This window comes from Pelosinus sp. UFO1 (assembly GCF_000725345.1).
Taxonomy (GTDB): domain Bacteria; phylum Bacillota; class Negativicutes; order DSM-13327; family DSM-13327; genus Pelosinus.
Genome location: NZ_CP008852.1, coordinates 2720001 through 2777671 on the forward strand (window position 1 = coordinate 2720001; position 57671 = coordinate 2777671).

Annotated in this window: 49 protein-coding genes, 4 rRNA genes and 2 pseudogenes (2 of these 55 cut by a window edge); 21 read left to right on the forward strand and 34 right to left on the reverse strand. The window is 38.5% G+C overall.

Annotation, left to right across the window (positions count from 1 at the left end; genetic code table 11):
• A 16S ribosomal RNA gene (locus UFO1_RS12965) occupies positions 1-1038 on the reverse strand (it extends 621 nt beyond the left edge of the window).
• A gap of 633 nt (positions 1039-1671) precedes the next feature.
• Here UFO1_RS12965 and UFO1_RS12970 point away from each other — a divergent pair.
• The 4 genes from UFO1_RS12970 (at position 1672) to UFO1_RS12985 (ending at position 5843) form a co-directional block, all read left to right on the forward strand.
• Complete coding sequence (locus UFO1_RS12970) at positions 1672-1884, forward strand: hypothetical protein (RefSeq protein ID WP_038671400.1); 213 nt, start codon at positions 1672-1674, stop codon at positions 1882-1884.
• Positions 1881-2381, forward strand: a complete 501-nt coding sequence (locus UFO1_RS12975; RefSeq protein ID WP_038671402.1) for a hypothetical protein — start codon at positions 1881-1883, stop codon at positions 2379-2381. The genes UFO1_RS12970 and UFO1_RS12975 overlap by 4 nt, the downstream gene beginning before the upstream one ends.
• A 443-nt stretch (positions 2382-2824) precedes the next feature.
• Entirely contained in the window at positions 2825-3457 is a 633-nt protein-coding gene (locus UFO1_RS12980; RefSeq protein WP_038671403.1) for a hypothetical protein, read from the forward strand.
• Between the two features lie 148 nt (positions 3458-3605).
• Positions 3606-5843: a cation-translocating P-type ATPase gene (locus UFO1_RS12985; protein WP_038671405.1), complete on the forward strand. Its 2238-nt coding sequence runs from the start codon at positions 3606-3608 to the stop codon at positions 5841-5843.
• A gap of 85 nt (positions 5844-5928) precedes the next feature.
• On the opposite strand, the gene UFO1_RS26125 is transcribed toward UFO1_RS12985, so the two are convergent.
• The 14 genes from UFO1_RS26125 to UFO1_RS13050 all read right to left on the reverse strand — a co-directional run bounded on the left by UFO1_RS26125 (position 5929) and on the right by UFO1_RS13050 (position 26882).
• On the reverse strand, positions 5929-11073 hold the full coding sequence (locus UFO1_RS26125; RefSeq protein WP_051788929.1) for a heavy metal translocating P-type ATPase: 5145 nt from the start codon (positions 11071-11073) through the stop codon (positions 5929-5931).
• Between the two features lie 124 nt (positions 11074-11197).
• Positions 11198-11464: a hypothetical protein gene (locus UFO1_RS12995; RefSeq protein ID WP_236639188.1), complete on the reverse strand. Its 267-nt coding sequence runs from the start codon at positions 11462-11464 to the stop codon at positions 11198-11200.
• A 27-nt stretch (positions 11465-11491) separates the two neighbouring features.
• Positions 11492-12142: a hypothetical protein gene (locus tag UFO1_RS13000; protein WP_051788931.1), complete on the reverse strand. Its 651-nt coding sequence runs from the start codon at positions 12140-12142 to the stop codon at positions 11492-11494.
• Between the two features lie 105 nt (positions 12143-12247).
• Positions 12248-13168 carry a hypothetical protein gene (locus tag UFO1_RS13005; RefSeq protein WP_038671407.1) on the reverse strand — a complete coding sequence of 307 codons (921 nt, stop codon included), beginning with the start codon at positions 13166-13168 and terminating at the stop codon, positions 12248-12250.
• Positions 13169-13419: 251 nt separating this feature from the next.
• Entirely contained in the window at positions 13420-13560 is a 141-nt protein-coding gene (locus UFO1_RS25360) for a hypothetical protein (protein ID WP_162472644.1), read from the reverse strand.
• 149 nt (positions 13561-13709) lie between these two features.
• A complete protein-coding gene (locus tag UFO1_RS13010) occupies positions 13710-15008 on the reverse strand; it encodes a DUF445 domain-containing protein (protein ID WP_038671409.1) in 1299 nt (432 codons plus the stop codon).
• A 16-nt stretch (positions 15009-15024) separates the two neighbouring features.
• A complete protein-coding gene (locus UFO1_RS13015; protein WP_236639189.1) occupies positions 15025-16221 on the reverse strand; it encodes a DUF445 domain-containing protein in 1197 nt (398 codons plus the stop codon).
• 568 nt (positions 16222-16789) lie between these two features.
• On the reverse strand, positions 16790-17416 hold the full coding sequence (locus UFO1_RS13020; protein WP_038671414.1) for a manganese efflux pump: 627 nt from the start codon (positions 17414-17416) through the stop codon (positions 16790-16792).
• Between the two features lie 928 nt (positions 17417-18344).
• Positions 18345-18461 (reverse strand): 5S ribosomal RNA (gene rrf / locus UFO1_RS13030).
• Positions 18462-18553: 92 nt separating this feature from the next.
• Positions 18554-21485 (reverse strand): 23S ribosomal RNA (locus tag UFO1_RS13035).
• 452 nt (positions 21486-21937) lie between these two features.
• A 16S ribosomal RNA gene (locus tag UFO1_RS13040) occupies positions 21938-23596 on the reverse strand.
• Together the 16S, 23S and 5S rRNA genes form the textbook arrangement of a ribosomal RNA operon.
• Before the next feature lie 331 nt (positions 23597-23927).
• A complete protein-coding gene (locus UFO1_RS25365; protein ID WP_162472645.1) occupies positions 23928-24068 on the reverse strand; it encodes a hypothetical protein in 141 nt (46 codons plus the stop codon).
• A 110-nt stretch (positions 24069-24178) separates the two neighbouring features.
• Complete coding sequence (locus tag UFO1_RS13045) at positions 24179-25120, reverse strand: TIGR01212 family radical SAM protein (protein ID WP_038671416.1); 942 nt, start codon at positions 25118-25120, stop codon at positions 24179-24181.
• A gap of 1 nt (position 25121) precedes the next feature.
• Entirely contained in the window at positions 25122-26882 is a 1761-nt protein-coding gene (locus UFO1_RS13050) for a B12-binding domain-containing radical SAM protein (RefSeq protein ID WP_038671418.1), read from the reverse strand.
• A gap of 144 nt (positions 26883-27026) precedes the next feature.
• On the opposite strand from UFO1_RS13050, the gene UFO1_RS13055 reads away from it, so the two are divergent.
• From UFO1_RS13055 to ligD (UFO1_RS13075), 5 genes are all read left to right on the forward strand, one after another.
• Positions 27027-27806: an N-acetylmuramoyl-L-alanine amidase gene (locus UFO1_RS13055; protein ID WP_038671420.1), complete on the forward strand. Its 780-nt coding sequence runs from the start codon at positions 27027-27029 to the stop codon at positions 27804-27806.
• Between the two features lie 90 nt (positions 27807-27896).
• Entirely contained in the window at positions 27897-29780 is a 1884-nt protein-coding gene (gene pepF / locus UFO1_RS13060; protein WP_038671422.1) for an oligoendopeptidase F, read from the forward strand.
• Positions 29781-29861: 81 nt separating this feature from the next.
• Positions 29862-30842, forward strand: a complete 981-nt coding sequence (gene ligD, locus UFO1_RS13065; protein WP_038671424.1) for a non-homologous end-joining DNA ligase — start codon at positions 29862-29864, stop codon at positions 30840-30842.
• 61 nt (positions 30843-30903) lie between these two features.
• Positions 30904-31722: a Ku protein gene (locus tag UFO1_RS13070; protein WP_038671427.1), complete on the forward strand. Its 819-nt coding sequence runs from the start codon at positions 30904-30906 to the stop codon at positions 31720-31722.
• On the forward strand, positions 31715-32635 hold the full coding sequence (gene ligD, locus UFO1_RS13075; RefSeq protein ID WP_038671429.1) for a non-homologous end-joining DNA ligase: 921 nt from the start codon (positions 31715-31717) through the stop codon (positions 32633-32635). Before UFO1_RS13070 ends, ligD (UFO1_RS13075) begins: the two co-directional genes overlap by 8 nt.
• Before the next feature lie 47 nt (positions 32636-32682).
• Here the strand turns inward: ligD (UFO1_RS13075) and pckA are convergent, their stop codons facing one another.
• The 5 genes from pckA to UFO1_RS13100 form a co-directional block, all read right to left on the reverse strand.
• Positions 32683-34245 carry a phosphoenolpyruvate carboxykinase (ATP) gene (gene pckA / locus UFO1_RS13080; RefSeq protein WP_038671431.1) on the reverse strand — a complete coding sequence of 521 codons (1563 nt, stop codon included), beginning with the start codon at positions 34243-34245 and terminating at the stop codon, positions 32683-32685.
• A 237-nt stretch (positions 34246-34482) separates the two neighbouring features.
• Complete coding sequence (gene thrC / locus UFO1_RS13085) at positions 34483-35988, reverse strand: threonine synthase (protein ID WP_038671433.1); 1506 nt, start codon at positions 35986-35988, stop codon at positions 34483-34485.
• 56 nt (positions 35989-36044) lie between these two features.
• Complete coding sequence (locus tag UFO1_RS13090) at positions 36045-36698, reverse strand: B3/4 domain-containing protein (RefSeq protein WP_038671435.1); 654 nt, start codon at positions 36696-36698, stop codon at positions 36045-36047.
• Positions 36699-36732: 34 nt separating this feature from the next.
• Positions 36733-37212, reverse strand: coding sequence for a Cys-tRNA(Pro) deacylase (gene ybaK, locus UFO1_RS13095; protein WP_038671437.1), 480 nt, complete (start codon positions 37210-37212; stop codon positions 36733-36735).
• Between the two features lie 212 nt (positions 37213-37424).
• The gene (locus UFO1_RS13100; protein ID WP_038671439.1) at positions 37425-37685 is read right to left on the reverse strand and encodes a hypothetical protein; all 261 of its coding nucleotides are present in this window, start codon (positions 37683-37685) and stop codon (positions 37425-37427) included.
• Between the two features lie 276 nt (positions 37686-37961).
• Here UFO1_RS13100 and nadE point away from each other — a divergent pair, with 276 nt between their 5' ends.
• Positions 37962-39869 (forward strand): NAD(+) synthase, encoded by a 1908-nt coding sequence (gene nadE, locus UFO1_RS13105; RefSeq protein ID WP_038671441.1) that lies wholly within the window; start codon positions 37962-37964, stop codon positions 39867-39869.
• A gap of 82 nt (positions 39870-39951) precedes the next feature.
• Here nadE and UFO1_RS13110 read toward each other — a convergent pair whose 3' ends face one another.
• Entirely contained in the window at positions 39952-40308 is a 357-nt protein-coding gene (locus tag UFO1_RS13110) for a hypothetical protein (RefSeq protein WP_038671443.1), read from the reverse strand.
• Between the two features lie 67 nt (positions 40309-40375).
• On the reverse strand, positions 40376-41908 hold the full coding sequence (locus tag UFO1_RS13115) for a hypothetical protein (RefSeq protein WP_038671445.1): 1533 nt from the start codon (positions 41906-41908) through the stop codon (positions 40376-40378).
• 212 nt (positions 41909-42120) lie between these two features.
• Between UFO1_RS13115 and UFO1_RS13120 the strand changes: the two genes are divergently transcribed.
• Positions 42121-42636: a hypothetical protein gene (locus tag UFO1_RS13120; protein ID WP_038671447.1), complete on the forward strand. Its 516-nt coding sequence runs from the start codon at positions 42121-42123 to the stop codon at positions 42634-42636.
• Between the two features lie 54 nt (positions 42637-42690).
• On the opposite strand, the gene UFO1_RS13125 is transcribed toward UFO1_RS13120, so the two are convergent.
• A complete protein-coding gene (locus UFO1_RS13125; protein ID WP_038671449.1) occupies positions 42691-43041 on the reverse strand; it encodes an ASCH domain-containing protein in 351 nt (116 codons plus the stop codon).
• A gap of 204 nt (positions 43042-43245) precedes the next feature.
• Here UFO1_RS13125 and UFO1_RS25455 point away from each other — a divergent pair, with 204 nt between their 5' ends.
• Together UFO1_RS25455 and UFO1_RS13130 are read left to right on the forward strand one after the other, a co-directional pair.
• Positions 43246-43395 (forward strand): hypothetical protein, encoded by a 150-nt coding sequence (locus UFO1_RS25455; RefSeq protein WP_173406222.1) that lies wholly within the window; start codon positions 43246-43248, stop codon positions 43393-43395.
• 98 nt (positions 43396-43493) lie between these two features.
• Positions 43494-44288, forward strand: coding sequence for a DUF2971 domain-containing protein (locus UFO1_RS13130; RefSeq protein WP_038671451.1), 795 nt, complete (start codon positions 43494-43496; stop codon positions 44286-44288).
• 81 nt (positions 44289-44369) lie between these two features.
• Here the strand turns inward: UFO1_RS13130 and UFO1_RS13135 are convergent, their stop codons facing one another.
• From UFO1_RS13135 to UFO1_RS13145, 3 genes are all read right to left on the reverse strand, one after another.
• Positions 44370-44717, reverse strand: coding sequence for a hypothetical protein (locus tag UFO1_RS13135; protein WP_038671453.1), 348 nt, complete (start codon positions 44715-44717; stop codon positions 44370-44372).
• Positions 44718-45083: 366 nt separating this feature from the next.
• On the reverse strand, positions 45084-45281 hold the full coding sequence (locus tag UFO1_RS13140; protein WP_038671455.1) for an aspartyl-phosphate phosphatase Spo0E family protein: 198 nt from the start codon (positions 45279-45281) through the stop codon (positions 45084-45086).
• Between the two features lie 87 nt (positions 45282-45368).
• Positions 45369-45626: a sigma-70 family RNA polymerase sigma factor gene (locus tag UFO1_RS13145; RefSeq protein WP_084159829.1), complete on the reverse strand. Its 258-nt coding sequence runs from the start codon at positions 45624-45626 to the stop codon at positions 45369-45371.
• Positions 45627-45912: 286 nt separating this feature from the next.
• On the opposite strand from UFO1_RS13145, the gene UFO1_RS13150 reads away from it, so the two are divergent.
• Positions 45913-46326 (forward strand): bacteriohemerythrin, encoded by a 414-nt coding sequence (locus tag UFO1_RS13150; RefSeq protein WP_038671457.1) that lies wholly within the window; start codon positions 45913-45915, stop codon positions 46324-46326.
• A gap of 127 nt (positions 46327-46453) precedes the next feature.
• Here the strand turns inward: UFO1_RS13150 and UFO1_RS13155 are convergent, their stop codons facing one another.
• Together UFO1_RS13155 and UFO1_RS25265 are read right to left on the reverse strand one after the other, a co-directional pair.
• A complete protein-coding gene (locus tag UFO1_RS13155) occupies positions 46454-46849 on the reverse strand; it encodes a hypothetical protein (RefSeq protein WP_038671458.1) in 396 nt (131 codons plus the stop codon).
• 166 nt (positions 46850-47015) lie between these two features.
• Entirely contained in the window at positions 47016-47180 is a 165-nt protein-coding gene (locus UFO1_RS25265; RefSeq protein ID WP_158442828.1) for a hypothetical protein, read from the reverse strand.
• 990 nt (positions 47181-48170) lie between these two features.
• Between UFO1_RS25265 and UFO1_RS13160 the strand changes: the two genes are divergently transcribed.
• The 5 genes from UFO1_RS13160 to UFO1_RS25465 all read left to right on the forward strand — a co-directional run bounded on the left by UFO1_RS13160 (position 48171) and on the right by UFO1_RS25465 (position 50950).
• Positions 48171-48704, forward strand: a complete 534-nt coding sequence (locus tag UFO1_RS13160; RefSeq protein WP_051788932.1) for a hypothetical protein — start codon at positions 48171-48173, stop codon at positions 48702-48704.
• Between the two features lie 42 nt (positions 48705-48746).
• Positions 48747-49205, forward strand: coding sequence for a CBO0543 family protein (locus tag UFO1_RS13165; RefSeq protein ID WP_038671460.1), 459 nt, complete (start codon positions 48747-48749; stop codon positions 49203-49205).
• 275 nt (positions 49206-49480) lie between these two features.
• Positions 49481-49786 carry a hypothetical protein gene (locus UFO1_RS13170; protein WP_038671462.1) on the forward strand — a complete coding sequence of 102 codons (306 nt, stop codon included), beginning with the start codon at positions 49481-49483 and terminating at the stop codon, positions 49784-49786.
• A 255-nt stretch (positions 49787-50041) separates the two neighbouring features.
• Entirely contained in the window at positions 50042-50509 is a 468-nt protein-coding gene (locus UFO1_RS25570; RefSeq protein WP_158442829.1) for a hypothetical protein, read from the forward strand.
• 270 nt (positions 50510-50779) lie between these two features.
• Positions 50780-50950 carry a hypothetical protein gene (locus UFO1_RS25465; RefSeq protein WP_173406223.1) on the forward strand — a complete coding sequence of 57 codons (171 nt, stop codon included), beginning with the start codon at positions 50780-50782 and terminating at the stop codon, positions 50948-50950.
• Between the two features lie 124 nt (positions 50951-51074).
• On the opposite strand, the pseudogene UFO1_RS26210 reads toward UFO1_RS25465, so the two are convergent.
• Positions 51075-51470: pseudogene (locus tag UFO1_RS26210) on the reverse strand (single-stranded DNA-binding protein).
• Between the two features lie 141 nt (positions 51471-51611).
• Between UFO1_RS26210 and UFO1_RS13180 the strand changes: the two are divergent.
• Complete coding sequence (locus UFO1_RS13180; RefSeq protein ID WP_038671466.1) at positions 51612-52256, forward strand: CBO0543 family protein; 645 nt, start codon at positions 51612-51614, stop codon at positions 52254-52256.
• Between the two features lie 268 nt (positions 52257-52524).
• Here UFO1_RS13180 and UFO1_RS13185 read toward each other — a convergent pair whose 3' ends face one another.
• The 5 genes and pseudogenes from UFO1_RS13185 to UFO1_RS13205 all read right to left on the reverse strand — a co-directional run bounded on the left by UFO1_RS13185 (position 52525) and on the right by UFO1_RS13205 (position 57383).
• Complete coding sequence (locus UFO1_RS13185) at positions 52525-52707, reverse strand: hypothetical protein (protein WP_038671468.1); 183 nt, start codon at positions 52705-52707, stop codon at positions 52525-52527.
• Between the two features lie 496 nt (positions 52708-53203).
• Positions 53204-54372 (reverse strand): annotated as a pseudogene (locus UFO1_RS13190) (PLP-dependent aspartate aminotransferase family protein).
• A gap of 153 nt (positions 54373-54525) precedes the next feature.
• Positions 54526-54894 carry a RidA family protein gene (locus UFO1_RS13195; protein ID WP_038671470.1) on the reverse strand — a complete coding sequence of 123 codons (369 nt, stop codon included), beginning with the start codon at positions 54892-54894 and terminating at the stop codon, positions 54526-54528.
• A gap of 17 nt (positions 54895-54911) precedes the next feature.
• Positions 54912-56165 carry a dicarboxylate/amino acid:cation symporter gene (locus UFO1_RS13200; RefSeq protein ID WP_038671472.1) on the reverse strand — a complete coding sequence of 418 codons (1254 nt, stop codon included), beginning with the start codon at positions 56163-56165 and terminating at the stop codon, positions 54912-54914.
• 33 nt (positions 56166-56198) lie between these two features.
• Positions 56199-57383 (reverse strand): MalY/PatB family protein, encoded by a 1185-nt coding sequence (locus UFO1_RS13205; protein ID WP_038671474.1) that lies wholly within the window; start codon positions 57381-57383, stop codon positions 56199-56201.
• 231 nt (positions 57384-57614) lie between these two features.
• On the opposite strand from UFO1_RS13205, the gene UFO1_RS13210 reads away from it, so the two are divergent.
• Positions 57615-57671 carry the 5' end (the start) of a MarR family winged helix-turn-helix transcriptional regulator gene (locus UFO1_RS13210; RefSeq protein WP_051788933.1) on the forward strand. The gene runs 438 nt beyond the window's last position, so 57 of the gene's 495 nt are visible here — the first part of the coding sequence; it begins with the start codon at positions 57615-57617; its stop codon lies off the right edge, out of view.

Genomic DNA, 57671 nt, shown 5'->3' on the forward strand with positions numbered 1-57671 from the left:
CCCGTCAATTCCTTTGAGTTTCAACCTTGCGGCCGTACTCCCCAGGCGGGGTACTTATTGCGTTAACTCCGGCACTGGAGGGGTCGATACCCCCAACACCTAGTACCCATCGTTTACGGCCAGGATTACCGGGGTATCTAATCCCGTTCACTACCCTGGCTTTCGCGCCTCAGTGTCAGACACAGTCCAGAAAGTCGCCTTCGCCACTGGTGTTCCTCCTAATATCTACGCATTTCACCGCTACACTAGGAATTCCACTTTCCTCTCCTGCACTCAAGAATAACAGTATCCAAATGCTTCACGGGGTTGAGCCCCGAACTTTAACATCAGACTTATTATCCCACCTGCGCGCGCTTTACGCCCAATAATTCCGGACAACGCTTGCCACCTACGTATTACCGCGGCTGCTGGCACGTAGTTAGCCGTGGCTTTCTTGTCAGGTACCGTCATTACAACACATTATTCACATATCGCACATTCGTCCCTGAAAACAGAGTTTTACGATCCGAAAACCTTCTTCACTCACGCGGCGTTGCTCCGTCAGACTTTCGTCCATTGCGGAAGATTCCCCACTGCTGCCTCCCGTAGGAGTCTGGGCCGTGTCTCAGTCCCAGTGTGGCCGTTCATCCTCTCAGACCGGCTACTGATCGTCGCCTTGGTGAGCCATTACCTCACCAACTAGCTAATCAGACGCAGACCCATCTTCTAGTGGTAGCTTATAAATAGAGGCCACCTTTAGTATGTGAAACAGGCGTTTCACATACAACATTCGGTATTAGCACCACTTTCGCAGTGTTGTCCCCATCTAGAAGGTAGGTTGTCTACGCGTTACTCACCCGTTCGCCACTATCTGATATTCAACACTCAATCTTTCGCTTTTGTGTTGGCACTTTGTAAATGCGTGAAGCGCTCTCTTCTTTCGCGCTTGACGCTTGCTACACTGCTAAAAATTCAGTGTTGAATACCAGACCGTTCGACTTGCATGTGTTAGGCACGCCGCCAGCGTTCGTCCTGAGCCAGGATCAAACTCTCCATAAAGGTTATTTATGAAGAACCTTGATGGCTCTTTAAAAAACTAGCTTTTTGTTAATCTCACCTAAGTGGACTAACTTTGTTTTGTACTCAAACGAGTACCGCACATCTGGCTTATTTTAACCTTACTTACATTGTTTAGTTTTCAAGGAACACACGATCATTGATAAACTTCACCTAGCTTTGTTACCTCATCTCTATCATCCTCAACGTACTATTGTACGTTTCCGGTGCTAGCTCTTCGGTCTCTCGCTATATTCGTTTCTGAATGATCTTCATTGCCGCTATTTAAGGCGGATCTTTATGTTAACACGTTTGTTACAGCATGTCAACAATTTTCTTTTAGTACTTATTGTCAGTCTCGCTGACAGCTCATTTAGAATAACACTGATGCGCATATTATGTCAAGAACTATTTAAGAAAAAATAATATACCTTCGCTTCACGTACCTATGATTTGTTTTTCTCACCACAATGATCGATTCTACCTTTAGCCATAACTGAAATTGTTAATTACATAATTAACGTTTTCAACAAAGACAGTTAAGGATAACATTATAATTTGTCAATTAATAAAAGACCTCCATATACATAATAATCTGAGCTAACGGAAAAAATAATCAATAAAGGAGGTTGTTATATGAATTTTTTACGTTATGGCACAAGAATGCTACAAAATACTTCTCCTGTAGGACTCTTAATGGGTGGAACAGCATTATTACTCGGCTTTCCTTTAATTCGCAAAGGATTCCGTTGTGCAGCAGTGCTAACTGCAAGAACTATATATTCTGTAACTGATGAAGCTAGAAATATCAAAGATCAAGCTTTACATTCTCAGGAGGTCCATTCATGAACATCTTACGTTTTGGGTCACACTTATTAAGAAGAAGTTCTCCTGTCGGCATCATCTTAGGAGGAACAGCATTAGCACTGACTATACCGCCAATCCGTCAAGGATTACGTTCATTAGCAGTTGCAGCGACCCGTGGAGTATTATCAATAACTGATGAAGCAAAAAAAGTTACTTCAGCCTCTCGTGAAAGCATGGAAGATATAATAAGTGAAGCTAAAAATCCTGATACCTGTTGCCCATCTTGTTCAGATTTTACAGAAAGTGTGGCAGATTTAAAGACTGGACCACGTCGCTTAGCTGTAGCAGCAACTATGGGGGTATTAAGTGTCTCCGATAAAGCCAAGTCCCTCTACAAAGATGCCTCACAACAAGTCAAAGATATTGTAGACGAAGCTAAAAATAGCAAGGTATCTTCTGATCCTTCAGAAACAGAAATTCAAGAAACTGCAAGTCATCATAGTATCGAATCTGATGATTTAGAATCCCCAAAACACTAACCACAGAAATTTAATATTATCATAAGAAAAGACTTGGCTTGAGCCAAGTTCCTCAAGCGCAGGCAGAAATCTTAGATTACACGAGCCACTGAAAAAGGGAGTAAATTTCTTAAGAAATTTACTCCCTTTTTCAGTGGTCTCATATTGACTGAAGCCTTTCTCTTCGTAAACAACAATGGTAGACCTCGATCTTGCACGAGCTGTCCTTGACTTTATCTCATATTTCAAAAATCACTATATAGCCGTTTTTTTATATTGGATATTATAAACCTACTTTTCAAATTTTATGTACTATTGCAAGATAAGAATAGTATCTTATCTTCTCTATGTTATACATATTTTCCCAAGATTTTATCAGATAGATTATATTGACCCAGTATATTTTTCTGTAGTATAATCAATAGTAGTGGTAATGATAATCGATATCAACGGGAGGCGAATTCATGCCTACTTCAGTATCTGTAAAACCAATTGAAGTATTACTATTAGATTGTACAAGAGATATACGCTGGGAGTTCGATTACATACGTTCTCGAATTTCTTCAGATGAAATCCATAGATTAGCTGATAATCTACTTTGCAAAAATTCTCTAGAGTGGCCTTTAGCGTTATTCGAACTGCAAAAAGGAAAGAATCTAAATCGTCTGCTTGACCAGCTGAATTTTAAAATAAAGGTCCATGGATTTTCACATGAAAATCCTTTAATCTTTAAGGGTCCTTTTCCTACTCTTTCCTTGCGATCGTTGCAGGCTACCGTTGAAGAATACCGCTCTACATTACGAGCTGCTCATTGTGTTGAGTTTCTAGGAAATAAAGCTTGGAATTATTCTTTAAAATCGATTACTAAACGTAAATTACCTTTTCAAATCGATGTAGCAACTTTAACTTTAGAAGCTTTAGGTTGCTCAAAAAAGCATCAGATGAAAATTGCCTTGCTGGATCTTTCTGAGCGTATTAAGGGATGCATCCTTAATTTTCTCTATGATTGGGAAAGGTTGTTAACTCAGCAGACTTGTGAGCAACTTTTAATTCTCAAACAGAATGCGTATCTATCAATAACAGAGGCAGCCGTATAATAATAAGTCATATGCATATAATATTTTCTAGTGGGCATTTATCTCGCTAGACACGTTAAAATCCCAGTATATGGGATTTATTTTTTTGCGTTTAGGAACCATAAAGCACCTTAATTATTGATAGATACCTAGAAGGAGGAAAAGCTGTTTGGCCACAACATCTCCACAAATTGTTCACCAAATACCTGGGCGTATTCGTGTTTATCATCCTAGAATAAAATATAATCCCAACCTTGCTGCTCAAATAGAAATGCTTCTTAGAGAGCAAAAAGGGATTGAAGAATGTAAAGCTAATCCTAAGTCCGGTAAAATCTTGATCAAATATAATAGGGACATGATATCCGAAGAAGTTCTATGGCCCTTATTGCAAAATCAATCCTATAACACTTCAAAACCTAAGGTTTGCAAGAGGGAAAAGACAAAGCCTTTTGAATTAGAAGATGTGTCCATTCCTACGCAGATAGCTTTGGTTGCTATTGGTGGTCTAGCACTACTCTATCATCTATTTCGCTACCTGTTTCGTCCAGCACCTCTCTCCCTAAATCTAGCGCGCCAGACCAGTTTGATTACATTGATCACAGCTTTTCCAATATTGCGCAGTGGTGTAGAAAACCTCTTTTTACGTCGAGTCTTAAATAATGAAATTTTAATTGGAACGGCAATTATTCTATCTGTATTACTAAGAGAAGGAACTACAGGTTTAGTTGTTGTATGGTTAGTTAACCTAAGCACCTTAATTGAAACACTGACTTTAGATAAATCACGTCGTACTATTCGAAGCATGTTAGAAGGCAATCAAAAAGATGCATGGCTTGTTATAAATGGACAGGAAATATTAGTTCCTATATCTCAGCTAAAGGAAAATGACACCGTATCCGTAAAACTTGGCAGCAAAATCCCGGTGGATGGGATCATAGTAAATGGAGAGGCAGTGGTCAATCAAGCAGCATTAACCGGGGAACCAGTGCCTGTGCATAAACAAATTGGCGATATGGTATTGGCTGGCTCGACAATTGAACAGGGTACTTTATATATCAAAGCGGAGCGCGTGGGTGATAAAACATCTGTTGCCCGTGTGATACATCTTGTTGAACAAGCAACCCATTCTAAAGCTCCTATACAAAAAATGGCTGATACATATTCGGCTCGCCTCATCCCAGCTTCCTTTATCTTAGCATTTGTAGTATTTTTACTAACAGGCGATATAAGGCGAACAATGACAATTCTAATTGTAGCTTGCCCTTGTGCGGCCGGACTCGCAACCCCCACCGCTCTGAGTGCGGCAATTGGCAATGCGGCAAGTCGGGGAATTCTCGTTAAAGGCGGTCGTTATCTTGAAGAGGCCGGTAAAATAGATTTTTTACTCTTTGATAAGACGGGTACGCTCACAGAAGGAAAATCGGCTGTTACCAAAGTGATTTCCCTTCATAACGGGTATGACTCAAATTCCATCTTAACTTTAGCCGCTGCAGCAGAGGCAAATGCCAATCATCCACTAGCTAATGCCATTAAAGAAGCCGCAGAAAACCAGGGAATCGTTTTGCCCTGCGTTCCTGATAGTGAGATGACCATCGGTCGTGGTGTGAAGGCTACTATTGAGGGAGTCGTTGTTTACGTTGGTAATTCCTTATACTTAAATCAGATGGGCATTAAAACTCCTTTGCATTTTCCCTTTGAAACTAAAGACATTGCAGAAAGTGCAACCTTAGTATACATAGCAAGAGGAACTACTCTTATAGGAGTCATTGTCATAACAGATTGTCTTCGTCCAAATGCAGAAAGCGCCATCCGTAGCATTCGAGAAGAAGGAATACCAGATATTGGGATTGTCTCTGGTGATACGGATACAGGAGTAACAGAAATTGCTAGTCGCTTAAAACTGGAGAAAATCTGGCCTAATATGCTCCCTCAGGACAAGTTTAATCTAATAAAATCTTTGCAAGAGCAGGGACATGTAGTGGGTATGGTTGGTGATGGAATCAATGACTCCCCATCATTAGCCCTTGCCAACGTAGGCATTGCTATGGGGGTAGGTGGAGCAGATGCAGCGATTGAAACAGCTGGTATTGTTCTACGAGAAGATAATCCGGAAAAAATTGTAGAAATTATTCGCCTTGGTAAAAAATCATTAGTAATCATCAGGCAAAATTTTGTTTTTGCCATCGGGGCCAATATCATCGGACTAGGGCTTGGTTCTGCTAAATTAATTTCACCGTTTTTAGCCGCAGTTTTGCACAATGCAAGTACTCTGGCAGTTGTACTGAATTCTACACGGCTTCTCACCTATGCTCCCCATCATCTTACCATAGAGAATGAACTCTCTCAAACCAGTAATAAGAGATATGAACTTTCCTATCAAGAAGAATCTTTAACACAAAAATTTTAGCAAACCTATCACGTCTATCACGAAAAACTCCTGCAAGGTTAAACCTTGCAGGAGTTTTCAGTTACCTCGCTTTTACAAGTCTTTCTTATACTACAGGCATGGGAGCAGGACGACAAGGTGCAAGTACTTTTTCGTCTTTCGCTAACCTGTCCCCTATTCTTTCTACACCTGCATCAATTACAGAGGTCAGCCCTGAAACTCCAAAAGCTAATAACCAATCAGCAATGGATAAGGACATAGTACCAAACGTTGGCTGCAAGCCAGGGATATGAATAACCCCTACCAGCAATACCATCGATAGTCCTACAGCTCCTACCAATGGCCAATTACTAAATAAATTTACTTTCCCTACCTGTTTTTCAATTCGGCAGTCAAAAATATGGAAAAACTGACTGATAGCCACTTGAGCCATTACTAATGTACTAGCAGCTACAAAATTACCAGTGGTCATCAGTTTCCATGCGTACAACGCTAAACTAATTGATCCCATAATTAACCCTCTGGTCAATACCTTTGGACCTAAGCGGCCCGAAAAAACACTATCCTTAGCACTCCTGGGTTTATGCTGCATAGTATCTTTAGCTGGAGGATCATTTACTAAAGCAATCGCTGGTAGACCATCGCCAATTAAATTAATCCATAACAATTGGACAGGTAATAATGGCAAAGGCAACCCTACCATGATTGCTAAAACCATTAAGACCACTTCACCAATATTGGTCGCTAGCAAATAACGAATCGCTTTCCTAATATTGGCATATATAGATCTGCCCTCTTCAATAGCTAGGACTATCGTAGCAAAATTATCATCAGATAAAATCATACTTGAAGCTTCCTTGGTTACATCAGTTCCCATAATACCCATAGCAATACCAATATCAGCGGCCTTAACTGCTGGTGCATCATTTACACCATCACCTGTCATCGCTACGACATAACCTTTTTCTTTTAACGCCTTAATGATACGTAATTTATGTTGGGGTGCTGTTCTAGCATAAACGCTTACTTTGCTCACAATTTCCGCTAGTTGTTTGTCTGACATTTGATCAAGTTCCTGCCCAAGCACTACCATGCCGCCATGATCCAACAAACCTAAATCTTTTGCAATGGCCTTAGCTGTGCTCGGATGATCTCCTGTGATCATTACGACTTTCACACCTGCCTTTTTACATTTTGCAATAGCCGCAGGCACCTCTGGCCTAGGAGGATCAATCATACCAATGAGTCCACAGAAAATCATATTCTGTTCCAAGTCTGCTTCATCACTATCATTGTCAGTATCTTCATGGCTAGATAAGTCCCGATAGGCTGTGGCTAAAACTCGTAACGCCTCATTAGCCATTTGCTCGTTAGCATGAGAAATTTTTTGTTTCACATCTGAACTTAGAGGTAAAATTTGCCCCTCATGTAAATAATGGGTGCACACTTCTAAGATACTATCAGGTGCTCCCTTACAATACAACTGTTTGCTCGACCCATCCTGATTGGTACAAAGAACTGACATCATTCGTCTTTCTGACTCAAAGGGATTCTCTTTAATGCGTTTATATGAAGCTGCTAATTTATCCCACCATAAGCCAGCCTTACCAGCGGCCACCAACAGAGCACCCTCGGTAGGGTCCCCTTGAATTCCCCTGCTGCTCCGATGTTGATCAAGAGATATGACTTGATCATGCTGTGATCTTTTACCATAACTTAGCTTTGCATTATTACATAGAGTACCAACCAGTAAGGTTTGCATCAATGCTGTTTCAGCATTTGGTTCACAAGCAATATTCTGATAATAAAACTTACCTTGCGGCACATATCCGTCGCCACTGACGCGGTATAATTTACCGCCTGCGTACATTTTACGTACAGTCATTTCATTTTTAGTCAGTGTCCCTGTCTTGTCTGAGCAGATAACATTGGCACACCCCAATGTTTCAATCGAACCCATCTTGCGAACAATAATATTACGTTTTGTCATCCGCTGCACTCCCATTGCCAAAGCAATCACCACAATTGCGGTTAAACCTTCTGGAATGGCTGCTACAGCTAAGCTGGCTGCTACTTGCAGCATATATAGCAAGTTTTGACCACGCAGAACTCCTATCAAAAATACTAAACCAGATATCGTTAAGCAACCATATGCCAGCATTGTTGCCAATTCTTCAAGTTTGCATTGCAATGGCGTTGGATCTGCCTTTTGCTGCTGAATGAGCATGGCGATCTTCCCCATCTCTGTAGCCATACCCGTTCCAACTACGATGGCTGTCCCTCGTCCTCTTGTTACACTCGTACCCATAAATACCATATTTTTGCGATCACCTAGTACTGTATGATCGGTTCCAATCGACAAGTGATTCTTCTTGCTTGGAATGGTTTCACCGGTAAGTGACGCTTCTTCTACCTCAAAATGTACAGATGTTACAATTCGAGCATCAGCTGGAACTCTATCACCAGCTTCCAAAACAATTAAATCCCCTGGTACTAATTGGTCAGCTTTAATTTTTACTGCCCGCCCACCACGAATCACGTTAGCCATCGGTGCCCCTAATTTTTGTAACGTCCCTAAAGACTCTTCTGCCTTTATTTCCTGGGTAGCACCTAACAGAGCATTACCGATAATGATACCAACCGTGAGCATCGAGTTTTTAACTTTGCCTAAGACAAATGATAATCCTGCTGCACCCATTAGCACTTTTACCATAAAATCTTTAAATTGGTTGCGAAATAGCTGCCAGAAAGAAGATTTTTTGCCTTCAGTCAATACATTCAGACCATATGTATGTTGACGAATTTTCGCTTCCTGCTCACTGAGTCCAAAATGCAGAGACGTGTCTAACTGGCAACAAACATTATCTAAAGATACACTATTCCATGATCCTCCCTGACAATCCAATTGTGTGGCTGCTACTATTTCACCCAGTTGAGGCTCTGTTCTACTTCTTAAAAAAGCAATATTATCTGGCGTTTGTTGTGAAAACCGTTGTAAGTCAAGATCATTTACCGATTCTTTCGGTTGCCTGATCTGCTGCTTTGCTGTAGAGCTTCCTTTACTCTTCAATAATCGTGATGAATTTAATAACACTCCTACCGTACTGATGTTTTGCATTAAGACCGCCGTTACTGGAGAGATTAGTCTCATGGCGGCCAAACCTATCCCAATGGCATTCATTCCTACCGAAAATGCTAAATTCTGCCTCATAACTTGCATAGTCTTTTTACTGATTGTTACAATACTTGCTATCTTACGAGGATCATCACCAGTGACTATCATATCCGCTGACTCAATAGCTTCTTTGGTGGCGCATGTCATAGCAACCCCGATATTAGCAGCCGCCATAGCTGGCGAATCATTAGTACCATCGCCTACCATAATAACATTACGTCCTTGCCTTCTCAGATTAGCAACTACTTTAACCTTATCCTCAGGTAACATAGCACTCCAATTATGCGCTACTCCCAGTTCTGCCGACACCGTTTCTAGGTTATACGCATTATCACCAGTAATGATCCCAATTTCTTTAATACCAGCGACCCGCAAATCCTCTATTGCCCTTTTGCTCTCAGGCCTCAGAACATCTCGAATACTAATTAATCCAGCTAATTTCTGATTAACAGCCACATAGATTGGGCTATGACCCAAATGTTGCATGCGTAGTACCTTTATCTTACCTGAACTAATATCAATTTTTTCTTGTGACATCAATCGTTCATTACCTACACATACATCATGATCACTAACTATAGCCCTCACTCCATGACCAACTATCATCTCACTCACAGCAGTAGGTAATGAAAGATGTCTAGAATTTGCCTCAGCTACCAGCATGCGCGCCAACGGATGACTAGTAGACTTCTCGGCTGCCGCCGCCAATATCAAAATTTGTTCTTGACTAAAACTTCTATCAAAAACAATTATTTCTCCTACCTGAGGCCGCGCACCGGTAAGTGTTCCTGTCTTATCAAATAATACAACATCAGCTTGTTCCGCTATTTCCAAAGCCCGTGCATCTTTGACAAGTATTCCCTGATTTGCCGCTTGAGCTACAGACATTCCTAGTGAGGTATTAGATGATAAAGCAATAGCCATTGGGCATCCAGCCAGTAACACAGCTAAGCTTCGCTGGAAATCTCGCGTCAGTAGCAAGATCATTCCCGCAATACCTATAGCCCACGGTACTAACTTGATGGAATATATTTCTCCCGATTGGACTCCGCCACGCTCAACAGCTGCTTTTTCCACCATAGCTACAGTATGAGCCATGCTCGTATCTTTGCCGACCTTTATTGCCTTAACCTTAAGTGCCCCTGCTTCAATCATTGTTCCTGCAAAAATGCTATCACCAACACCTTTGCTACTTGGAAGATAGTCAGCACAAATAGCTGTTTGATTGACTGTAGCCCTGCCGCCTACTACTTCACCATCCACCGGTACCCTTTCACCACGATGCACGACAACAATATCGCCCACAGCCACTTTTGTTACTGCTACTAATTCCTGTTGTCCATGATATATTCTTCTAGCTGTTAGCTCTTTACCAACTAGCATTCGTTCAATAGACTTGCGGGCCCGTACCTGCATAATATAATTAAATAGCCCACTCAGCTGTATCAGCCACAATATGGACAAGCCAGTAATACTTTCACGCATAGCAAGTAAAATCAAAGTAGCTATAGAAATCAGCAAGTCATGATTGATTTTTTTAGTCTCAACCAAATGTGCTATACCCCGCCGTAAAATGGGATACCCTGAAACAATCGTTGTTATTGCCGCCAAATTGAATATCTGTTGCGACGAAGATAGTGTAGAACGTCCTCGGATAAGCCTTTTTATAGCTATCCCAGCCAAAATACCTCCTGTCACAACAGTATTAAATACTTGTACCCTAGGCGAAATAGCTTCTATATAATTCGACTTTTGAGTTACTTCTTGCAAAGTAACAGTTTTTTTTTCTTGAAAAAAATCGAGGTTTTTCCCTGGTAATTGTACTTGCTGAAATGACTGATATGCTTGGTCAATTTCCTGCTTAATTTGAGGAAAGGTTAATTGACTTTGATTAAAATAAATAAGTGCTCGCCCAGTCAGGGGGCTCGTTGCAGCTGATTTTACTCCAATTACAGTCTGCAATCTGTCCACTAGATACTCAGCAAAAGCTGGATTTTTACGCAAATGTTCAACTGCAATCCGTAAACGCCCTGGTATTAATCTAACTGTCTTCGTTGCTATAACTTCTGGAAACAATGCTGGTGCCTCCCTCGATTAGAGTATTGATATTACGATCAGCATGTTGCTTGATCATGGTACTACCTTAACAAAAAAAGCAAGGATATTGTTCCTTACTATTTTTATTATTTTTATTATTTTTTTAAAATAACTTTAAACGTGTTAACGAAACGCCTGATAAGAGATTATCTTTAGTTTCCTTACTGCGCTGTTTGATATAGCCAAATAATTGACTTAAAAACTTTTCCCATAACAATATTGTCTCATGTTTGCTCTGTGGCGATTCCCGCCTTATTACAATACTAAGATCGACAGCTGCTTTTAATTCTGTGGCAATGTGACTGAATTTTTCACTAAGAAGTATAATTTTATCTACATCCGCTCTTTCAACTTCCAATACTTTTGACACTGGTTTCCCTCCCATTATCTTGACTAACTATTTGACAGGATCCGTAGGATCAATCAACTCTTCCCCTGTCATCGCACTATCAATTGAACTCTTTAATTTTTCAAACTCAGCTTCTGCAACCAAATCTTCTATATCTTCCCGTACGCCGCTGAGCAAACCTTGGGCTTGATCAGATAAATCTTTTACGCCCTGCATTGCTTTCATAGCAACAGGATGTAATGACTCCTTAAGCGTGGGAAATAATAAAGCACCCAATAAAGCTACACCGACACCATAGACAAAGTTCTTATTGCTCTGGCTTTTTAGCCTATGGGACATTTGCCGCCGTGCTCTGGTAAATGACCCACTCTCTGGACTTTGCTCGACCATCTCAATCAATTCAGCAAGATTCATCAATTGACTACGTTCTTCTTGAATCATTTTCTGCAAGGCTTTGCGAGCATAAGGATCAGAAATATTAGCCATTCGCTGCTCAGAAGCCCGCACAGCTGCTAGCTTGGCTGTAAAAACCTCATCAAGGGCTATTATTGACTCTTCATTCATAGTTTCCATAGCTTGTTTTCGCCGATTCCGTCCACGCACCCCCTGTCCTCTAGTTTCTAAAAGAGCTTCTCTCTCCTCCCTAGGAGTACTTGTTTGTCCTTCTATAACCAATATTTTATCCTTCCCTTCAAACATTTATTCTTTCATCATACTGGAATATTATCTCTAAAATTATCCAATCCTATACTAATCCATCAGGAAAGAATTCAAAAAGAACAACTAAAAAAGCAAGCTTTCATATCATAATGATACGTTAGCTTGCTTTAACAAATGTAAAGGTGTTTTTTCTCTTATGACTACCCCTTTCTTATTGTCTTTAGCTACCAGTAAAGCCAATCGTTTTTCAAAACAACGAGCAATCGTCTGGTCATATAATTCATAAAAAACCTTGGCCGTAGTGTTTCTCATATCCTGATTCATTTGATTCTCTACATTGATCATTACACCAGTCAAATGTTTCTCTATTTCTCGCCGGCAAGATAGTAATTGATCTTTTGGCCGACAGTTTACAGTCCTCATAAAAATACTACCTAATTCAAACTTCTTTGCTACTTTTGTAGCCATGGGTGGTAATTTGAATGTGTCTAAGCATTGATCCCATAATTTATTGGCAACTGTGGTCATGTGTTCTGCAACAAATACTGCCTTACGATATTCAGAAAGTAATATATCAATATCTTTCTTATGTTGATGAGGAACTAGCTCATCTAGATTCGACTTAATACCAGCTATCTCTAAGGATTTAACACCAAATAAAGTATGGATTTCCTGCTGAATTTCATGCTTTATATCCATTTGCAGCTGTTCTAGTTCTGTTCTAGGAAGGACTTGTTGAAAAATTTCTTTATGATCCACTTTCTTGTTTCTATTAACAACTTCTGCTGCATAGGAAGCAATATTAATCTTATTTTTCTCAAACAAATTTTTTAGGCTTTTTGTAATTAAATTTAAATAGTTTTCTACTATAGTAACTACTTCTGCTTCCTTTTTAGCTCGCTTACGTTCTAGTGATACCATCAGCATTTCTTTATTGTTTCTATACATTTTACGTATATCTACTATATCCACAGCCATGGAATCAATGCTTTTTACAGTTATCATCTTGGTTTTTGATGAAAACGAAAGATCCTCTTGTCTGATAAGTGCGCTCATATTTTCCATGGTTGCTCATCCTTTCTTTAGCAGATTACACTTGAATTCATTTTACATTATTATTATAGATCATTATGAAATAGTTAGTGTTATGCTATTATTAAACTCTTGTTAAAATTCATATTTGAAATGAATGTGAAGAACCTTCTTAATGGATTATCCGTATTGGACTTGCGCCGACTAGCTAGCGCCCATGTTGGCGCGCACAAATAAATGAAAGGGGAGCGAAATGCTCCCCTTTCATTACTATCTCTTATTTATTACTCCTGCTCATAATTAGACTGTTGCTGTTTTTTCATGCTGCAGCCTTTTTTTCCAAGACCATAGACAAACGGAATAGCCACACTATGCAACAATAACCATGCTCCCCAGCCAATCGCCGGTCTAATCAACCAATGCAAATCCATCACCTCCTGCATTTATTCTGTGCAAAGAGGTTCTTTTTATTTGTTCCAAAATTTATTATAGATTAGTCTTGTGACTACATCCACGATTTCTAATATAGCTACCATTATAATAATTACCGTCACTAACAGCCGTTTCCCCATCTCTATCTCCCATAAAGCCACGACTGCACTATTGGAACTACATTCTGATCATAAAAATAATGCAAAAATATAAACATGATGAATCCAACAATTGCGCCTACAACGCAGCCATTAATACGAATCCATTGAAGATCGTCACCAGCTTTGTCTTCAATAAATCGATTAAAATCCTCATCGCTAAAAGTACTTAAAACTTCTTTAACAACAGTACCAATGAGATAGTGTTCCTTTTCCACCAGTTCAAATATTGCTTTCTTAATACGAATTTCTAACCAATGCTGCATTTCAGGATCACTTTTGAAGCGCTCCCAATGCTGTTCCGCTTGACTGTATAGTAACTCCAATAAATGAGCATGAGTGGATGTGCTTATTTTTTCAATAAAATTCTCAGTTAGAAACATTGCCACCTCAGTTAACTCGATACGCTCAGCTACTGCTTCTTTCCAATGCTCCATTTCATCTGTCCAAGGAATTTCATTGTCTGGCCGATTGACTATTTCTATTAACTTTGCATGTATCCACTCATGTAGTATATGCTCTGGATTTTTCATTTCCTGAAGAATATTCAATAATTCCTGATACAACACATCAGTTGCATCAGAAACATTCACGCTATTCGTCTGCTCTCCAATCCAAATTACCGTTTTTTCTAGCAATGACTTGGATTTTGCCTGTTTTATATCTTCCATATATTGATAAATAGTCCTTTTAGTATCAGGACGTTGAATTCGATTGGTTAATTCATCAAGTATGAATATAATCAAATATTTGTCTTTCTCTTGCTCTAATCCCCACTTCGTTACTATTTTAAACTGAGGGGTGATCTTCATTTCTCTGATTCTTGTTTTAATAAAAGTCTCTAAATATCCTGCCAAAACGTGAGGATCAATATTCATAATCAGACCCTTACTGTGCTTATCTAATAAACTTCTCAGTAACTGCCTACCACCATTATGATCTATCCAAGCAATCATAAGCTTCACAAAACAGACCTTATCGACTTGCTGTTTAATAGACTTAATACTAAGCAAATCTTGTTCTATCATATCCCCAATAGACAGTATCACTCTGTCACGATGACGAGGGATTAACTCTGTATGCCATGGAAATCCCAAAGGTTTTTTAAAAATTGCTGTTATAGCAAACCAATCAGCAACGCCCCCTACGAAAGCCGCTTCCATTACGGTATAAAACATTTCTATAAACAGTACATCTCTATATACATACCTCAGCCATATTGACAGGAGAAACAAACAAAATACAAATGCCAATATTTTGTTCGCCATATTTTTATAATTCATTTTTACCCACCCTCATTCAAAACCAGAACGTCAATAAATAGATGACCATTCCCACTAACCCACCAACTACTGAGCCATTAATACGGATCATCTGCAAATCATTACCTACTTTATTTTCAATAAAATTCACTAATCGATCATTAGTAAACTCATTTAGGCTATCTTTTACAATCATGCCAATTTTACCATGATGAGTATCTATCCATCCACTCAGTATCGTCTTGATATACAGATCAAGCTCAGCCCGTCTCTCCGTATCTGTCTCAAAATCCGCAATTAATTTATCGATCTGATCAGTTATTAATGCTAACCATCGAATCATCTGCTTATGATCAACAGCTTCTTTACCATATAAAGTAACCATACCCTGAGCTACATAATTCCCCAAATTAAGCTTACGTAAAATTTTCTCCTGTACCCAATCCTCGATGCTTTGTTGAAACCTCTCATTGGTCTTTAGTTTTATAATAAAATCATTCAGCCAGGCGTTAATTTGTTTCCGTATAGAATGATCAGTATCTTTCATTTCGGACAAGATAACTTCTAGTGCCTGTTGCGCCTCGCTAGCCACTTGTTTAGGTGACAAGTTCATCAACCGATTAAAGATTTTCCTTCTGTTCATACCCCGTTCGTAATTTTCTCTAATATCAATAAAAACTTCACTTAATAAATGTTTCAACTGTTTGTTTTTTGCAACTATTATCAATTCATTTATCATCATATCTATTATTTTTTCATGGTACCCATTTTTAATAAGCCATTCTAAAATATCAATCATATAGGGAGAAATTTTTACTTTTTCCTTATTATTATAAGGCACTACATTGTCAATAATAGCTGCTATTTCTTCTGGCTTGATCTGAGCAAGCATATCTTGCAAAAATCGATACAGTATTTTTTTTAGATAACTTTTACCTCTATGCTCAACCATGAAATGAATCAATATACCCGATACATTATAATTCTCCAGTTGTGTTTTAATATTTTCTTTCATTAATATTTCATTTTCAACCATCTCGACGAGTGCTTTGAATATTCGCTCCCGGTTACGGGGAATGATAGCGGTGCGAAAGGGTATCCCTAAAGGTCTACGAAATAGTGCTGATACAGCAAACCAGTCTGCCAGCCCACCGATCATTGCCGCCCCAAATCCACCAGTGAAAAGCCCGCCGATAAAAGTATGTTGTAATGGATAGCTAATAAGAAACCCCAAGGATACGACTCCCAAAATACATGTAGCTTTATAGTTATTAGCAACCATAACTAACTTTAACCTCTCCTAGATCCTCTTTACTCACATGGCCTAAAATTGCTACTCCTTGGTATTTGTTATCAGAGACTTTATCATAAACCATCAATCACATCTCCTGAAATAGTCTTTTTTCTACTTTTCGCTATATTTTTATCTTTCCCTCTATTCTCAGATAAAACGCTTTCCAGGCTTTTTAAAATTTCTCTGCGTCCTCTACTGTAAAATGCTTAACAATTTACCGCAGGGACCAGAAGAAATAAAGGAAAAAAGACAGCATTTTTACTCTAAAAAACTTATAAATTCTGATATTACAAAAATGGGGTAGTGGATAACTTATCGTGAAGTTTTCCCACTGCCCCATTTTTTAGTAGCTTTGAAAAACGCTAACATGTCCTTTTGTATAACTCTCTAAGCATCATTTACTCTTCCATCCCTATAGTGTTCCCTGGATAAATAGCAGCTCCTTGCGCGAGATAGACTCATAAGAGGGAGGAATCTTTTAATTGTTCTAATTATATATCTATTACTCTTAAATTAATCTTGTCAGCCCAATAATTATTAGTACTACTCCTGACATATAGGGTAATCCATTTTTCAGATGATCTGGAATGCAAAAAGTTGCCACTTGAATCCCAAGAACGATAAGTATCATTTGAGCACCTGCCATAATCAAAGGAGTATATGCAGGCAAATCTCCTAACATACAAGCTGCAAAAGTCGCTATCATATTATCCATTCCTAACGCTATTCCAAGGGATATTGCCTCTATGTAACTAATAGAACAGGATTTGTCACTATCCGCCATTTCTGGTTGAGCCATTACCTCAATAATCATCTCTCCAAGAGAAGGAGTTATTTTCTCAGATTGGCTATTATGCTTATTAGTAATACGTGATAAATATTCTATTATAATATTCCAAAATCCGAGTGCAAGTAGCAGAAGTGCTCCGATCCCAGTAATCACAGATGGGTTTATAAGTTCCTCCAAAAATTGAGCACTTATCATTGCTCCGAATGTAAATAGTCCAGTAATCGTTCCTATAACGGTTAAAGATAGTAATGGTACTCGAATGTTTTTTAAACCATAAGCTGTACCTGCTGCCAAAGCATCTATACTAACACCAGTTGCCAATAATAGTACATAAAATAAACCCATGTTTAATACTCCTCTGTGATTTTTTCATGTCAAACCCCATTACGTATTATCTACAAAGAAAATTGTGAATATCACATGTAATTTATTCCGTCAACAAATGTTACACCTGTTCATCTCATAGTTTTCTTTAATATAATAGAATTCCAGACATTCTCAACAATCTGGAGTGACGGTGAAAAAATAAAAACTACATATACTTTTTTTCAGACTAAGCAGAAAGAAAATCCATCTTATTATATGCAAAGTTAAATGCTAATGACAAAGTGTTAATAATATAAACCTAGTGCAATCTATACCCGCAAAAAATCACTTGAACCTATTAACTGAATAAAACAAAAAGCACTCATATAATGAGTGCTTTTTACTAACCAGCAGCTATCTATCCTCTCAGGCCGTTTCCAACCAAGTACTTTCGGCGTATGGGCTTAACTACTGTGTTCGGTACTTCGACTGGCGAGAATACCTCATCTGCGCGCGCTCACTTCACGTACTGATGTACTGCTCAGTTCGTGCGCTCGTCGCGCCTAGCATCTAAAGCATTCTCACCAATCTCAGGCACGACGAAATAAGAAAAAGCTATACCAGTATAATATTTATTTGACAACAAAAAAACACTCACAAAAAAGTGAGCGTTTTTTCTTTAACCAGCAACTACCTATCCTCCCAGGCCGTTTCCAACCAAGTACTTTCGGCGTATGGGCTTAACTACTGTGTTCGGTACTGAGATTGGCGATAATACCTCATCTGCGTCGTTGCTCCTGCGCGCGCTCACTTCACGTACTGATGTACTGCTCAGTTCGTGTGCTCGTCGCGCCTAGCATCTGAAGCATTCTCACCAATCTCAGATACGACGAAATAAGAAAAATTATCCCCGCACAATATTTATTTGTAATAAAAAACACCCACAAAAGTGAGTGCTTTTCCATATAACCAGCAGCTATCTATCCTCCCAGGCCGTTTCCAACCAAGTACTTTCGACGTATAAGGGCTTAACTACTGTGTTCGGTATGGGAACAGGTGGCTCCCCTTAGCTATCGCCACTGGATTTTAGAAGTACATATTTTTCATATGTTCCTTCAAAACTTCACAGAAGAAAGACTGCATGTTAGTCGTTAGTAGCTACGCTACTAACTAAATTAAGTCAAGCCCTCGTCCTATTAGTACCAGTCAGCTGAATCCATTGCTGGACTTACACACCTGGCCTATCAACCTTGTCATCTACAAGGGGACTTACTAGCTTACGCTATGAGAGACCTCATCTTAAGGCTGGTTTCACGCTTAGATGCTTTCAGCGTTTATCCTTTCCGAACGTAGCTACCCAGCTGTACCCCTGGCGGGATAACTGGTACACCATTGGTTCGTCCACTCCGGTCCTCTCGTACTAGGAGCAGTTCCCTTCAAGTCTCTTGCGCCCGCGATGGATAGGGACCGAACTGTCTCACGACGTTCTGAACCCAGCTCACGTACCACTTTAATGGGCGAACAGCCCAACCCTTGGGACCTACTACAGCCCCAGGATGTGATGAGCCGACATCGAGGTGCCAAACCTCCCCGTCGATATGGACTCTTGGGAGAGATTAGCCTGTTATCCCCAGGGTAGCTTTTATCCGTTGAGCGATGGCCCTTCCACGCGGTACCACCGGATCACTAAGTCCGACTTTCGTCCCTGCTCGACCTGTACGTCTCGCAGTCAAGCTCCCTTCTGCCTTTGCACTCTTCGCGCGATTTCTGGCCGCGCTGAGGGAACCTTTGAGCGCCTCCGTTACATTTTCGGAGGCGACCGCCCCAGTCAAACTGCCCACCTGACACTGTCCTTAATGTCGTTACTATTAAAGTTAGAATTCCAGTAAATAAAGGGTGGTATCCCAACAATGACTCCATACATACTAGCGTACATATCTCGCAGTCTCCCACCTATCCTGTACATCATTTACCAAAATTCAATGTCAGGCTACAGTAAAGCTCCATGGGGTCTTTCTGTCCAGTCGCGGGTAACCTGCATCTTCACAGGTATTTCAATTTCACCGGGTCCCTCGTTGAGACAGTGCCCAAGTCGTTACACCTTTCGTGCGGGTCGGAACTTACCCGACAAGGAATTTCGCTACCTTAGGACCGTTATAGTTACGGCCGCCGTTTACTGGGGCTTCAGTTCACACCTTCGAATTGCTTCTAAGCACTCCCCTTAACCTTCCAGCACCGGGCAGGTGTCAGCACCTATACGTCAGCTTTCGCTTTAGCAGGCACCTGTGTTTGTGGTAAACAGTCGCTTGGGCCTCTTTTCTGCGACCCTCTTTAGCTCATACCGCAAGGGTAATCACCTAAAAGGGCTCCCCTTCTCCCGAAGTTACGGGGACATTTTGCCGAGTTCCTTAACGAGGGTTTTCCCGCGCACCTTAGGATTCTCTCCCCGCCTACCTGTGTCGGTTTGCGGTACGGGCACCCACAGCCTCGCTAGAAGCTTTTCTTGACAGTGTGGGATCAGTAAGTTCATCGCTATCGCTAGCAACTCCCCGTCACTCCTCAGGCTATACGTTTAGCGGATTTGCCTACTAAACACCCTACAAGCTTAGACGCATTTCTTCCATTCATGCGATTACTTACCCTTCTGTGTCACTCCATCACTCAAACGGATGTGGGTGGTACTGGAATGTTTGCCAGTTGTCCATCGCCTACGCATTTACGCCTCGGCTTAGGCCCCGACTTACCCTGAGACGACGAGCGTTGCTCAGGAAACCTTAGGCTTTCGGTGGACAAGATTCTCACTTGTCTTTTCGCTACTCATACCGGCATTCTCACTTCTATATACTCCACAGCTCCTTACGGTACTGCTTCAAAGCGTATAGAACGCTCCCCTACCACTTGTACCAAAGGTACAAATCCATAGCTTCGGTTCCGTACTTTAGCCCCGGACATCTTCGGCGCAAAACCTCTCGACCAGTGAGCTATTACGCACTCTTTAAATGGTGGCTGCTTCTAAGCCAACATCCTGGTTGTTTCTGAAGTTCCACATCCTTTGCCACTTAGTACGGCATTTGGGACCTTAGCTGATGGTCTGGGCTGTTTCCCTCTTGACTACGGGTCTTATCACTCGCAGTCTGACTCCCAAGGTCCGAGTACAGCCATTCGCAGTTTGACAGAGTTCGGTAACCTATAAGGCCCCTAGCCCAATCAGAGCTCTACCGTCTGTACTTATTTCTTGAGGCTAGCCCTAAAGCTATTTCGGGGAGAACCAGCTATCTCCGCGTTCGATTGGCATTTCACCCCTATCCACAACTCATCTCAAAACTTTTCAACGTTCACGAGTTCGGTCCTCCACGCAATTTTACCTGCGCTTCAACCTGGCCATGGATAGATCACTGCGGTTTCGGGTCTACAACAACTAACTATTCGCCCTATTAAGACTCGCTTTCGCTGCGGCTCCACATCTTCTGCTTAACCTCGCTAGTTACTGTAACTCGCCGGTTCATTCTTCAATAGGCACGCTGTTGACCACATAAGGGTCTTCAACTGCTTGTAGACATACGGTTTCAGGTTCTTTTTCACTCCCCTCCCGGGGTGCTTTTCACCTTTCCCTCACGGTACTATACGCTATCGGTCGCCAAGGAGTATTTTGCCTTGGAGGGTGGTCCCCCCTGCTTCCCACAAGGTTTCACGTGTCTCGTGGTACTCTGGAACTCGGCCATCTTGCTCTGCTTTTCGTCTACGGGACTGTTACCCCCTATGGTCTACCTTTCCAGGTAGTTCGACTAAGCCTGACTCGAATTATGCCGGTCCTCAACCCCGAATCAGTAAACTGACTCGGTTTGGGCTCTTCCCCGTTCGCTCGCCGCTACTTAGGGAATCTCACTTGATTACTTTTCCTCTGGGTACTTAGATGTTTCAGTTCCCCAGGTGCCCTCCTCATACTCTCAGGTATGGGTAACAGTGCATTACCACTGTTGGGTTTCCCCATTCGGAAATCTAGGGATCAAAACCTGCTTGCGATTCCCCCTAGCTTATCGGAGCTTACCCCGTCCTTCATCGGCTCTTGGCGCCAAGGCATCCACCGTATGCCCTTATTAGCTTGACTTAGTCACACTAATAGTCGGCTGTCAATAAACAGTCATCTGCTTCGTTGTCGCTGTGGGCATTCGTTCGACGTACAGAAGTACGACTCACTCTTGTCCTCGCTCCGCCTCGCATCTGACAGCTTCTTGCCAACCTTTAGTTGGTGGTATATTCGGTTTTAACGCCGAAATACACATTAAAAAAATCCTAACATGCTCGGTAATCACCCTAATATTGCTATTAGAATTATTACTTTGCTTTCTTCTGTGCAGTTTTCAAAGAACATCTGCAGCTTTCATCAGCGGTTGCTGATTACGTGATGCAGGAGGATCTACTATATTATCATACCCCTTGAATGAATTCAACAGGTATGTTTTGGTATTCCCTCAAAACTAAGCAATGTAAGTAGATGAACAACCAGATGTGTCGACCTTGGATTAGAACCATGTATTTCAATGATTCAAATCTCCATAGAAAGGAGGTGATCCAGCCGCACCTTCCGATACGGCTACCTTGTTACGACTTCACCCCAATCACTGATCTCACCTTCGACGGCTGGTTCCATTGCTGGTTACCTCACCGGCTTCGGGTGCTCTCAACTTTCGTGGTGTGACGGGCGGTGTGTACAAGGCCCGGGAACGTATTCACCGCAGCATGCTGATCTGCGATTACTAGCGATTCCGACTTCATGCAGGCGAGTTGCAGCCTGCAATCCGAACTGAGAGCTTGTTTTTGGGTTTGGCTTCACCTCGCGGCTTCGCTACCCTCTATTAAAGCCCATTGTAGTACGTGTGTAGCCCAAGACATAAGGGGCATGATGACTTGACGTCATCCCCACCTTCCTCCGTGTTATCCACGGCAGTCTCCCATGAGTTCCCACCTTTACGTGCTGGCAACATAGGATAAGGGTTGCGCTCGTTGCGGGACTTAACCCAACATCTCACGACACGAGCTGACGACAGCCATGCACCACCTGTCTATCTGTCTCCCGAAGGAGAACTTCCTATCTCTAGGAGCATCAGACGATGTCAAGCCTTGGTAAGGTTCTTCGCGTTGCGTCGAATTAAACCACATACTCCACCGCTTGTGCGGGCCCCCGTCAATTCCTTTGAGTTTCAACCTTGCGGCCGTACTCCCCAGGCGGGGTACTTATTGCGTTAACTCCGGCACTGGAGGGGTCGATACCCCCAACACCTAGTACCCATCGTTTACGGCCAGGATTACCGGGGTATCTAATCCCGTTCACTACCCTGGCTTTCGCGCCTCAGTGTCAGACACAGTCCAGAAAGTCGCCTTCGCCACTGGTGTTCCTCCTAATATCTACGCATTTCACCGCTACACTAGGAATTCCACTTTCCTCTCCTGCACTCAAGAATAACAGTATCCAAATGCTTCACGGGGTTGAGCCCCGAACTTTAACATCAGACTTATTATCCCACCTGCGCGCGCTTTACGCCCAATAATTCCGGACAACGCTTGCCACCTACGTATTACCGCGGCTGCTGGCACGTAGTTAGCCGTGGCTTTCTTGTCAGGTACCGTCATTACAACACATTATTCACATATCGCACATTCGTCCCTGAAAACAGAGTTTTACGATCCGAAAACCTTCTTCACTCACGCGGCGTTGCTCCGTCAGACTTTCGTCCATTGCGGAAGATTCCCCACTGCTGCCTCCCGTAGGAGTCTGGGCCGTGTCTCAGTCCCAGTGTGGCCGTTCATCCTCTCAGACCGGCTACTGATCGTCGCCTTGGTGAGCCATTACCTCACCAACTAGCTAATCAGACGCAGACCCATCTTCTAGTGGTAGCTTATAAATAGAGGCCACCTTTAGTATGTGAAACAGGCGTTTCACATACAACATTCGGTATTAGCACCACTTTCGCAGTGTTGTCCCCATCTAGAAGGTAGGTTGTCTACGCGTTACTCACCCGTTCGCCACTATCTGATATTCAACACTCAATCTTTCGCTTTTGTGTTAGCACTTTGTAAATGCGTGAAGCGCTCTCTTCTTTCGCGCTTGACGCTTGCTACACTGCTAAAAATTCAGTGTTGAATACCAGACCGTTCGACTTGCATGTGTTAGGCACGCCGCCAGCGTTCGTCCTGAGCCAGGATCAAACTCTCCATAAAAGTTATTTATGAAGAACCTTGATGGCTCTTTAAAAAACTAGTTTTTTTGTTAATCTCACCTAAGTGGACTAACTTTGTTTTGTACTCAAACGAGTACCGCACATCTGGCTTATTTAACCTTACTTACATTGTTTAGTTTTCAAGGAACACATTGTCGCTCACAGGCAACTTACATATAATATCATAATCGATTCTACATTGTCAAATGTTTTTATTATTTTATTGCTTGGAGAAAAAAAAAAACTGGCGATGGTTATTATCTGTTAGAGTTAAATACTAAACCTCAATAATAACGTTTCGCCAATTATATACTTCATTCAACCTATTAGACTTAACAATATTTAATAATGTAGTTTTCACTCAATTGATCTAAGACACGGCGCATTTCTACTATGCTTTCATGAGCCAAATTATATTTAGCAAGATCCTCACTGTGGAGCACTGAAGCTAACTTCTCAATGCGAGACAACAATTCTAATTTCTCCATGTTTCTAATCTACACCTCTATTTTAAAAGTCACAAAACTTATTCTATCAATGAAATGGACTCTTGTAAAGAAATAAATCAGAGCTGGAAGCAATATTATAGAAACTTTTGTACGGCACTACCATTCAGGTAATTACAGCGTTTCCCTTGGCAAGTATCACGATCTAGCAATGTCTTCTCAATTTCATCACGAATTTTCCACCAACCAGTCTGCCAATTCGTAAATAAAGTATTTTTCTCTGGCGCACGACCGATTAGTCGTTGGACGACAATCTCGGGATGCAGGTATTCAAGAAAAGTAACTACTCTTTCTATATATTCTTCTTTTGTAATTAATGATATCTCACCTTTTTGATACCAATCAGCCATAACTGTGTCTTTAACAATATACAGTGCATGTAACTTTACCTGATCTACCCCCATGGCTGACAAAACTTTAGCACTTTCAATTACATCAAGTTCATCATCCCAAGGCAAATTCAATATGATATGAGAACAAACTTCAAGATTGTACCGTTTTATCCGTAGCACCGCATCAAGAAATTCTGCCAAGCTATGGCCTCGATTTACTTTTTTCAAAGAATGATAGTTTACCGTCTGCAGCCCTAATTCAATACTGATATCAACTTTTTTAGATTGGCTAATTTCAGCCAACATTTCTAGATACTTATCATTTACACAGTCAGGACGAGTTGCTAAGGCAATGCTAACCACATCTTCCTGGCAAGCTTCATTAATATATTGTTCAAGCTGCTCAACTGGTAAATAAGTATTACTAAAGTTCTGAAAATAAGGGATAAACTTTTTCGCCTTATATTTGGCTGCAATATGAATTCGATTTGCAGCGATTTGCATTTCTACTGTCATAGAAGCAGGTAAATTTTCATATCCAGCACCAATTTCACCACAAAAGACGCAGCCCCCGCCCCCACAGCTTCCATCACGGTTAGGACAAGTAACAGGTAAACTAACAGGTAATTTATAAACTTTCTCACCATATCGCTGGCGAAGATACTCTGAATAAACATTATAACGCATACTAATTCCGCCCTTCCACTTTTCCAAAATCGCGATCTATAATAAGTTGGTACATAGTTGCTTCTTGACTATAGGAAAAGAGTATAGGGGTATCCTTCTCAACAATCTTACCTGGTTGTTTTAAATATTCAAGTATATCTATGGAGAAAACTTCAATCCTATATTTCTTTTTAATATCCCGCCATGTAGTAAAACTATAGTTAGGTATATAGTGACGTGCGATATTGGGGTTACGCCAGAATTCGTTTTTTTCCTCCATCCATACATCTTGATTCCATGTTAAACATTCGGGTTGAATGGATCCCTTTTCACTCATTAACGCATCGAACTTCAAAAATTCCTGGCATATTGTAAGCTTATCCAAATAATAGATTCGGCAAAAATCCAATAAATATTGATAGAGAGACTTAGCACTATGTGCAATTATATGTAATTGCTTTTCTTCCCAATAAGTAGACAATTTCTGATAAAAATGAAAAGCATTGCCCCCTTGTAACCTAATTAGCAAGTCTAGCGTATAGCGAAATCGTCCTGTATTATATACTTGATTAAAAACGTCTTCTAATATTTTGAGCTTCCTAACTTCACCGTATGTTAACCACTCATTGGCTAATACTTCATAGGGCGCATCATCTACAAAGACATAACCGCACTGATCAGCAATATTTCGCAGTCCAGCACCTTTTAGCATCTTTAAGAAACCAATTTGTAACATATGTGGCTGAAGCTGATATACATCATTAAAAGATTGCCCAAACAAAGTAACATTTTCATAGGGCAAACCGATAATCAAATCTAGATGTACATGGATATTATTATAAGAAACAATACGGGTTACGTGATCAACAATTTTAGGCCAGTTATTATGTCGCGAAATTTTATCAAGGGTTTGTTGGTTCGTAGATTGAATACCAATTTCAAATTGAAATCTTCCTACTGGCACTTCCCTTAGGAAGGTTAATACCTCCTCATCTAAAAGATCAACCGCAATCTCAAAGTGAAAATTAGTACGACATTCTTGCTTTGCTAAAAAACGTAAGATTGGCAAATAATGTTCCTTACGAGCATTAAAGGTTCTATCAACAAATTTAACTTGCCTAACATTATGTTTAATAAAAAATTCTAATTCTCGGTAGACTCGCTCTAAATTAAAGAAACGTACACCTGAGGTTGCACTCGATAAACAGTACTGACAAGAAAATGGGCATCCCCGGGCACTTTCATAATAAATAATTTTATCTTTTAGTCCTTCTATATCTTTCTCACAATAGGGAAAAGGTATAGTATTTACATCTCCTACAATCTGAGGTTTACCTACCACTACTTCTCCCTTATGACGGAACGACAAGCCTTCAATCGTATTAACAGGTGCATGGGATAATAACGCTGCCAATAATGTGCGAAATGTATTTTCCCCCTCACCTTGGACTATATAATCGATAAAAAGATTCTTCTGCATAACTTCTAAAGGATCATAGGAAACTTCTGGTCCACCTAAGATCACTACGACGCGTGGTAACACCTTCTTCAGTAGTCCAGCTAATTTTAAGGTCATATCGATATTCCAAATATAACAAGACAAACCAATAATATCGGGTTGCTCGCTATAAATATCGCTCAAAATTTCAAGCACTTCATTATTAATTGTATATTCTTTCATCACAATATCAGAATGTACAGAACTACACGCCACCTTCAAATATTTCAAAGCTAAAGAAGAATGAATATACTTCGCATTCAACGTCGCTAAAACAACTTTCACTTACAATCACCCCATATATATTAAAATCTATTATTTTCACTATTATGCTACTATCCTACTTTTCCATTCTATGCCCTATGATTCACCACCTGAAGGTTCTGTGAATACAATAAATAAAAGTAACCTTTAAAGGAAGGTGCCATAATGCGGATAGTCATAGATGGACAAAAAGTACCCGTTAATGTAAGAGTTAGTCGAGATTTACTAATGACACTAAAAGCCATGTCACAAACACTTCATTGGCGCATCACTTATGATACAGCTAATGAATTAGTGTATATTTATTCTCCAAGTTATGTTGTACCAAGTTCTTTAGATCGTCCTGCACCACTTATAGAAGAGCCAGAAAGTCAACGCTTATTAGGAAAAATAGTCTGTCTTGATGCTGGTCATGGTGGAAGTGATCCAGGTGCCATAGGCCCATCGAAAACAATGGAAAAGGATAACACCTTAGCAATTGTTTTACTTCTACGAGATATGTTAGAAAGCAATGGCGCAACTGTGGTACTCACTCGCGACACCGATCGAAATGTAGCCTTTCCTGATTCTTCTGCCAGCGAAGAACTTGCTGCAAGGGTCGAAATTGCCAAGGATGCAAATGCAGACATCTTCATCAGTATACACAATGATTCCTTTACCAGCAATACGGCCATGGGTACAACTACATTTCATTACGGAGATGCCAAATCAAAAAAACTAGCTTCTCTTGTCCAGAAAAATTTAGTGGCAGAGCTTGGTACGAAGGATAACTCTTCTCGCTTTGCAAGTTTCTATGTTATACGTTATAGCAAAATAACAGCTATACTCATTGAAGTCGCCTTTATTTCTAATCCTGAAGAAGAGGTATTACTCTCTAGTATTGATGGTCGATCGAAAATTGCCGAAAGCATCTTTCAAGGTATTGTTAATTACTTTAAAGTATAAGAAAAATATTTTTCCATATGCTATACAGGAATCCTAACTATTTTTGCCAATATATAGAACTATATCTCTATTTTGTAAAGGAGTGTATCCATGTTTATAGTACCGCACATTTTCCATTTGTCACGTAACGCTATACAGTGCAGCGATACCGCCGGAGATTCTAGTACAAAAGAGTCTTCTAAAGTGCCCGCCCGCAGTGAAATACCTGAACAGTACAAGTGGCATCTAAATGACATTTATGAAAACGATGATCTATGGCAAGAAGATTTTAGCAAATTAAAAAATAGCTTGTCTCATATTTCCAACTATGCAGGTACGCTAAAAAGCTCTGCACAAGATCTATTGGCTTGCTTGAAAGCAACTGATGAAATCGGTAAAATTGGTGGCAAACTATACGCCTATGCCCGTATGCATCGAGATGAGAACACCGCTGATGCCAACTACCAGGCCATGACAGGCAAACTAGAATCCTTACTAGCAGAAGCTGGGGCAGCTACTGCTTTTATTGAGCCTGAAATTCTTGCTCTGCCTGATGAAACGTTAGCTGCATTTCGTAAACAAGAAACGGGGTTAAAAGAATATAGTTTTTACTTTACTAACCTTGCTAGACAAAAAGAGCATGTACTGTCACCTGCCGAAGAAGCTATTTTATCAAGCTTATCCGACGTTACACAAGCATCCGAAAATACCTTCAACATGCTTGCCCATGCTGATATAGAGTTTCCACAAACCATTAATGAACAAGGTCAAATGGTTGATCTAAGCGAAGGACGCTATAGCTTATTCATCCGCTCAAGTGACCGCAATGTTCGTCAGCAAGCTTTTATTAATTTGTTTAATACCTACAATCATTTTCGAAATACTTTTGCCTCGACTCTAAGTGGAAATGTGAAAAAAAATGTTTTTTATGCAAAAACTCGTAAATATAACTCTACATTGGAATCCTCTTTACAAGGCGACAATGTACCCACAGAAGTATATGACAATTTAATTACTACTGTCCACAACAATCTTACTCCTCTTCACCGTTATGTAGCCCTGAAGAAAAAATATCTCAATCTAGAAGAAATTCACATGTATGATTTATATACGCCCCTCGTTAGCGATGTAAAGCTTCCCCTTCCTTATGAAGAAGGAGTTAAACTGGTTTCTACTGGTCTAAAGCCTTTAGGTTCAGAATATGCTAACATCTTCGATAAAGGTATAACGTCAGGCTGGATTGATGTTTACGAAAACAAAGGAAAACAAACTGGGGCTTATTCCTGGGGTAATTACGGAACACATCCTTTCGTACTACTGAATTACAACGACCGCTATGATGATGTTTCTACCTTAGCCCATGAGATGGGGCATGCAATCCATAGTTACTACAGCCAAGAAAATCAACCTTACTCTACTTCTTCTTATACTATTTTCTGTGCTGAAGTAGCGTCTACTACAAATGAGATACTACTTTTAGACCATATGCTCACTACTACAACGGATAAAAAAATAAAAATGTATCTCATTAATCAATACTTAGAACAAGTAAGAGCTACAGTCTACCGCCAGACTATGTTTGCTGAATTTGAAAAGTTACTTTATGAGATTTCGGAAAAAGGCGAAAGTATTACAGCTGACATGCTTGATGCTTTATGGCATGAACTTAACGTAACCTATTATGGGCCTGATTTGGTTGTTGATAAAGAGGTCGATGTTGAATGGGCACGCATTCCACACTTTTATTGGGATTTTTACGTGTACCAATATGTTACTGGGTACTCTGCAGCCACTACTTTAGCTGAAAAAATAAAATCAGAAGGGCCAACTGCTCAAGAAAAATATATTAATTTCTTGAAAAGCGGTGGGTCAGATTACTCTCTAAATATTTTAAAGGCGGCAGGTGTTGATATGTCTTCACCAAGGCCTGTTGAAATAACTCTAGAAAAATTCTCCACTATGCTTGATGAAATGGAAGGACTTTTAGCACAGTAACTAACCAAAAGACCGGGTAACCGGTCTTTTTTTGTATAGAGAGTCAATTATATAAAAATACTAAGAAAATGGAGGGGTACTATGCAGTTTATAAAACCCATGTTAGCAAAACAAGGTAAACTACCCACGGATGACAATCAATATGGTTTCGAAATTAAATGGGATGGCATGCGCTGCATTCTCTACCATATAAATAACGAAATTGTATTAAGAAGCCGCAATCAAAAAGATATTACATCTCAATATCCGGAACTCCAAGAATTAGGAACAATACTGAACGGACAGCAAGTGATACTCGATGGGGAGATTATTGTCTTAGATACAAATGGACGGCCATCCTTTTCTTTATTACAACATCGAATGGGCCTTAGCTCCCCTATTGTCATTGCTAAAAAAAGGCAGGAGATACCTGTAACTTATATTTCCTTCGATATACTTTACCTCAACAATAAATATTTAATGGACCTTCCCTATACAGAGCGACGCCACATACTTGATAAACTAGAACTTTCTAGTACAAATTTGCAGGTTCCAGCTTATCAATTAGGAAATGGCAAAGAAATACAAAAGGCCGTTTCTGATCTAGGTTTGGAAGGAATTATAGCCAAACGGCTTATTAGTCATTATTTACCTGGCAAACGAAGTGACGATTGGTTAAAGATAAAAAATAACCATCGTCAAGAATTCGTAATTGGTGGTTGGTTACCAGGCAAAGGTCAACGCTCTGAAGGTATCGGTTCATTAGTATTAGGCTATTACGATATGACACCTAAGCAAGCAGAAGTTGAAAATAAAGAGCCACAATTTCTCTATGCTGGTAAGGTAGGTACCGGTTTCACTAAAGATCTACTCCAAAAGTTGTTAGCTATGTTAACTCCTCTTAAGCGAGATAGTAGTCCCTTTTCCACTGATATCCCCCCAAAAGACACAGTCTTTGTTGAGCCCCAAATAATCGGTGAGTTTGAATTTACCGAGTGGACGCCAAATAACACTCTCCGGCACCCTTCTTTTAAAGGCCTGCGTTACGATAAAGCGGCATCCTTTGTAATAAAAGAAAGTTAAAATTTCAATAGTAACTACTTCACTTTCAAGTAATGTAGTCTATAAAAAGGAGAATCATGATATGCCTAGACCAGTATGGAGCGGTTCGATCAGCTTTGGATTAGTCAATATACCTATCAAATTATATAATGCTGTAAAAAAGAAAACATTACATTTTCATCAGCTTCGAAAAAGCGATGGTTGCCGTATCCGATTAAAACGAGTTTGTGCTAACGATGGCAGTGAAGTGCCAAATGAAGAAATTGTCAAAGGATACGAGATTTCACCGGAGCAGTATGTAGTTCTATCATCTGAAGAAATTGAAAACGTCTATCCGAAAAGCTCAAGGCGCATTCAAATTGATGACTTTGTCCGTTTAGAAGAAATTGATCCTATTTATTTCGAGCATTCCTATTATCTTACACCTGATAAAGGAATGGAAAAGGCCTACTCTCTATTACTATTTGCCATGAAGAAATCACAAAAAACGGCAATCGCTAATTTTGTATTACGTAATAAACAATATATTGCTGCAATACGCCCTACAGAAAATGCAATCACACTATCAACTATGTTTTTCTCTGATGAAATAATACCGCAAAAAGAGTTAGAAGACCTACCAAGTATAGAGAATGAGCCGGATCAGCGGGAATTAACTATTGCCCTGCAATTAATTGAGTCTCTTTCCAGCAACTTTGCACCAGAAAAATACCACAATGAATATAGAGAAAAAATATTATCTATGATTGAACGCAAAGCGGAAGGGCAAGTAATCACGCAGCAGCCCGCAGCCGAACAGGGTGGTAAAGTAGTTGATTTAATGGCAGCACTCGAGGCAAGCCTTGCAGCCTTAAAAAAGAAAACTCCAGCTAAAACTAGGAGGAAAAAAGCCCATGCCTAATAGCACTCTAGTTCAAATTGATAATGTACAATTAACTCTCTCAAACCTAGAGAAAATCTTTTATACATCAACTAACTTTACAAAAGCACAGGTAATTGATTACTATAGTCGCATTGCCCCCTTTCTCTTGCCTCACCTGATAGGTCGTCCTTTAACGTTAAAACGGTATCCAAACGGTGCAGAAGCGAAGTTTTTCTATCAAAAACAGTGCCCTGCATTCCGCCCAAATTGGTTAGCTACAGTCCCCGTGTGGAGTGAAGGCAAGAACAAAAATATTGACTTTTGCTTAGTCCAGGACTTAGCCTCTCTTATTTGGGCTGTTAATTTGGCAGCCATTGAACTCCACACGTCCCTGTCACTGGCTGAAGACACCTTGCGTCCTACCTTACTTGTCTTCGATCTTGATCCAGGTCATCCAGCTACTATTGTACAATGCGCTGAGGTTGCCCTTATACTAAAGAAAGTCTTAGAAGACAATAATCTTCAGAGCTTCCCAAAGACTTCTGGTTCTAAGGGCTTACAAATTTATGTACCCTTGAATACGCAAGCTGCCAACTATAAACAAACAAAAGAATTTGCTCATGGAATAGCTCGTCTATTAGAACAACAATATCCTTCCCTTGTTGTTTCTAAAATGAGAAAATTCTTGCGTAAAGGTAAAATTTTTATAGACTGGAGCCAAAACGATAACCATAAGACAACCGTTTGTGTTTACTCTTTAAGGGCAAAAAAATATCCAACTGTTTCTACTCCTATTACGTGGGAAGAAGTAGAGAAGGCCTATAAAGAGCAAGATAGCACCCAGTTGTCTTTCACTACCGATCAAGTTTTGGATAGGGTTCAGAGAATCGGTGATTTATTTGCCCCCCTTCTTACACTTAAACAGGAAATACCTAATATTCACAGTAAATAAAAAATGATCTGAATTTTAATCAGATCATTTTTTCCTATTTTCTATTGTTAACTCAAATCTTTAGGACCAGCTTCTACTATTTCTGCTGGTATGGAATCTCCAAATTTTTTAATATTTTGATTAAATAACTGAGCAAGTTCCTTGGCCTTACTCTGGTATGCATCTTTGTCTTGCCACGTATGAATTGGCTTCAAAAGTTCTGACGGTACAGCTGGACATTCCGTAGGAATATAAACATTAAAAATAGGATCCAGTTCATATTCTACATTATCAAGCTTCCCTTCAATCGCTGCTGTAACCATAGCTCTTGTATAAGGCAATTTCATTCGACTACCTATACCATAAGGTCCACCTGACCATCCAGTATTGATTAAAAATACATTGGTATCGTGCTGATCAAGCTTTTCCCCTAATAACTTAGCATAAACTAGTGGTGATAAGGGTAAAAATGGTGCCCCAAAACAAGATGAAAAAGTAGCTTCCGGCTTAGTAATTCCTCGTTCTGTACCAGCCAATTTACTGGTATAACCAGATAAAAAGTGATACATAGCTTGCTGTTTATTTAACTTAGATATAGGTGGCAAAACACCAAACGCATCGGCTGTTAAAAAGACTACTGTTTTAGGATGACCACCAATTCCAGGAATCAAAGCATTAGGTATAAAATCAACAGGATAGGCAACCCTTGTATTTTCTGTTATGGATTTATCATCGTAATGAGCTACTCTAGCTTCATCGATAACAACATTTTCTAGTACAGCACCAAAGCGAATGGCCTCCCAAATTTGCGGCTCTGTTTCATGGCGTAAGTCGATGCATTTTGCATAGCAACCACCTTCAATATTAAAAATACCATGGTCACTCCAAGCATGTTCATCATCACCAATGAGCTGACGATCTGGATCTGCTGAAAGCGTCGTCTTGCCTGTACCACTTAAGCCAAAAAACAATGCAGTGTCACCACTATGCCCCATATTAGCCGAACAATGCATTGATAAAATTCCTTGTCGTGGCAATAAATAATTCATAACAGAAAAAATTGATTTTTTCATTTCTCCTGCATAATGTGTACCGCCAATTAATACCATTTTCTTTTCGAAATGAATAACAATAAAAGCCTCTGAATTCGTGCCATCGATTTCTGGTACAGCTTTAAAACCTGGCATACAACAAATTTGGAAATCCGGCTGAAAATCTTTTTCATTAAGTTCTTGTCGTACTAGTAATTGATGAATAAATAAATTCTGCCAGGCAAACTCATTAAAAAATCTTGCCTTTATGTGATATTGCGCATCAGCACCAGCAAAACCCTCAAATACAAATAATTCACGATTTTCCATATATGCTAACATACGATTATACAACTGTTCAAATTTTTGTTCCGTAAAAGGCTTATTACTTCCCCAGGAAATTTCACTATGCACTGCTGGCGAATCCACAATAAATTTGTCATTAGGAGAACGCCCCGTATATTTTCCTGTAGCTACCCGTAGCGCACCGTTTGCAGTTAATAAGCCTTCTTTTCTTGCTAAGGAAATTTCTACCAACTCCGACGAAGTTAAATTCCAATGAACCTTACTTGCACCGTTTAGTATAATACTGCTGTCCATCATGTACTCCCCCTTCATATAATAATCCATCAATCGTAACAAAGATGCTTTATCAATAACAATATATGTTTTTCCATATATTGTTATTCCTATTAGTAAAAATTTTCACATGGGAATAGTTGCTGTTTAATAAAAAAAAAGCACAGTCATATTATTTTATTGTGCGTTGGTGTGAAAACCTCGCCTTTAATAACATGACTGCAACATATAATCTAAAGTTTCATTAGTCTTTAGTCTTTATTCTTTATTCTTATTTATTATCTTCTTTATAATATTAGGCATATCCTCTTTCTCAATAACAATATTATGATAAATAGTTGCCTTCTCCAGTGCCGCTAGCGCTGGCGGTACTGGCCAGCCACTCACTTTGGCTAATTCATGCAGCATGGAGAATTCATCTTTTCCATTCATAACATTGGAGCCTGCAAGCGCAGCTAATACACTCTCATTAAACTTAAAAGGGCTAGCTGTAGATACAATAACTTGTGGAGTCATATCTTTGGTCTGTTGTCGATATCGATCTGCCACTTGCCAAGCTACGGCTGTATGAGGGTCTGCTACATAGTTATATTTACTAAAAACAGTTGTAATCATCTCTTCAGTACCCTTGTCATCTACCCAATCAGCCCAAAAAGTTTTCTTAATATCTTGTAGAACTTTTTCTTCAACCTGATACTGTCCATTAGTTGTTAATTGTGTCATCCAGTCCGCTACCTGTTGACTATTACCATCTGTCATGTGATATAACAAACGTTCCAAATTACTAGAAATTAAAATATCCATAGACGGAGATAGGGTTTTATGAAAGGTCCGCTGTCTATTATACACACCAGTATTCAAGAATTCCGTTAATACATTGTTGTTATTCGATGCACAAATCAGTTTACCAATTGGCAGTCCCATTAATTTTGCATAATAAGCTGCTAATAAGTTACCAAAATTCCCTGTAGGCACAACAAAATTTACGAGTTGTCCCAACTGCAAGTGACCATCCCGTAGCATATCAGCATAAGCACTAAAATAATATACAATTTGTGGTACTAATCGTCCCCAATTAATTGAATTAGCAGATGACAATTGAAAACCATCCCTTGCTAACTCCTTATTATATTGAGGATCATTAAAGATGACTTTTACACCCGTCTGGGTGTCATCAAAATTCCCCTTCACAGCCACAACAGAAACGTTGGAACCAAGCTGCGTTATCATCTGTAAACGCTGAATCGGACTGACGCCTTCTTCAGGATAAAATACAATGATTTTAATTTGTTCAACGTTGGCAAACCCCTCTAAAGCAGCTTTACCTGTGTCTCCTGATGTTGCCGTTAAAATTACAATTTCAGACTTTTCGTCAGTTTTACGAAGGGCTCGTGACATGAGTTGCGGCAGGATTTGTAGAGCCATATCTTTAAAAGCGCTTGTTGGGCCATGCCATAATTCAAGAACAGAAGTCTGATCTCCAATAGGAACGATCGGTGCAATCCTAGAGTCGTCAAACTTATCTGTTGTGTAAGCAGCAGTAATGCAAGCTCTTAATTCTGCTTCGCTATAATCAGATAAAAACAAACGTAATACATGTAATGCTCTCTCTTGATAATCAAAGTTTACTAAATTAGCTAGCCACTTTTCATCTACTTTAGGAATTGAATCTGGTACAAATAAGCCACCATCAGCAGCTATTCCTCTTTTTATGGCTTCCGCCGCCAATATTTTATCATTTTCCCCACGAGTACTACTATACATGCTAAACTCCCTTTCTTAGAACAATTGTTTTTTGTTTATTACCTTGACCAGCACATTTACACTTCAAGAATTGAATTTTTCTCTACAGAGCCACCGTTATAACAAACCATCATCTCACTGGTTACAGTAAGTATCTTTTTGAGCTCTTCTTTTTCTACTTCCCCATCTGCATATATTACTACCAAAATATTGCGTGTAGCTAACGTTACCGCAGTACGAGCCGCATCAGCCATTGGATTACCAAATATCCCTTTGTCATCTACCAACAATGGCGTAACGCTGTGTGAACTATTACTCTTATTATTTTCCTCTACATCCAGCTGACAACTTACATTTCCCGCAATTTGATCTAAATCATACAAACCAAAGGGTAACAAAAACTTGATCGCGCAGTAATTAGCAACAGCGACTGCACTATTTACATAATGGACGCCTTTTCGTTGTAACACCCGACGTACAACTTCTTCTGATACTGTATTATGCCGAACTGGATTAAACTCTACTTTTTTTAAACTCCGCACTCCCACTATTGGTGGAATATCCATCAGTTCATCTATATTATAGAATTTAGCTGCTTCAATTTGTAAATGAAAAAATTCTTGAGCCAACGATGGAGGTGTACCTTGTACCACAATATTACGAATAACAAGATAACCTAAACTACGATTAGAACTATACTGCATTTTACTTTTCTGAATATCAAACTGCATAATATGCCTCCATTGAAAATATACAAAGCTAATTTTACACCATATCACGGGCAAGATTACACAACTCGCCCTTTGTGGCGCTCACCAAATCACTGGGAGACACAAGAATCTGGCAACCTCGTATGCCAGCGCTGATTGAGATATAAGGCCATTTCATCATACTAGCATCAACATAAACCGCAAACTGTTTTTTTGCGCCTAAAGGTGAAACTCCACCTCGAATATATCCTGTTATCTTCTGAACATCTTTCAATGGCACCATATCAACCTTTTTATTACCACTAACAGCAGCCACAGTTTTTAAATTAAGCTCTGCGCCACCCGGTAGGCAAGCCATAAATACACCTGTTTTATCACCATATACAACCAATGTTTTGAAAACTTGTTCTAATGGCACTCCTATTTTTTTTGCAACATTTTCTGCACTCAGATCATTTTCATCTACTTTATATTCACGTAATTCATAGGTAATTTTTAGCCCATCTAAAATACGAGCAACATTTGTTTTCTTCAAGAAATCTCCCTCATTTGTTCATTTTGAGCAATTATATTATATTTTTACTATACTATTATGTAACAAAAATTGCATATTTCAAATAGTATATTATTCTTGTAACCTTCTTGTCAATAAACTTTCCAAAGTATACAAAATAGAAAATAACTTGGCTTACACCAAGTTATATAAATGCAAGCACTAAACTATTTTAAAACCACACTTTTATTTATCTAAAAGTCCAATACCATATACTTAACTTTTACATTTGGGATTGCCTTTAAATGTTGTTCCAACTCCGCTACGACAGTTTCCTCCCCCTTTAACTGTAAAAGAATCATTCCATTATTAGAACACCCCTCAGTTACATCTCCATGTAGCCCAAGCCTAACCCTAATATAGCAGCCATATTTAGTTAAAACATCTTGAACTTTCACTGCTGTTTCTACTCTATTTTCCTGAAAAATTGCCATGATACTTGAATAATTGTCCATAAGAATCCTCCTAAAAACATAATATTCATTACACTATAAATTATGAACTGTTATACAAAACTCCTGCTTTTTTCTTAGTATACCCATATATATTTTTTTAAATTTTACCGTGACTTAATTCTATTACCATGTGCTTAAGCTAAGAAGGATCTTTTTCTCCCTTTGGGGCAGGATATCATTATATAATATAGAATTATTATATTTTAGCTTTATACCTAGCGCTCACATTTCCCTTAGATAATTTTATCTTTAAACCTAAAAAAGAGGTGACGTCCTTTGCTTAAGATAGCTCTTGCACAAATCGAAATTATCCCTGGCAGACCCGATATTAATACAAAAACTATGCTTACTATGATAAAGCAAGCTCGCCAACAATGTGCACAAATGATTATATTTCCTGAAATGTCCATTCCAGGTTACTTTCTTGGCGACACCTGGGAGCAGCTTACATTTTTAAAAGACTGTGAAGAGTATGGTCAACGAATCATTGATGCTTCCGTCGACATATGTATTGTATTTGGCAATATTGCAATGGATTGGAATAAGGTAAACGATGATGGTCGTGTACGTAAATATAACGCTTGCTTTATCGCTCACCAAGGTAAGCTTTTAGGAAATGATAACTTTCCTTATCCTTACCGCATTAAAACATTACAACCAAATTATCGAGAATTTGATGATTCACGCCACTTTTATAGCTTGCGCAAATTAGCAATCGAATTAGGCAAAAATGTAAACCAACTTTTACAACCTGTTACATTAAATATAGCCAATAAACAGTTTAAGCTTGGTTGCTTGCTTTGTGAAGATGGTTGGTGCGATGATTATGCAGTGAAACCCGTCGGTGCAATTCACCAGAATGGTCCCGTTGATTTTTTCATCAATATATCAAGCTCGCCTTATACCATTGGAAAAAATAACAAACGAAATCGTCTTTTTTCTACCCAAGTGAAAAATGTAAATTGCCCCTTAATTTATGTAAATAATACAGGCATACAAAATAATGGAAAAACAGTTTATACTTTTGATGGCTGCAGCACTGTATACAATCGCAGAGGAGAAATCATTGAATATTGTCCAGCCTTTTCCACTAACCTAACCTGCGTTGACCTGCATCTTACTACTGATAATATAGAAACAGCAACCACAATTCCTAATGATGATAGTGATATTCATACTATCTACCAAGGAATTGCTTATGGCACAAAACACTTTCTAGATTCGATTGGAATGAGAAAAGTAGTAATTGGTGCCTCAGGAGGAATTGATTCTGCCGTAAGTGCTGCTATCTATACAAAAATCCTTGGCCCCGATAATGTATTATTAGTAAACATGCCAAGCATATATAATTCCAGAACAACAAAAGATTTATCGGCAAAATTAGCACAGAACTTAGGTTGCCAATATACCATCATTCCCATTCAAGAAGTTGTTGACTATACAGTAGAACAACTTAAAAAATCTCCTATTACAAATCTTTCCACTGGAGATAAGCAACAATTAACCATTAGCCCCTTTATCATCGAAAACATTCAGGCCCGAGATCGATCATCTCGTATTTTAGCTGGTGTTGCCGCAGCCTTTGGTGCTGGTTTTACTTGTAATGCTAACAAAAGTGAGATGACGGTAGGTTATTCTACTCTCTATGGAGATCAAGCTGGTTTTTTAGCAGCGTTGTCTGATCTTTGGAAACACCAAGTTTATGAGTTAGCAGAGTATCTCAATCGACATATTTACAAAAAAGAAGTAATTCCTCAAGAGATCATCGACCTTGTTCCTAGTGCTGAGCTTTCCTTTGAGCAGTCTGTTGATGAAGGAAAAGGTGATCCAATTATTTATTCTTATCATGATTATCTTTTTAGAGCCTTCATGGAACATTGGAACCGCAGAACTCCGGAAGATATACTATTATGGTATGAACAAGGCACCTTAGAAGAAAAAATAGGCTGCCAGGCCGGCCTCGTAGCTACACTCTTCCCTACTCCAGATGAATTTATTACTGACCTGGAAAAGTGGTGGAAACTCTATACAGGTATGGCGGTTGCCAAAAGGATTCAAGCACCTCCCGTTTTAGCCGTCAGCAGACGAGCTTATGGCTTTGATCATCGGGAAGCCCAAAATAGAACCTACTTTACAATGAATTATGAATTGTTAAAAGAAAGGCTATTACAAAATCGCTCATAAAAAGGCTAGAGATTCTAAGTTATAAACTTGGAACCTCTAGCCTTTCCTGTTGAGCGGTTTCTATTCTTTAATTAGACAACTTTTATTTTCTTACAAAATACAAAAAGAATCCTACTAAAGTGATACAGAAAAGTGCAATAGGCAAGGCAACAATTAATAAACCTAGAAAAATAATGCCCAATATGATCTTGGTAAACAACCCTGTTTGCCCCGTACCAAAGTTTACATGTTTTATATAAATCCGCTGTTTTTCATTATAACCACTATAGGGATCAGAATATTCTTCTGCTGTTTTTCCATCCTCTTGTTCAATCGTAATACCACCAAAATCCTGCTTAGCCTCTGGAGTCAACACTTGAACCTTATGTTCCGTATCTATACATGTAGGGCATTTTTGCGTTTCTGATTGCAATTCACTGCCACAAACTGTACACTTCATGATAATCTCTCCTGACGTAGTATAGAATTTCTTAAGTATACTTCTTTTATTGCCTTAGCATTAACCATTACTCCACAAATAAGGATACCACAAATCCATCTTCACTCAAATAACGTGCATCAAACGCTTGTAGTTGCAGTACCTCATATAATTCAGTTCTTTTTTTATAAATACTCGCAGTTGAAATGCCCGCCTTAGCAGCAAGTTCCTCGACGATAATATTATTCACACCATTAATTTGTGTATAAGCAAAAAATAACGCCGTTGCCCAAATTATTGCTTTACGAACATTAACAACTGTAAGCTGGCAATAGTCATACCACATTCTTTCAAGTAATCTTTGATCGTAACTGGAAAGTCCATGCTCTAATACCAAGTCGTGCAATAAACTAATTACCATTTTATTAGGCACTCGCTTCTCTTCAATTTTGGGATAAGTACGCTCCAATTGATTCATTGATGTAACGTTTACTTTTGCAAGAGTCACTAAAATATTTATTGTATGGCGAACGACAAGTGCATGACGTTTAAAAAAGTCCTCTAAAGTTGCCGTAGGCTCTTGAATTGCAAATATTTCTTTTTGCCGAATTACTTCATCCATTATACGTTTTCTAAGATTTACGCTAATCTCCATGCTAGTTACATAATTAATCATTACTAAACCCTGAGAGAAAATATGCCCAAAAAATAATAGCTTTTTTAATGTTTTATAATCAAAGTCGGGAGTAGGTAATTGAAATACTTCGTTCGTAAATAAATTAATACACTCTACTAAGTCTTGACTTAGTATTCTCTTTATATAGAATACTGTAAAACTAGAGCCTAATAAACTTTGTAGTATTTGATACTCATCCGCGTTTAGACGTTCGCGACATGTTGTATGGAAATATTCCAACGGTTTTAAATCATTGTCTAATAAATGATAGTCGAATAAAAAGTAATCCCAAAAACCTAACCAAAACTCTTCTTCCACTTCCTCAGAAGCATTCTCAAAAGGGCCAGTATATAAATATAAGGCACGTTCAAAATCCTCTGTAAACTCAGGTTGTTGAAAGTATTTACCTAGTTTGAGCATTAAACCTTCGACTGCTTCACCAATCACTATGCCAATAGGCACTTGATCAAATTCATCACCTTGCCGATCACCATCGAATAATGCCAATTCATTAATTGTAGACTGGCTATTGAGAAGTTTTATTACTTTTCCACCACTTATTTCCTGGGCCGCTTGTTTAATTTCATCAATACTCGCAATAAGGTTTTTTGTGAGTAAGTAAGTATAAAAGTCGATAAGAACACTAAAAAAGTGACGAACAGGCTTTAATGTTACTTTAAATCCTACAACATTTTCAGATAGCCATTTGATCATAAAGCTATATTCAGATAAGCTAATTTCATCTAGGTCTTCATTATTAAAATGAGTTAAATAAAGAATAAAGATTTTTACCTGGTACCACAAATCTTTAAGTTTATCATCGCTAATTCCTTGCCAAGCCCTCTGCCGTAAAAATCCTTCTACCCATTCCTGTTTAACAATAGGCTCCCATACAATTGCTTCATCATAAAAAACTTGTACCTGATCATATACATTTTTCTTCATTGAGTATAAATATCTCCTTTAACCCATAGCTTCCAAACCATTTTTCAACATTACAGGTTATTATAACATTTTTCCTAGTGCTCAACCAGTACAAAGCAAGGGATTATCCTCTTAATTCTATGATTACGAACATAGGATTCATTACTATTTCTATAACTAGAAAAATATGTTATAATGTAAATCGTGTGAAATTAGTGAGATGAGGTGCTTTCATGTTTAAAAAAACGATTGTATTCCTTTTTATCATACTCCTACTAAATATGAGCCTGTGTTTAGCGGCATCGTCTGACGATAATGCAATGATTGCAGTAGCCTTATATATTGATACATCTGGACACTACATTCCAGGTACTGACTTCTTAAATAAAGCACTTAATGAGGTTATCCGTTTTAAGATCAATGCTTTATTTTTAGGCAGCGAAGTACAGTCTGGTAATGCAGTGCTAAGAGATCTTACACGCTGCGGCATTACAAATACGACATCAGCTACTCCTGATTTATTATCTACATATGCTAGCAATGCTCACGTAAATTATGTAATGCTCTTTACCATCCATCCCCTGGATTTTTCCCTCGACTTAAAAGCCTTCTCCTCCGCAACCAATAGTTATCTTGTAGATAAATCAATTACAAGACCAGATGGAACAGAAGCGTTATCTACTTTTGATACTTTCTCGGCTATGATCAGTGATCAACTTACAGAGATTTTTCAAACAATCCACTCTTAAGAAAAGAAATCCTATTCACGAAAGTGAGTAGGATTTCTTTTCTTAAAAAACTTATTATTCATTAATGATTTCAGAAAAATAAATTACGGTGACCATATCTTCAATATGTATAGTTCTCTCATAAATTATTTCAAAAAAACTAATTAGTTCATCCACTGTTTTTATATTAGGGTTTTGTTGGCTTAGATCCTGAGTAGTGAGTTCGGAGAATTTTTTAACAATTGCCTTATCAATAATCGCTGGATACAATTTTCTTTTGCTATTCGTCTTTTTTCCAACAGTAATCCAAACTATTGAATTCTCGGGATAGGTCTCTTTGATATCACCTAAGCGGATGGTAACGTTTTTTTGGCGATTCATCAGCAGCTTTTCGTTGTGTGGTGATAAAAAATTTAGTGCGAACATAATGTATTCTCCCTTCAGACCCCTATAATTGATAGCAATATTATATGACATTTCATTAATTTTTTAAAGAAAAACTGATGAATGTCATATAAATAAATTCGCATAAAAAACCTTTACTATGAACATTTCCCTTTTAGATTATTTTTTTATTTCTTGCATTTCAAAGAATCTATTGGGAAAACTAATTGTAAGGGGGTGTTAATAATGTCTTGTTGTCATTGGCGTCACAATAGATCTGATACGATGAAGGATTTGCGCCACGTGATGGGATCAAAATTAACTATGGTTTTAGTTACTGGAGCACTTGTATATCTTGGAGCTAAAACTATCCATCACATGATGATGGATGATTAACACCTACTCAATTGCCCAAGCCACAAGCTTGGGCAATTAATATAGACAACAAGAATCTTTTTACTTTAATACAGTCTTCTTACTGGAGATGTTTTATCATGAAATTATTCAAGTATACTACTTGGCGCCCTTTTGATGCAGAAGGTAATTCCCAGAAATGCAATACTCGTGAAAATTTACTGCGTTCTTTACTTTACTTCAACTCTGCCGAAAAATTTAACGATCCCTTTGATCTTTGTCCCTTTTTTGATATTGATTGCTCCGATGACGAGCTTAAAAGAACAACAACAGAAACTATAATGCAAGAGGAAGGTCTCACTCTACTAAAAGCACGACGAAAAGCATTGCAGTTAATACGACAGCAAGGGTTACATACCATAAGTGGACGTAAGTCTGCCGTCGAAAAAATTACTGCTAAAATGATGAATGTTGGGGTTTGTTGCTTTACGACAAATCACCCTACTACTATTTTAATGTGGTCTCACTACGGTGATCATCATATGGGACTTTGCCTTGAATTTGATATTCCCAATGAAATACCCTCAAACGAAAATCTGGAGTGTTCATTTCTTCCACCAGTCCCCGTAACTTATAGTAATCATTTACCAAAGTTTAAATTAGTGAGACATACTCTTGATGACTTATTATGTTGTTTAAGAACCAAATCTATGGAGTGGAAATATGAAAATGAATATCGGGCAATGCATCGTAACTATATCGGAACCATAGCATATTCCCCCAGCCTCCTACAATCCGTTACAGCTGGTTGTAAAATGCAGGATAAGGAGTTTGATGAGCTCTCTAAAACTATTAGAAATATGAAGATTCATCCGAACTTATTTCGTGCACAAAAAAAGGAACGAGAATTTGGCTTAACACTTATAAAATGCTAATCAGAATTCGTTTATAGTTTAATTAAAAAGTTCCCTATGCACAAAGCTTAGGGAACTTTTTAATTGACTATATTTGACCACTCATGGATTCATCAAAACACTTTCCACATCTTTGTTAAATTTTTCACTTCCTAGGTATACTTCAAATAACTTATAAGACTCTTCTGATATGACATTTTCTTCATTCAGAAGAAAACTAATCTTTTGAGCCAGCTCTAATTCATTATTTTGTATTAGTTCCTGGTAAACTTGCCTTAGTTCTTCTGTTTTTCCGTCTTTTACATTACGGATATTATTAATAATAAAATTTTGACATTGTGGTAAATACATATACTTGTTTAGGTAACCCATTAATTCATCTTGCTCTCTTTTATCCTGCCAACTAAATACTGATGCTAAATCATTAATAATATTTCTTACACCATCCACGAACATTCCTCCCTTTATTTTTGATCTACCATATATTGTATGATTAGTCATCTATTTTTAACAAACCATCTAAACCATTCTTCCTCCATTCTCTTTCAATTATTCAGAAAATTTTTAGTCGAATTTGGGCAAAAAAAAAAACGCCTTTTCAGACGTTTGACATTAAAAATATAAATCTTATTAAAAATAAATAACAAGGCTCTTGCTAGCTCCTTTTGTAGCAATTATTGTTACAAGAGTAGCATACATTAAATATGTACAAATCCTATGCATTCTATCACCTCAGTGATAGTGTAACATTTCTGTAAATGTTAACGATACCGGAAATATCTGGTTATGCTTTAGTAGAAACTCTAAATATTCACCCTATCCGATCCTGAAGCTACCTTTAGCATGTTCACTCTTTATCTCGTTCATAAGATTATGATATTCATTAAGCATAACATCTAGCATTTTACTAACTAAAACTACTTGTGGATCTGTAAAACTTTTTCCTTCTGATACCTTATTTAGTCTTTGTCTTAATTCCTCAGCTTTACTAAGAACTATCTCTGCTTCAGTCATATGATTTTCATCCTTTTAATACTATTTTTCCCAAATAAGTACTGTGCTATTCCCTGTATATATCGATTGAAAATAATTTTATGTTTCCTAACGCAAATCCTCAGCTGAAAGGCTCTTCCCCAGCTTACCGATCGCCTTCTTTTCAATTCTCGAGACATACGAACGAGAAATTCCTAACATTCTTGCAATGTCTCTTTGGGTCTTACGGTTACCATTTGGCATGCCAAACCTCATCTCTAGAACCCACTTTTCTCTACTACTCAAGCGATTTATTTGCTTATTTAATCGTTCATGTTCACATTGAGTTTCAACCGCTTCAGCTACTACATCAGGTGCAGTCCCCAAAACATCAATTAATGTTATTTCATTTCCTTCATCTTTTTATCTGTAATTATAGTAAATGAATTAAATATAAATTATCAAGTTCCTTCATTATAACTAACTCTCTAGTAAAAAATACCCCATACTTAAATGTGCTAGTACGGGGTATTCCTATTATATGAGATGATTGCTAGAGTTCCAATAGAAAAGGTTTTTTCATGCGCGCCTGTAATTACTATATCACAAAAAGGATTCATAAATTTCGCGTAGAAATAAGTCACATTATGCTACCATATAAAGGAGGCTATTTATGGTTTTTTGGAAATGGGAAGATGCTTACTTGACAAATATCAGTAGGTTCGATAAGCATCATCAGAAATTAGCAGGGTTAATCAATCAATTATATACTGATGTATTTGAATGCGAAGACATGAACCGGAAGCAGCTATTAATAAAAAACTCTCTCGATGAACTCATTGATTACACTTACTATCATTTTATTGCAGAAGAAGAACTTATGATTAAGCACAAATACCCTGATTATGTAGCACATAAAGAAGATCATGATCAATTTAAAATGGAAATTAATAAATTGATGGAACGACACAAAGATAATACCCTTATCTGGACAATTCCAATCTTTCAATTTTTACAAGATTGGATTACTTTTCATATTTTGAACTCGGACAAAAAATATGCGCCTTTTCTTATTAATAGAATGTGAAGTAATATAAGAAATCCCTAAGCAATTAAGCCTAGGGATTTCTTATTTCTACCCTATTTACTTATTTCTGTTCCATGAACCATCTACCTTGATCCCGAAACAATTCATGCTATTTTTCCTGATAGAATTATTTGCTACTAAGTTCAACAGTGTAAGCCGGACCTACATCACTTGACGAAGTACTGGTCGTACTGGTTGTACCGGAGACATCGGCAGCTGCAGCAGTAGCTGCCGTACTCCCGGTAGCTACACCACTAGGCATACTGCCGCCAGAGGCACCGGCGGTACTGGTAGTGTTGGAGCTGCTGTTAGCATCAGCAATTTCGGTTTCTATTTCCGTTAATTGTGCATTAAGACTCTTGATTTTCTCAGCATTTTTAGCTGCACCTTCTTTCTGGAGTTTTGCAATTTCTAGCTTAATCTTTGCCTCTTTCGCTTCTAAAGCGGACGATGAACTGGACGAAGAACTAGAGGAACTATAAATACTGCTTGTGGATGTTGAACTAATAGATGATATACTCATAACATATACACTCCTTTTATTTATTTTCTTTATATATCGAAAGTAATTATTAAGAAATTATTTAAAATCTTGATTTATATTCAAATTTCAAGCTGCAACATTGACCTCAAAATAAAAAAGCCTCGCCTCACCAATTAAAGTAAGACGTGGCTTATGTCGCGGAATTTTATATATTGCTCATTATTTTTTCATTAGCATCATCCATTGCTTGGTTTAGCGCTTTTGTGATTGGATCTTTATATCCTACATCACCAAATGACGTTTTATTTTCTGACGCTCCTACTTCTTGGAAGGATTCTCCTTTCTTCCATAAACCATTTGCCCTCATCATTGAATAAATAAACCTGCTTATTACATATCTTGCATATATATCGTATCCCCATACCACCAGCTTTTAATGACGATGCTTGTCGTACATCTAGGAGGTGACCAACTTCGAAGACTCGCCCATTCCCACTTAATGGATAGCGGACGGATATACGCTAAGAAGATGGTATTGCAGCACATACCTCACTTGTAACTAAAATAGTAACAGCCACCGATTATGTTTCATCCGGTGGCTGCTTAAATAATTCTATTAATTTCCATCTTAAATATATTCACCTCTCGAATTTAACAATCATACAATGTGCTATAAATATAAAGGAGGAATACATATGGGCTTCGGTGGTTTTGGAGGCGGTCGCAATGGCTTTGGGCATTCTGGTTGTATTATTATTATAATTATCCTCTTGTTATTATTCTGCTGCAATGAAGACTCTTCCACTTGTTGTTGATTTTCCTAAACTAATCTGCTAAAACTCTAACCTCTTGCCAACCACGCTTCACGGAAAGCGTGGTTTATTTTTGTATAAAAAGCGCCCCGTGATTGGGACGCTTCAACATACAATCCTTATGACTCAATCAATATAACCTTAATATTTTTTCTTATTATATATCCGATAGTATTCAGCGCATATAAGTAAAGTAAAGCTAACAAAATAAATCTTTATGGTTACAATGGACAATTCTATTCCCTCCACTTAATATTCTTTACTATTAAGTATCTTATTATTTTATTAAAATTACCTTTAGTTAGTATAAAAAACACCCGCAATTTCGCTGTTCGTTCATAAAAGAAAATCGCCCTATTCGGCCGATCAGTTAATTGCCTTTTAAAATGTATAACCTTTGTAACTCTTTATGATTCTTGGAGTATACTGACTGCGTAGGCCATTCGACTCGCCCACGGTTGCAGAATTCATATCGATTCCCCCCTGTATATAATCAAAGTGATAAGTTAAAACTAATTTATATTAAATAGTGATTGGAAGTGGCTCTTTTGAGTACTAATGTTATTATGTGGTCAATGTTTTTCACTCCTTGGTTATCTCTCTTTTTCATGAGGAAAGAAGAGGTAAAGCATTGGATGCCTGTTACCATGTTTGCCATAGTCTTGACTACTATAATTCACGACGTAGGTACTACATTAGGATTTTGGGCCACTCGGGTATCAATATTTCCTTTTTATCAATTGTTCCCTTACTTCTTCGGTACTATGCCAGTATTAACAATATGGGTTTTTAAGTTCACCTATGGAGATTTTAGGAAGTATTTTATATTCAATACAATTCTAGACATTGGGTTTAATTTTTTTCTGCTAAATTACTTTTTACCTAGTAGAGGTGTATTCGAGTTTAACCTATTGCCCTTTCTATCATTGCCAATCACTTTAATACATGCAGTAGTAATTTACGGCTATCAAATGTGGCAGGATGATGTTCTCTTTGATGCTAGGCATATTATCGATAACAATATACAACCTGCTGCAGCAAAACCTCTTTCTACTCAACAAGTGGATGAGGATCTCGACTAGGAAATTCTATTGTTTCCATTTCCCTAGTAAGGAGCAATTTACATGACCTTCTTCTATGCTCGATTTGTAATAGTTTGGGCTTGTTGGCTACTATTTGCCGATAAAAAACGTTGGAAAGAAATATTCCCCGTTTGCATTTTTGCATCATTTTTGAGTTTAATTTCAGACCAAATTGTCTATTTCTATATAACTTATTGGGAATATTACGGAATTGAGCCTACTATTATAAGAATCCTCATGGATGATTTTGGGGTTTATATAGTTGTTACCTATCTTTTTATTCAATGTCTGCCTCAAAAACAGACGTTCTTTCGTATGTTCTCTTATTGGTTTGCTTGGACAGCCTTAGCTATTACTATAGAATATGTCCATTTGATAACTGGGCACATGGCACATTATAACGGATGGTCCTTATGGCATTCTTATGTATCTGATTGGATATTGTATTGGATTTTTTATCAGTATCATAAGATTTTTCAACTAGAAAAATTATCTAAATAGTGCAATCTCGTCTAAGAAAGGAATGATTCTATGGCGATAGATGGAAAGAATCTTCTTTATTTTTTTTGAATAGTAACGACGTTGAGTATATTCTTATTTATTCCTAAAGATAAGGTTCGCTTAGCTAAATACTAGATATGGTAGTTCACTATGTCAATTCCCATTTTCTCAGGAACTAATCTCATTGCATTTCCGATATTTTCCGACAAAATAGTTTACTTTTTCGCAAAATGCGATATAATATACCTTAAAAATGACTGAGAGGTAAAATGTAAATGGATATTTCACATTTTGAACATACATACAAAGAAAAAGCTCAAACTATGTTAATTGCATATGACATTTCAAATAAAGACTTCACCGACTTTGTAATAATTAAAAACGTAATTGAAAACGAATTAGGTTGTGTTCCTATACAACAATCCTCATGGGTTGGAAATATTCAGCAAGAGCCAGACGAAGTTGTTAATAAATTACTAAACACAATAGAATCTAATCATGTTGTGGATACTAGGAATCGTCTATTTGTTGGAGTACTCTCAGAAAATGCGACTTGGTATAATGAACAATGCAACCATTAAATGCTAAAAATATCATTCTCCCAATTTAAGCTCTCTTTTAGAGAGCTTTCTTTTTTTATCTTCCCGTCTAGAAATAGCCCAATCGCCCTTACTCATTATACTTACATTGACTTCATCATCCCATTTGAGGCTAATGTATTTTAAGGTTAAATAAGGAATAAACGTAACATGTTGCTATCACCATACATAAAATATAACAAACCTAAAAATATTGGAGGTATAATAATGGGATCCTACAAATCAAGAGGTAACTGTATGCCTAGATGTGATTGTATGCCAAGTTGTGAGCCTATGCCTATGTGTGAGCCTATGTGTGAGCCCATGCCTAGGTGTGAAAGAAGGTGCATTGGAACTCATACCACTACACACAGAATTTATCAAAACTGTTCTTACGATATTTCCAAAGTATGTTCTTGCTGCGGCAATGAGTATGATGAACGCCGTTATGACGCATGTCCAATGTGTGGCGCACCAACTTACGGTGCTGTTTCAATGGATGATCCTATGGACGATCCTATGGACGATCCGCCTCGATTCGGAGGGTTCGGAGGGTTCGGCAGAGGTGGATTTGGTAGAAGTAGATTTGGTGGATTTGGTGGATTTGGTGGGTTCGGTGGGTTCGGTGGGTTCGGTGGGTTCGGTAGACGTAGATTCGGATTCGGATTTTTCCCATTCTTCCCATTCTTCCCTTTCTTCCCTTTCCGTCACCATCGACGGTTTTGAAAAAGAATAATTTATTTAAGGCCATTGGAACTTAATGTTTCAACTAGATGACTACTGGAAGAATTACCTAAAATATAATTATCTTACGTGGCTTTAAGTATGGCTGTTCTTTTAGAGCAGCCATTTTAAATTTATATCACCCTTATCTCAATTTCTGCCGGAAACAGACTCCACATTATGTCCCTCCCTTACGCTATATAAAAATGAATAGATAAACATCTTTACATTTAATAAAAAACTAGGGGAAAACTACTATTAGGAGGTGATTTCATGGATAAAAAAACTATAATTGATGGCTCATATACACGTTATAGAATGCCTAGTGAAGGCGGTCTTGCAAAGGACCTAGCAAATGGGGATATTGAAAAAGAAGTAACTAATAAAACGAGTCCTAAAAGCGTTACAGAATCCTACGTCTTCGAACATAATTCTGTAGAGTGATTGTAATAAGGTCAGTCTTATGACTGGCCTTTTAATTATTTAAATCCCGCCCTTACATTTTACTTACCACGTCCCCGCTGCATGAGCTTTTCTGCTTTCTTACTGCTACGCTGCCGAGGCTTACTTAAAAAGGGATTTCTTCTTCAGGGAATATCGCTGTACCAAATTGAGTCGGATCGGCTGGATCTTTCTTCTCAGGTGATGTAGATGCCTTGCTATCCATGAACTCAACATTTTGAGCAACAACGTCGGCAGCTCTCCTTTTTTACTCCGTCCTTTTCATAGTCCTGAATCTGTAACCTCCCTTCTACTAGAACCCGACGCCCCTTAGTAAGGTTATTGCCACAAATATCGCCTAGTTTTTCCCAGGAAATAACGGGTATGAAGTCAGCTCTTTTGCGATCTCCATAGCCTGTATCTACGTCTACAGTGAAACTACAAACTGCTTTACCTATTTGGGTATATTTACCTCTGGAGCATGGGTTAAACCACCGACTATATTTTCTTTACATAGACATATCTCTCGTCGCCTGCAAGTTATAAGTAACCATCTAACTCTTTTTAGAAATCTTATAACATCACATAATATTGTTGGTTATTTCTCAAATCCCAGAATTACATTGCAGTTATTGGATAAAATAAAGTGTAAGGAGGTTAGGACATGCAAAATCCTGAAATGATAGCTGCGACAAAAAGTGTGCTCTGGGACCAACTTTATACATCCTGGATAACCACAGAACTTTTTTCTTTCACATGGTGGTTTACTATACTTTTTCTTTTTTCCAGTTATTTCATCTGGTGGAAGTTACTTGATAAATCAAAACTGATAGAACTGCTCCTATTTGGCTCATTACTAGCAGTGATGTCGGCTGTTGTTGACACAATTGCTGACAACTTGTTACTTTGGCAGTACTTAGTGAGGATTTTCCCCTTTACACCTGGCTTTTTCCCGTTTCATTTAACACTTGCCCCCATCCTCCTTATGATTGTCTACCAGTATTCAGATACTTGGTCTAAATATCTTATTGGCACAGTGTTCGCGGGAGCTATCTATTGTTTTGTTATTGCACCTCTATTTGTTGCCATAGGCGAGGTACGACTCTTAAACTGGAATCATGGTTATACCTTTATTACCTTTATAACCCGTGCCATGATAGCTCGATGGATAGTTATTCTTTGCAAACACATTCAATGTACATACGAAGGGCAATCGGAATCTTCACACCGATTTACTCCAATCTTTCAACCTACAGCAAAACCTATGGCTAACAAGAAAGATGACAAAGAAGATCGGCTTGATAAATGAATAAAGGATAGATTACAAACGCCTTATTGACCGCCAATTATATGGCGTGTTCTTTCAACACCTTTCATGTGATAATTTATATAAGCGGACAACATTCTTTTCGTTCACACCCCCACTTGCCTATCCACTAGACGGGCATCCTTTTTTAAAATTGATAGTATCATTAAATAATGATTTTTTACCGATTGGATTTATGATACTAAAGCGAATATTTTCAAATTGCCCCACTACACTGCTTGTACATAATTTAGGCACCGGAATTACCCGGTTACTCATACTCAGCATTAATCCTCAGGCGTTCCTCAACTGACAGTAAGTTCCAGGCATTCCATGCATGGCGATAAAACTCACGCAGTATCTTTTCCTTCTCCGCTTCTGTCATAGGAGGAGGAGCAACTACATGAACGACAGTATTGCCTAGATGATATGTTGCATCATATTTCCGTTCCATAGAACCATCACCTCGACTATATATATGAGGATGATCCCGGGGGACGACCCTAGAAACTGGTCTTTATGATCACTCCTTTCGATTTTTTTAGTTCATGTTTATATGCACTAATATTTCTTCGCCGTCTTAGCCAGTACGAAATCGGCAGCGGATTGTACGAGACTTGGGAACTAGCGGAACACTTTAATATCACAGAAGAGTTTGCGACTTTTCGGAATGAAAAAATATTATAAAAGACACAGCACTATTCCATTACTAGAATGGATGGGCTGTGTCTTTTATAATATGTTTTTACAAACGTTTGCCTTTGTTTATATTACCCTTTATCTAATCTAATCTCTGTAATATCGCCCATAAACATACAAACTCCTGCAAATATTCTCTTAAGAATCCTTGCAAGAGTTTTTCACTATTATAAATGATACAGTTCTGCGTATCACCTCTAACGGCGAATTATACTTTATGACTCAAGCTATCATCAGTTGTAAGAGTATTTTCATAGTAACGCCAAAGCATTTTCCAAATCAGCAATAATATCCCTAACACACTCCAAGCCTACAGAAATACGAATCATATTTTCTGTTAGGCCAAACTCTTCTAGTTTTTCTTGGGGATAGCCCCGGTGGGTCATAGATGCCGGATGCTCTATCAGACTTTCGCAGTCCCCTAAACTGACGGCAATTTGCAGAAGCTTTACGCCATTTAAAACCTTCTTGGCTTCTTCTATACCGCCGATAACCTCAAAGGTAATCATACCACCGAAGCCGTCCATCTGCTCTTTAGCTACTTGGTAACCCAGAAAGCTTTCTAATCCTGGGTACATGACCCTGGAAACTTAGCGATTTCCATGGCATTGGCCTCATGCCGTCTCATACGCAGACCTAAAGTCTTCAAGCCTCTCAATAACAGCCAAGCATTAAAAGGGCTCATAACACCGCCAAATTCACACATATACTCAAACTTTAGGCTTACTATATAATCCATATCATTAGATACGACTACTCCACCAATCACATCACCATGTCCGCAGATATACTTAGTGGCACTGTGAATCACCACATCCACCCCAAAAGTTAGTGGCCTCTGGAAATAAGGAGAGGCAAACGTATTATCCACCACTACTTTCACTCCATGCTTTTTGGCAATGCCCACCACCCTTTTTATATCTACAATGGTTAAGTTGGGGTTACATGGCGTTTCAAAGTAAATCACCTTAGTCTTTTCATCAATTAAGGCTTCCAAATTCTCTAGTTTGCTTAAATCAGTAACTTTGTGGCTAATATTATACTTTGGTAGCACTTTTTTCAGCACATTAAAAGTAGAGCCGTACACCGTGCGATTAACGATGACATTATCCCCTGCCCGTAGTAGGGAAAATAATACCGAGCTAATGGCTGCCATACCAGAGGCAAAAGCCACGGCTCCATTCCCCTCTTCTAGAGCTGTTATCTTATTTTCAAACAGCCGCAGGGTCGGGTTATTCCCTCTGGTGTACACATAGTCATCACTTTCAAATGACATCACCCGCTCCACATGATTTAAATCCTCAAATACAAAAGTGGATGTTTGAAAAATTGGAGGATTTAATGCATAGCTAGGATTTTCTCCATCATTGCCTGCATGAATCGCATTGGTATCAAAATGGTATTTCTTGTTTATATCCATTTTCTTTTCTTCCCGCTTTACAATAAATTTTCCATAAACAATAGGAAAGCACTGACCTCTATAGTCGGTGCTTTCCTATGCCCCTTTATTATGTTCCTTTACAATGGCTTATAGGTACTCAAATAAACCTTGCTGGTATTCAACTTTATAATATTACTTTATAGCGATAGCTTCTATCTCACAAAGAACTCCCTTGGGAAGTTCTTTTACAGCCACACAGCTTCTGGAAGGTTTAGAAATAAAATATTTTGCATATACCTCATTAAATGCAGCAAAATCGGCCATATCTGCCAGAAAGCAGGTGGTTTTTAATACTTTCTCATAGCTACTTCCTGCTGCTTTCAAAATAGCACCTACATTTTTGCTGCTCTGCTCCGCCTGTGCCTTAATTCCTTCCGGAACACTGCCGGTAACAGGATCAACCGGAATCTGGCCGGAGCTAAATACAAAACCATTCGCTTCATAACCTTGAGAATAAGGTCCGATCGCTCCAGGTGCATTTGTGGTATTGATTACATTCATAATATTTCCTCCTAGTATTATACTGTGTAATCCGAAAATGCCGAATCTTGTTTACTAAAACATTTTTCCTCAATCCATTTCTTCCCATTTACAAACCGTTCAACAATCATGGCGGAGCTTACATGTACGGTAACATTAATTGCAGTGGCAGGGGCGTCAGTAATTGTACCGATTAAGACCATGACCGGTATGGATACGGCCGGGAAGCCAAACATGGAGATGATAAACAATTCTCCCACGTAACCGCCTGCCGGAATAGCCCCCATAACCATAGAAGCCAGCGTCGCACATATAATTGTTTTAAGTATAATCGCCGGATCCATAAAATTTATACCAAAGACGCTGCACATAAAGGCAATCTTCAGTACTGTAATTAAACATGCGCCATCTTTCTGCAAGTTTGTTCCTAAGGGAATTACCAAATCCCCTACTTCTTTAGAAATACCGCATTTAGAGGCAAATGTAAAATTGACCGGCATGGAAGCTGCAGAAGAACATGTTCCAAGAGCCGTTAATGTTGGAGGTAAACAATATCTGAAATAGCGCCTTACACCTTCTGCTCCGCCGCCAATATACGAAAACAAAATACTGGACAAAATAAAATAAACAATTGCAGCAACAAAATATATGATCAGGGCTTTGGCTAGAGAACCGGTAAATTCACTTCCGTACTCTCCTACCAGCGTTGCAAAAAGTGCACCCAATCCCAAAGGAGCAATCTTCATTACATATCCGACCACTTTCATGATCAACTGAGTCCCTTCATCGAAGAAAGCAACCATATTCTTGCCTTTTTCCCCTAATGACAACAGCGCAGTACCGACCATCATACTGAACACGATCAGCGCCATCAGATTCTTGCGTGACCACAACAGCGAAAAATCATTTGCCGTAAACATAGCAAGAACATTGTTATTGCTCTTCAAATCCTTTACTTCCTCAGTCATATTAATAACAACGTCTTTACCCGGATCAAAGACAGCACATACGCCAACCATATATATCGAAGCAAACACCTGGGTAAGAAGAAAAATAGTCATCATCACTACCAATAAATTCTTTAATTTTTGCAAACTTTTCATATTGGCAATTGATGAAACCAGGCTGACAAAAATCATAGGAACCACGACGCAGTACAACAAATTTAAAAATAAGTCTGCCAAAGGTTGCAATGCAGCAGCACCAGGTCCCCAAACTGCACCGATTATAGCGCCCGTAACCATACTACCCAACAGGAAAAATGATGATTTATTGTTTTTTAAAAATGACATTATAACCATCCCTCTCTGTAAATTAATTTCTAACTACAGTTTCCCGATAATATCAATTATGTTGGCAGTTGCCCGATGTACATATTTAGGATCTGTTGCCAGGTTTAGTCTTACAAATCCTTTAAAGTTTGCGCCAAACCATTCTCCGAAATCTACTGCCAGACGGCACTTGTCCTGAATAAAGGCTTTCGTATCTTCCGGCTTAATATATTTCCGCAGATCTAGAAGCAGCAGATATGTACCCTCCAAGGGAGTTACCACAATTTCAGGAGCTTTGTTATTTAGTTCCTCCTTTATATAACGGTAATTCGTTCTAATTATTTCCAACAAATTTTCCAGCCATTCTTCGCCATACGTATACGCAGCCTGCGTAGCTATAACCCCCATGACATTTACTTCTGACTGGTTTACCGTTTTTGCATATGCATCATATCTTTTTCGTAATTTTTCATCACAAATCACAATATGGTTGTGTAGCAAGGCAGCTAGGTTAAATGTCTTAGACGCTGCCGAGACAGTTATAAGATTGTCCAGGTACTTCCCGTCCCTTATAATTGCTGCCGGAATAAACTTTTTATCGCCAATGATAATGTCCTGATGAATTTCATCACTAACAACCAGTACATTATGCTTTTTACAAATACCCAGAATTCGATCTAGTTCATCTTCCGTCCATACTCGCCCCGCAGGATTATGCGGCGAACATTGAATAAATAACTTCACTTCATTTTCTACAATTGCATTTTCAACTGCAGCATAATCAATTGTAAAATAGCCATTATTATTAACCAAATCTACGGTAACCAGTTTTCTCCCGGTGTCTTTTACCGCATTATGAAATGGATAATATACGGGAGTAAAAATCATACAAGCTTCCCCCGGATTGGTAAAGGCATTTATCGTCCAGTACAATGTCGTTACAACACCAGAAGCAAATCGAACCCATTCTTTCTCGATTGGAAACCCATGGCGTTTTTCCATCCAATGCGAAAATGCCTTATAATAATCATCTGGAATATAGGAATATCCAAATACCCCATGTCTAGTGCGCTCTACCATTGCCTCAATGATTTTTTCACATGTTTTAAATTCCATGTCCGCTACCCACATAGAAAGTAAATCGGGATCACCAAAACGTACATCTAAAGCATCCCATTTTAACGAACTAGTCCCATAACGTTCTACCGAGTACTTCTTTACAAATTCATTTGTTGTCAAAAATAGCCCCTCCTTATTGTTTGTTAAGCAACTTAACTATATTTGTAATATATCATACAAATTCATCATATTCAAGCATAAATTTGTTATATTTTTCTATTTTTTTATTTTTTTAGTTAATCTGCTTAACTAAAAAAATAAACTGTTTTAATTGCTTCATTAAAAATAATTCTTGTCTAATTTTAATTACCTATGCTATACTTCATGTTAATATAGGGGGTTATAATATAAATGGAACGTCAATCAATACAAAAGGACTTAGAATCCCTTGATTCTTTATATAAAACT

What these genes read in the sequence shown, in the direction of transcription:
- UFO1_RS13185 (WP_038671468.1), bottom strand. Translation starts at nt 52,707, where the DNA reads ATGGAACGGAAATATGATGCAACATATCATCTAGGCAATACTGTCGTT.
- UFO1_RS13150 (WP_038671457.1), top strand. Translation starts at nt 45,913, where the DNA reads ATGGTTTTTTGGAAATGGGAAGATGCTTACTTGACAAATATCAGTAGG.
- UFO1_RS13090 (WP_038671435.1), bottom strand. Translation starts at nt 36,698, where the DNA reads ATGCAGTTTGATATTCAGAAAAGTAAAATGCAGTATAGTTCTAATCGT.
- UFO1_RS12970 (WP_038671400.1), top strand. Translation starts at nt 1,672, where the DNA reads ATGAATTTTTTACGTTATGGCACAAGAATGCTACAAAATACTTCTCCT.
- UFO1_RS13170 (WP_038671462.1), top strand. Translation starts at nt 49,481, where the DNA reads ATGGATATTTCACATTTTGAACATACATACAAAGAAAAAGCTCAAACT.
- pckA (WP_038671431.1), bottom strand. Translation starts at nt 34,245, where the DNA reads ATGGACAGCAGTATTATACTAAACGGTGCAAGTAAGGTTCATTGGAAT.
- UFO1_RS13070 (WP_038671427.1), top strand. Translation starts at nt 30,904, where the DNA reads ATGCCTAGACCAGTATGGAGCGGTTCGATCAGCTTTGGATTAGTCAAT.
- UFO1_RS13120 (WP_038671447.1), top strand. Translation starts at nt 42,121, where the DNA reads ATGTTTAAAAAAACGATTGTATTCCTTTTTATCATACTCCTACTAAAT.
- UFO1_RS13110 (WP_038671443.1), bottom strand. Translation starts at nt 40,308, where the DNA reads ATGAAGTGTACAGTTTGTGGCAGTGAATTGCAATCAGAAACGCAAAAA.
- pepF (WP_038671422.1), top strand. Translation starts at nt 27,897, where the DNA reads ATGTTTATAGTACCGCACATTTTCCATTTGTCACGTAACGCTATACAG.
- UFO1_RS12975 (WP_038671402.1), top strand. Translation starts at nt 1,881, where the DNA reads ATGAACATCTTACGTTTTGGGTCACACTTATTAAGAAGAAGTTCTCCT.
- UFO1_RS13055 (WP_038671420.1), top strand. Translation starts at nt 27,027, where the DNA reads ATGCGGATAGTCATAGATGGACAAAAAGTACCCGTTAATGTAAGAGTT.
- UFO1_RS13010 (WP_038671409.1), bottom strand. Translation starts at nt 15,008, where the DNA reads ATGAATTATAAAAATATGGCGAACAAAATATTGGCATTTGTATTTTGT.
- UFO1_RS13180 (WP_038671466.1), top strand. Translation starts at nt 51,612, where the DNA reads ATGCAAAATCCTGAAATGATAGCTGCGACAAAAAGTGTGCTCTGGGAC.
- thrC (WP_038671433.1), bottom strand. Translation starts at nt 35,988, where the DNA reads ATGTATAGTAGTACTCGTGGGGAAAATGATAAAATATTGGCGGCGGAA.
- ligD (WP_038671429.1), top strand. Translation starts at nt 31,715, where the DNA reads ATGCCTAATAGCACTCTAGTTCAAATTGATAATGTACAATTAACTCTC.
- UFO1_RS13100 (WP_038671439.1), bottom strand. Translation starts at nt 37,685, where the DNA reads ATGGACAATTATTCAAGTATCATGGCAATTTTTCAGGAAAATAGAGTA.
- UFO1_RS13165 (WP_038671460.1), top strand. Translation starts at nt 48,747, where the DNA reads ATGACCTTCTTCTATGCTCGATTTGTAATAGTTTGGGCTTGTTGGCTA.
- UFO1_RS13140 (WP_038671455.1), bottom strand. Translation starts at nt 45,281, where the DNA reads ATGACTGAAGCAGAGATAGTTCTTAGTAAAGCTGAGGAATTAAGACAA.
- UFO1_RS13195 (WP_038671470.1), bottom strand. Translation starts at nt 54,894, where the DNA reads ATGAATGTAATCAATACCACAAATGCACCTGGAGCGATCGGACCTTAT.
- UFO1_RS13130 (WP_038671451.1), top strand. Translation starts at nt 43,494, where the DNA reads ATGAAATTATTCAAGTATACTACTTGGCGCCCTTTTGATGCAGAAGGT.
- UFO1_RS25570 (WP_158442829.1), top strand. Translation starts at nt 50,042, where the DNA reads ATGCCTAGATGTGATTGTATGCCAAGTTGTGAGCCTATGCCTATGTGT.
- UFO1_RS13200 (WP_038671472.1), bottom strand. Translation starts at nt 56,165, where the DNA reads ATGTCATTTTTAAAAAACAATAAATCATCATTTTTCCTGTTGGGTAGT.
- UFO1_RS25265 (WP_158442828.1), bottom strand. Translation starts at nt 47,180, where the DNA reads ATGATGAGGGCAAATGGTTTATGGAAGAAAGGAGAATCCTTCCAAGAA.
- UFO1_RS13045 (WP_038671416.1), bottom strand. Translation starts at nt 25,120, where the DNA reads ATGCGTTATAATGTTTATTCAGAGTATCTTCGCCAGCGATATGGTGAG.
- UFO1_RS13155 (WP_038671458.1), bottom strand. Translation starts at nt 46,849, where the DNA reads ATGAGTATATCATCTATTAGTTCAACATCCACAAGCAGTATTTATAGT.
- UFO1_RS13005 (WP_038671407.1), bottom strand. Translation starts at nt 13,168, where the DNA reads ATGGAAAATATGAGCGCACTTATCAGACAAGAGGATCTTTCGTTTTCA.
- UFO1_RS13115 (WP_038671445.1), bottom strand. Translation starts at nt 41,908, where the DNA reads ATGAAGAAAAATGTATATGATCAGGTACAAGTTTTTTATGATGAAGCA.
- ligD (WP_038671424.1), top strand. Translation starts at nt 29,862, where the DNA reads ATGCAGTTTATAAAACCCATGTTAGCAAAACAAGGTAAACTACCCACG.
- UFO1_RS13020 (WP_038671414.1), bottom strand. Translation starts at nt 17,416, where the DNA reads ATGGGTTTATTTTATGTACTATTATTGGCAACTGGTGTTAGTATAGAT.
- UFO1_RS25465 (WP_173406223.1), top strand. Translation starts at nt 50,780, where the DNA reads ATGGATAAAAAAACTATAATTGATGGCTCATATACACGTTATAGAATG.
- UFO1_RS13125 (WP_038671449.1), bottom strand. Translation starts at nt 43,041, where the DNA reads ATGTTCGCACTAAATTTTTTATCACCACACAACGAAAAGCTGCTGATG.
- UFO1_RS12980 (WP_038671403.1), top strand. Translation starts at nt 2,825, where the DNA reads ATGCCTACTTCAGTATCTGTAAAACCAATTGAAGTATTACTATTAGAT.
- UFO1_RS13000 (WP_051788931.1), bottom strand. Translation starts at nt 12,142, where the DNA reads ATGTTTGAAGGGAAGGATAAAATATTGGTTATAGAAGGACAAACAAGT.
- UFO1_RS25455 (WP_173406222.1), top strand. Translation starts at nt 43,246, where the DNA reads ATGTCTTGTTGTCATTGGCGTCACAATAGATCTGATACGATGAAGGAT.